General features: G+C 67.7%; 51 protein-coding genes (1 of these 51 cut by a window edge). 23 read left to right on the forward strand and 28 right to left on the reverse strand.

Annotated elements, in window-relative coordinates; genetic code table 11:
* Positions 1-782, forward strand: the 3' portion of a protein-coding gene (locus CKY51_RS04840; protein WP_022973963.1) for an alkaline phosphatase PhoX. 754 nt of this gene lie to the left of the window's left edge; only the last 782 of its 1,536 coding nucleotides appear in the window; the start codon falls outside the window, past its left edge; it ends in the stop codon at positions 780-782.
* A gap of 106 nt (positions 783-888) precedes the next feature.
* Here CKY51_RS04840 and CKY51_RS04845 read toward each other — a convergent pair whose 3' ends face one another.
* From CKY51_RS04845 to CKY51_RS04875, 7 genes are all read right to left on the reverse strand, one after another.
* Complete coding sequence (locus tag CKY51_RS04845; RefSeq protein ID WP_022973964.1) at positions 889-1,995, reverse strand: J domain-containing protein; 1,107 nt, start codon at positions 1,993-1,995, stop codon at positions 889-891.
* Positions 1,996-2,010: 15 nt separating this feature from the next.
* Positions 2,011-2,418, reverse strand: a complete 408-nt coding sequence (gene rsfS / locus CKY51_RS04850) for a ribosome silencing factor (RefSeq protein WP_031340618.1) — start codon at positions 2,416-2,418, stop codon at positions 2,011-2,013.
* A gap of 56 nt (positions 2,419-2,474) precedes the next feature.
* Positions 2,475-3,326 carry a nicotinate-nucleotide adenylyltransferase gene (gene nadD, locus CKY51_RS04855; RefSeq protein ID WP_425479904.1) on the reverse strand — a complete coding sequence of 284 codons (852 nt, stop codon included), beginning with the start codon at positions 3,324-3,326 and terminating at the stop codon, positions 2,475-2,477.
* Complete coding sequence (gene holA / locus CKY51_RS04860; RefSeq protein ID WP_022973967.1) at positions 3,314-4,342, reverse strand: DNA polymerase III subunit delta; 1,029 nt, start codon at positions 4,340-4,342, stop codon at positions 3,314-3,316. The genes nadD and holA overlap by 13 nt, the downstream gene beginning before the upstream one ends.
* A 10-nt stretch (positions 4,343-4,352) precedes the next feature.
* A complete protein-coding gene (locus CKY51_RS04865; RefSeq protein ID WP_022973968.1) occupies positions 4,353-5,021 on the reverse strand; it encodes an LPS-assembly lipoprotein LptE in 669 nt (222 codons plus the stop codon).
* Between the two features lie 239 nt (positions 5,022-5,260).
* Complete coding sequence (leuS, locus tag CKY51_RS04870; RefSeq protein ID WP_022973969.1) at positions 5,261-7,903, reverse strand: leucine--tRNA ligase; 2,643 nt, start codon at positions 7,901-7,903, stop codon at positions 5,261-5,263.
* A 70-nt stretch (positions 7,904-7,973) separates the two neighbouring features.
* Positions 7,974-8,582: a DUF998 domain-containing protein gene (locus CKY51_RS04875; protein ID WP_022973970.1), complete on the reverse strand. Its 609-nt coding sequence runs from the start codon at positions 8,580-8,582 to the stop codon at positions 7,974-7,976.
* Between the two features lie 143 nt (positions 8,583-8,725).
* Between CKY51_RS04875 and trxA the strand changes: the two genes are divergently transcribed.
* From trxA to CKY51_RS04895, 4 genes are all read left to right on the forward strand, one after another.
* Positions 8,726-9,583, forward strand: a complete 858-nt coding sequence (trxA, locus tag CKY51_RS04880) for a thioredoxin (RefSeq protein ID WP_022973971.1) — start codon at positions 8,726-8,728, stop codon at positions 9,581-9,583.
* A gap of 130 nt (positions 9,584-9,713) precedes the next feature.
* Positions 9,714-10,163, forward strand: coding sequence for a DUF4442 domain-containing protein (locus tag CKY51_RS04885; protein WP_022973972.1), 450 nt, complete (start codon positions 9,714-9,716; stop codon positions 10,161-10,163).
* Between the two features lie 229 nt (positions 10,164-10,392).
* Positions 10,393-10,635, forward strand: coding sequence for a DUF378 domain-containing protein (locus tag CKY51_RS04890; protein WP_031340620.1), 243 nt, complete (start codon positions 10,393-10,395; stop codon positions 10,633-10,635).
* A 134-nt stretch (positions 10,636-10,769) separates the two neighbouring features.
* Entirely contained in the window at positions 10,770-11,675 is a 906-nt protein-coding gene (locus CKY51_RS04895) for a peptidylprolyl isomerase (RefSeq protein WP_022973975.1), read from the forward strand.
* Between the two features lie 5 nt (positions 11,676-11,680).
* On the opposite strand, the gene CKY51_RS04900 is transcribed toward CKY51_RS04895, so the two are convergent.
* Entirely contained in the window at positions 11,681-12,568 is an 888-nt protein-coding gene (locus CKY51_RS04900; RefSeq protein ID WP_022973976.1) for a DMT family transporter, read from the reverse strand.
* Between the two features lie 170 nt (positions 12,569-12,738).
* Between CKY51_RS04900 and CKY51_RS04905 the strand changes: the two genes are divergently transcribed.
* The 5 genes from CKY51_RS04905 to CKY51_RS04925 all read left to right on the forward strand — a co-directional run bounded on the left by CKY51_RS04905 (position 12,739) and on the right by CKY51_RS04925 (position 18,239).
* The gene (locus CKY51_RS04905) at positions 12,739-13,713 is read left to right on the forward strand and encodes a LysR substrate-binding domain-containing protein (protein WP_022973977.1); all 975 of its coding nucleotides are present in this window, start codon (positions 12,739-12,741) and stop codon (positions 13,711-13,713) included.
* A 234-nt stretch (positions 13,714-13,947) separates the two neighbouring features.
* Positions 13,948-14,262: a metalloregulator ArsR/SmtB family transcription factor gene (locus CKY51_RS04910; protein ID WP_022973978.1), complete on the forward strand. Its 315-nt coding sequence runs from the start codon at positions 13,948-13,950 to the stop codon at positions 14,260-14,262.
* Positions 14,263-14,375: 113 nt separating this feature from the next.
* The gene (locus CKY51_RS04915) at positions 14,376-15,704 is read left to right on the forward strand and encodes a DUF2867 domain-containing protein (protein WP_081641443.1); all 1,329 of its coding nucleotides are present in this window, start codon (positions 14,376-14,378) and stop codon (positions 15,702-15,704) included.
* A gap of 73 nt (positions 15,705-15,777) precedes the next feature.
* Positions 15,778-16,071, forward strand: coding sequence for a hypothetical protein (locus CKY51_RS04920; RefSeq protein ID WP_022973980.1), 294 nt, complete (start codon positions 15,778-15,780; stop codon positions 16,069-16,071).
* 359 nt (positions 16,072-16,430) lie between these two features.
* A complete protein-coding gene (locus tag CKY51_RS04925; RefSeq protein ID WP_152248956.1) occupies positions 16,431-18,239 on the forward strand; it encodes a DUF885 domain-containing protein in 1,809 nt (602 codons plus the stop codon).
* A gap of 170 nt (positions 18,240-18,409) precedes the next feature.
* Here the strand turns inward: CKY51_RS04925 and CKY51_RS04930 are convergent, their stop codons facing one another.
* Genes CKY51_RS04930 through CKY51_RS04955 form a run of 6 tightly spaced genes read right to left on the reverse strand, consistent with a single transcriptional unit; the run spans position 18,410 to position 28,779 of the window.
* Entirely contained in the window at positions 18,410-20,239 is a 1,830-nt protein-coding gene (locus CKY51_RS04930; protein ID WP_022973982.1) for an ABC transporter ATP-binding protein, read from the reverse strand.
* Between the two features lie 50 nt (positions 20,240-20,289).
* Positions 20,290-22,272, reverse strand: a complete 1,983-nt coding sequence (locus CKY51_RS04935) for an esterase/lipase family protein (protein ID WP_022973983.1) — start codon at positions 22,270-22,272, stop codon at positions 20,290-20,292.
* Entirely contained in the window at positions 22,269-25,340 is a 3,072-nt protein-coding gene (locus tag CKY51_RS04940; protein ID WP_152248957.1) for an efflux RND transporter permease subunit, read from the reverse strand. The genes CKY51_RS04935 and CKY51_RS04940 overlap by 4 nt, the downstream gene beginning before the upstream one ends.
* Positions 25,337-26,446 (reverse strand): efflux RND transporter periplasmic adaptor subunit, encoded by a 1,110-nt coding sequence (locus tag CKY51_RS04945; RefSeq protein WP_031340625.1) that lies wholly within the window; start codon positions 26,444-26,446, stop codon positions 25,337-25,339. The genes CKY51_RS04940 and CKY51_RS04945 overlap by 4 nt, the downstream gene beginning before the upstream one ends.
* Positions 26,447-26,466: 20 nt before the next feature.
* On the reverse strand, positions 26,467-27,288 hold the full coding sequence (locus tag CKY51_RS04950) for a MipA/OmpV family protein (RefSeq protein ID WP_022973987.1): 822 nt from the start codon (positions 27,286-27,288) through the stop codon (positions 26,467-26,469).
* A gap of 21 nt (positions 27,289-27,309) precedes the next feature.
* Positions 27,310-28,779: an efflux transporter outer membrane subunit gene (locus CKY51_RS04955; protein WP_022973988.1), complete on the reverse strand. Its 1,470-nt coding sequence runs from the start codon at positions 28,777-28,779 to the stop codon at positions 27,310-27,312.
* 108 nt (positions 28,780-28,887) lie between these two features.
* On the opposite strand from CKY51_RS04955, the gene CKY51_RS04960 reads away from it, so the two are divergent.
* Entirely contained in the window at positions 28,888-29,577 is a 690-nt protein-coding gene (locus tag CKY51_RS04960) for a response regulator (protein WP_022973989.1), read from the forward strand.
* Positions 29,574-30,758 (forward strand): sensor histidine kinase, encoded by a 1,185-nt coding sequence (locus CKY51_RS04965; RefSeq protein WP_022973990.1) that lies wholly within the window; start codon positions 29,574-29,576, stop codon positions 30,756-30,758. Before CKY51_RS04960 ends, CKY51_RS04965 begins: the two co-directional genes overlap by 4 nt.
* A gap of 16 nt (positions 30,759-30,774) precedes the next feature.
* Here CKY51_RS04965 and CKY51_RS04970 read toward each other — a convergent pair whose 3' ends face one another.
* The 3 genes from CKY51_RS04970 to rraA all read right to left on the reverse strand — a co-directional run bounded on the left by CKY51_RS04970 (position 30,775) and on the right by rraA (position 34,336).
* Positions 30,775-32,040, reverse strand: a complete 1,266-nt coding sequence (locus tag CKY51_RS04970) for a cation:proton antiporter (RefSeq protein ID WP_022973991.1) — start codon at positions 32,038-32,040, stop codon at positions 30,775-30,777.
* A 175-nt stretch (positions 32,041-32,215) separates the two neighbouring features.
* Positions 32,216-33,808 carry a serine hydrolase gene (locus CKY51_RS04975; protein WP_052172302.1) on the reverse strand — a complete coding sequence of 531 codons (1,593 nt, stop codon included), beginning with the start codon at positions 33,806-33,808 and terminating at the stop codon, positions 32,216-32,218.
* A 24-nt stretch (positions 33,809-33,832) separates the two neighbouring features.
* Positions 33,833-34,336, reverse strand: a complete 504-nt coding sequence (gene rraA / locus CKY51_RS04980) for a ribonuclease E activity regulator RraA (protein WP_022973993.1) — start codon at positions 34,334-34,336, stop codon at positions 33,833-33,835.
* Positions 34,337-34,564: 228 nt separating this feature from the next.
* Between rraA and CKY51_RS04985 the strand changes: the two genes are divergently transcribed.
* On the forward strand, positions 34,565-35,398 hold the full coding sequence (locus tag CKY51_RS04985; RefSeq protein WP_022973994.1) for a DUF72 domain-containing protein: 834 nt from the start codon (positions 34,565-34,567) through the stop codon (positions 35,396-35,398).
* A 110-nt stretch (positions 35,399-35,508) separates the two neighbouring features.
* Here the strand turns inward: CKY51_RS04985 and CKY51_RS04990 are convergent, their stop codons facing one another.
* Genes CKY51_RS04990 through CKY51_RS05000 form a run of 3 tightly spaced genes read right to left on the reverse strand, consistent with a single transcriptional unit; the run spans position 35,509 to position 37,100 of the window.
* The gene (locus CKY51_RS04990; protein ID WP_022973995.1) at positions 35,509-35,940 is read right to left on the reverse strand and encodes a protein tyrosine phosphatase family protein; all 432 of its coding nucleotides are present in this window, start codon (positions 35,938-35,940) and stop codon (positions 35,509-35,511) included.
* Positions 35,941-35,973: 33 nt separating this feature from the next.
* Positions 35,974-36,759, reverse strand: a complete 786-nt coding sequence (locus tag CKY51_RS04995; RefSeq protein WP_022973996.1) for a sulfite exporter TauE/SafE family protein — start codon at positions 36,757-36,759, stop codon at positions 35,974-35,976.
* Positions 36,756-37,100 carry an ArsR/SmtB family transcription factor gene (locus CKY51_RS05000; RefSeq protein WP_022973997.1) on the reverse strand — a complete coding sequence of 115 codons (345 nt, stop codon included), beginning with the start codon at positions 37,098-37,100 and terminating at the stop codon, positions 36,756-36,758. Before CKY51_RS05000 ends, CKY51_RS04995 begins: the two co-directional genes overlap by 4 nt.
* Before the next feature lie 87 nt (positions 37,101-37,187).
* Here CKY51_RS05000 and CKY51_RS05005 point away from each other — a divergent pair, with 87 nt between their 5' ends.
* The 4 genes from CKY51_RS05005 to CKY51_RS05020 all read left to right on the forward strand — a co-directional run bounded on the left by CKY51_RS05005 (position 37,188) and on the right by CKY51_RS05020 (position 39,973).
* Positions 37,188-38,054 carry an MBL fold metallo-hydrolase gene (locus CKY51_RS05005; protein ID WP_022973998.1) on the forward strand — a complete coding sequence of 289 codons (867 nt, stop codon included), beginning with the start codon at positions 37,188-37,190 and terminating at the stop codon, positions 38,052-38,054.
* Positions 38,051-38,473 carry a YeeE/YedE family protein gene (locus CKY51_RS05010; RefSeq protein WP_022973999.1) on the forward strand — a complete coding sequence of 141 codons (423 nt, stop codon included), beginning with the start codon at positions 38,051-38,053 and terminating at the stop codon, positions 38,471-38,473. Before CKY51_RS05005 ends, CKY51_RS05010 begins: the two co-directional genes overlap by 4 nt.
* Positions 38,470-38,898, forward strand: coding sequence for a DUF6691 family protein (locus CKY51_RS05015; protein ID WP_022974000.1), 429 nt, complete (start codon positions 38,470-38,472; stop codon positions 38,896-38,898). Before CKY51_RS05010 ends, CKY51_RS05015 begins: the two co-directional genes overlap by 4 nt.
* Before the next feature lie 127 nt (positions 38,899-39,025).
* Positions 39,026-39,973 carry a DMT family transporter gene (locus tag CKY51_RS05020; RefSeq protein WP_022974001.1) on the forward strand — a complete coding sequence of 316 codons (948 nt, stop codon included), beginning with the start codon at positions 39,026-39,028 and terminating at the stop codon, positions 39,971-39,973.
* Between the two features lie 97 nt (positions 39,974-40,070).
* Here CKY51_RS05020 and CKY51_RS05025 read toward each other — a convergent pair whose 3' ends face one another.
* The 4 genes from CKY51_RS05025 to CKY51_RS05040 all read right to left on the reverse strand — a co-directional run bounded on the left by CKY51_RS05025 (position 40,071) and on the right by CKY51_RS05040 (position 46,398).
* Positions 40,071-41,141: a GGDEF domain-containing protein gene (locus CKY51_RS05025; RefSeq protein ID WP_022974002.1), complete on the reverse strand. Its 1,071-nt coding sequence runs from the start codon at positions 41,139-41,141 to the stop codon at positions 40,071-40,073.
* Positions 41,142-41,229: 88 nt separating this feature from the next.
* Positions 41,230-41,952, reverse strand: a complete 723-nt coding sequence (locus tag CKY51_RS05030; RefSeq protein WP_022974003.1) for a pseudouridine synthase — start codon at positions 41,950-41,952, stop codon at positions 41,230-41,232.
* A gap of 33 nt (positions 41,953-41,985) precedes the next feature.
* On the reverse strand, positions 41,986-44,394 hold the full coding sequence (locus CKY51_RS05035; protein WP_152248959.1) for a putative bifunctional diguanylate cyclase/phosphodiesterase: 2,409 nt from the start codon (positions 44,392-44,394) through the stop codon (positions 41,986-41,988).
* A gap of 132 nt (positions 44,395-44,526) precedes the next feature.
* Positions 44,527-46,398, reverse strand: coding sequence for a DEAD/DEAH box helicase (locus CKY51_RS05040; protein ID WP_152248960.1), 1,872 nt, complete (start codon positions 46,396-46,398; stop codon positions 44,527-44,529).
* A gap of 629 nt (positions 46,399-47,027) precedes the next feature.
* On the opposite strand from CKY51_RS05040, the gene CKY51_RS05045 reads away from it, so the two are divergent.
* On the forward strand, positions 47,028-47,258 hold the full coding sequence (locus CKY51_RS05045) for an RNA-binding S4 domain-containing protein (RefSeq protein ID WP_022974044.1): 231 nt from the start codon (positions 47,028-47,030) through the stop codon (positions 47,256-47,258).
* Between the two features lie 308 nt (positions 47,259-47,566).
* On the opposite strand, the gene CKY51_RS05050 is transcribed toward CKY51_RS05045, so the two are convergent.
* The 4 genes from CKY51_RS05050 to CKY51_RS05065 form a co-directional block, all read right to left on the reverse strand.
* Positions 47,567-47,968 (reverse strand): MAPEG family protein, encoded by a 402-nt coding sequence (locus tag CKY51_RS05050; RefSeq protein ID WP_031340668.1) that lies wholly within the window; start codon positions 47,966-47,968, stop codon positions 47,567-47,569.
* 27 nt (positions 47,969-47,995) lie between these two features.
* Positions 47,996-48,517 (reverse strand): DUF4019 domain-containing protein, encoded by a 522-nt coding sequence (locus tag CKY51_RS05055; protein WP_022974046.1) that lies wholly within the window; start codon positions 48,515-48,517, stop codon positions 47,996-47,998.
* A 99-nt stretch (positions 48,518-48,616) separates the two neighbouring features.
* A complete protein-coding gene (locus CKY51_RS05060) occupies positions 48,617-48,862 on the reverse strand; it encodes a hypothetical protein (protein ID WP_031340669.1) in 246 nt (81 codons plus the stop codon).
* A gap of 64 nt (positions 48,863-48,926) precedes the next feature.
* A complete protein-coding gene (locus CKY51_RS05065; RefSeq protein WP_022974048.1) occupies positions 48,927-50,126 on the reverse strand; it encodes a COG3904 family protein in 1,200 nt (399 codons plus the stop codon).
* A gap of 333 nt (positions 50,127-50,459) precedes the next feature.
* On the opposite strand from CKY51_RS05065, the gene CKY51_RS05070 reads away from it, so the two are divergent.
* The 5 genes from CKY51_RS05070 to CKY51_RS05090 all read left to right on the forward strand — a co-directional run bounded on the left by CKY51_RS05070 (position 50,460) and on the right by CKY51_RS05090 (position 56,286).
* Positions 50,460-51,923, forward strand: coding sequence for a DNA-3-methyladenine glycosylase 2 family protein (locus CKY51_RS05070; protein ID WP_022974049.1), 1,464 nt, complete (start codon positions 50,460-50,462; stop codon positions 51,921-51,923).
* Complete coding sequence (locus CKY51_RS05075; RefSeq protein WP_022974050.1) at positions 51,920-52,453, forward strand: methylated-DNA--[protein]-cysteine S-methyltransferase; 534 nt, start codon at positions 51,920-51,922, stop codon at positions 52,451-52,453. The genes CKY51_RS05070 and CKY51_RS05075 overlap by 4 nt, the downstream gene beginning before the upstream one ends.
* Positions 52,454-52,556: 103 nt before the next feature.
* Positions 52,557-53,834 (forward strand): alkaline phosphatase family protein, encoded by a 1,278-nt coding sequence (locus CKY51_RS05080; RefSeq protein ID WP_022974051.1) that lies wholly within the window; start codon positions 52,557-52,559, stop codon positions 53,832-53,834.
* Positions 53,835-53,966: 132 nt separating this feature from the next.
* Entirely contained in the window at positions 53,967-55,289 is a 1,323-nt protein-coding gene (locus CKY51_RS05085) for a chloride channel protein (protein ID WP_022974052.1), read from the forward strand.
* A 313-nt stretch (positions 55,290-55,602) separates the two neighbouring features.
* On the forward strand, positions 55,603-56,286 hold the full coding sequence (locus tag CKY51_RS05090; RefSeq protein ID WP_152248961.1) for a hypothetical protein: 684 nt from the start codon (positions 55,603-55,605) through the stop codon (positions 56,284-56,286).
* The last annotated feature ends 84 nt before the right edge of the window (positions 56,287-56,370 follow it).

Below are 56,370 nucleotides of genomic sequence, written 5' to 3' on the forward strand. Positions count from 1 at the left end.
ATCGCAACAAAGCCGGCCTGTACCGCTTCATCCCCAACGATCGGCGTGGCCGCAACGGCTCGCTGGAAAACGGCGGTCGCCTGCAGGCCGCCCGCGTGCGCGGCCGCCGCAACGCCGACCTCATCGTCGCCAACATCGGCCAGCAGTACCCGTTGGAGTGGGTGGACATCGCCGAGCCCGATCTGGACAGCATCACCGCACCCGCCGGCTTCGCCGATATCGGCGCCAACGACACACTCAGCGGTCCGTTCGCCCAGGCCTGGGCCGATGGTGCGCTGCGCATGAGCCGCGGCGAAGGCATCTGGTACAGCTACGGCAAGATGTTCATCGTCGACACCAGCACCGGCGTCGATGCGCAGGGCCGCCGCGGCTACGGCAACGGCGCGGTCTGGGTGCTGGATCTGTTCACGCAACGTCTGAGCGCGCTGTTCGTCAGCGGTCACCAGCTGGCCGGCCACAATCCCGACAATGTCACCGTCAGCGCACGCGGCGGCGTGGTGCTGTGCGAGGACGGCGGTGAGAGCCCAGACGCCTACGGCCCCGGCGCGCGACTGCTGGGACTGACGCGCGCTGGCGAGTCGTTCTACCTGGCCAAGAACAATGTGCAGCTGACGTCGCAGCAGATCGCCGATGCCGGCAAGCTCATCGCCGAAGGCGACTATCGCGAGAGCGAATTCTGCGGTGCCTGCTGGGATCCGCTGGGGCGCACCTTGTTCGTCAACATCCAGACCCCCGGCATCACCGTGGCGATCACCGGCCCGTGGGAACGCGGGCCGCTGTAGAGCCATAGGGCGCTGCCGGAGGCGTCATGCGTCCCGCGCGACAGCGCGTGTCGCTGCACCAGGCGATGCGTCCGGTTCGCCTTGTCGAACAACCCTGCCGCGGTCTTCACCAGGCCGCGTCGGCCGCATCCGACCAGCTGCGCTGCTGCTTCAGCCAACGCTTGAACAGGCGTGGATCCTCCAAGAGTTGCAACTCCTGCTGCGACTGTTGGAGCTCCTCTTCGGTCTCGCGCTTGAGTTGCGCCAGCAGCTTGTCCAGCCGCTCCGGCTTGGGCCGCGTGCGCAGCTCCAGTCCGTACTCGGCACAGAAATCGGCGGCCTGACGGGCGAGCTGCGCACGCAGATCCGCACACTGCCGCTCCAGCTCACGGTTGTAATCCTGCAACCGCGACGTGCTCATCGCCGCCACGCCTTGCGCATCCAGCAGGCCGATCTCCGCCTGGAGTTCGAGCAACCCCAACAGATCGCCCGCCTTGTAGGCCACGTTGAGCCGCTGCATCAAGCCGGTCCGGTGCGCGTGGTCCGGTGCGTCATTGGCACGGTCGGGATGCAACGCGGCAGCCAGCCGGCGATACAACTCGCGCAATGGTGGCGGCTCGGCGGACGCCGCAGCCGCCTTGTTTCCTGCGCGCTTGCGACCTTGCGGGCGGCGCTGTTGCCGGGCCTGCTGTTGCTGCTGCAAGCGCTCGCTGATGCGCTCGTACAGGGCTTCGGGCGAATCGATGCCGTCCAATTCCTCGGCATCCAGGCCGTAAGCCTGCCCGATGGCCTGCTTCATCAGCGCCTCGGAGACAGCCACTTCCTCGTCGTAGCCGACCGCACTATGGCGGTCGTAGATCGGCCGCAGGGTCTCGTCGCCAGCATCGATCAGCGGGCCGGCGATCTCGCACAACAACTCGGACAGAAAAGCACGATCGGTCTTGGCCAGCTTGATGCTGACGTGCGCACGATCGAGCAACTCGACCATGGCACGATCGGCCACGCGCCGGCGCTCCAACAACGGCAACAGTTGGCTGTGATAACGCGCGCGCCAACGCGTCAACGCCAGCTGCCATGCATGCAGCTCAGCGCGTTGCCGTTCCAGTTCGCCAAGCAAGCGCTCAAAGCGCCGTTGCGTCGGCGATGCAGTGGCATCGCCCGCCGGCCGACTCTGTAATTGCCGCAGCGCCCGGGAGCCAGGCAGGTCGGTCGGAACCGGCCCCTTGCTGGCCATGACGGCTCCGGTCAGTCAGTCTTCTTGCTCGGCGTCGTCGTCCGGACGCTGGTCACCCACCGTCCACAGCCGTTCCAACGCGTAGAACTCGCGTACGCGCGGCAGCATCACATGCACCACCACGTCGCCCAGGTCGACCAGCACCCATTCGGCCTCGCGCTCGCCTTCCACGCCCAGCGGCATGACATCCAGACGCTTGGCGAACTTGACCACCTCATCGGCGATCGACTTGACGTGACGGGTCGAGGTGCCGGAAGCGATCACCATGAAATCGCACACGCTGGACTTGCCGCGCACGTCGATCTCCACCACGTCCTTGGCTTTCAGTTCCTCGACCGCCTCGCGCACGGTGGCCAACAGGGCCGGTACCGACGGCGGAGGGTTGGGAATGGAGGTCTTGATGACGTGGGCTGAACTGGTCAAAGCGGTCACTCGATGGAATTAGGGGAAAGTATAGGCTGGTCCGGACGGCCGCGTGTTCAGCTAGACCGGCGAGCGCAGCCGTAGAGGCCTTCGCGCTCGATGAAATCGGCCACCGCGGCTGGCACCGCCGCTTGCCAGGCGGCACCGGCGGCAATTCCCGCACGCACACTGCTGGCGGATTCAGCGCGCAGCGGCTGCTGCAGGCGCCACAGCCGGCCGGACGGTGCCGCGATCAGCCCGCGGGGATCCGCCACCCACCGATCCTGCGTCGCCGCGGCCAAGGCGGGCGCGTCGTCGAGCGCCAGCGCCGTTCCCGGACGCGCGGCGATCACCAGATGCGCCAGCGCGAACAGCGCCTGCCACTGATGCCAGGACTGCATGCCGACAAAGGCATCGGCTCCCAGCAGCCAGGCGATCGGGGGCGTCGGCCCGAGCGATTGGCGCAAGTCGCGCAAGGTGTCGACGGTGTAGGACGGCGCGCTGTCGTGGCCGGCGCGTTGCAACTCGCGCCGGTCCAGGTGCAACCCGGGCTGCCCGGCCAGCGCCAGCTCCACCATGCGCGCCCGCTGCGCCGCGGTGGCACCGGGGGCGACGCGGTGCGGCGGATCGGCAGCCGGTACCACGTGCACATCGGCCTTCAACGCATCGCGTGCCGCACAGGCGATGGCGAGATGGCCGCAGTGGATGGGATCGAAGGTGCCGCCGTAGTACAGGTGAAGCCGGGACTCGGGACCCGGGACACGGGACCCGGGAACAGCAACAGCAGCTGTATCAGAGTGCGCATCAGGCCGAGGACTGGCGCTTCCCCCAGATTCAGAGCCGGGAGCAACATTCCTGCCGGTCGCAGCGCCCCCGCTTTCCCGGGTCCCGGGTCCCGGGTCCCGAGTCCCGGCCTTCATACCAACAATCTCACCGCCCGTGCCTCGGCCACTGCGACCAGCAGGCGCTCCAAGGCCACCCAGGCATCGCCATCGGCGCGGCCCTTGGCGATGCGATCCACCCGCGAGGCCTCGGCGACGAAGCGCTCCCAGCGGCGTGGTTCGGCATGCCGCTGCAGGGCGCGCTTGAACGGCGCCTGGCGCGAGTCCCAGATGCCCTGTGCCTTCATTTCCGCGCCGAGGTTGCCGCCGCCGGCCTGCACCGTCGCCAATGCCGCGGTCCGCAGCAGTTCCTTGATCAGGATCGGCATCAGCGCGGCCACCGCCTCGCCCTCGGCGCGCAAGCCGGCGAGCATGCGGACGACCGCGGCCGGCTGCCCCCCAAGCGTGGTTTCGGCCAAGCGAAACACGTCGTAGCGCGCAGCATCGGCCACCAGCGATTCCATCGCCTCCAGGTCGAGCGGCTTGCCATCGGCCAGCAGCGCGAGCTTGTCGATTTCCTGCGCGGCAGCGAGCAGGTTGCCCTCCACCCGCTCGCTCAGCCGCTGCACGGCGGCCACATCGGCGCGCAGGCCGTGATTGCGTAGGCGGCGCTCGATCCAGTCGGTCAACTCGTGTGGTTTGATCGCCCACGCCACGGCGATCGTGCCGATCCGCGCCACCGCCTCGGCCCATTTGCCCTGGTGCGCCTTGCTCCAGTCGTTGGCGGTGATCAGCAGCACCACGTCCGGTGGAGGGTTGGCGCAGAAACGGCTGATGACATCGGCGCCCTCCTTGCCCGGCTTGCCGCTGGGCATGCGGATCTCGACCAGACGTCGGGCGCTGAACAGGCTGGGCGCATTGAAGCTGGCATCGAGCTGATACCAGTCGAAATCGCGCCCGTCGACATCGAACACCTCGCGCTCGCCAATGCCCTCGGCGCGCGCACGCGCGCGCACGGCATCGGCGGCTTCCAGGACACGCAAGGTTTCCGGGCCGGCAATCAGATAGACCGGCTGCAGCGGCTGGTTGGACTGGCTCGCCAGCTGCTCGGGACGAAGTTCCATCGCAGGCCGACTAGTTGCCGCTGGCCGGAGGCGTGCTGGCCGGCGGCTGGGTTTGCGGCGCCGTCGCTGGCGTTGCCGGCGTTGTTGCCGGGGTCGCCGACGACGGCTGGGCCTGCGGCGTGGTGGATGACGCCGGCGCGGCACCGCCCTCCAGCGATTGACCGCGCCGCAGGCGTGCGCGCACCACGCTGTCGATACGCCGCAGGATCGATGCCGACATGTCCTTGCGCAATTCGTCGGCGAGGATTTCCCGCTCGGTGGCAGTACCGGTGGCGTCGACCGGCGGCGACACGTAGTCGCGCGACAGTTCGATCACCTGCTGCGGTACCAGCACCGATCCATCGGCCGCGGTCACGGTGAAGATCGCCGCATAGCGCAGGCTGTATTCCTGCGCACGGCCCTGGCTGTCGATGGCGATCGGCAGGTCGCCCCAGCGCTCTGACAGCACCTGCACCTGCGCGAAGCCGGTTTTGGCATCGTCGGCTGCCAGGGTGGCGCCGGACGCCTTCAGCCCGCGCCGCAACAGCTTGGTCAATTCGCTGTACTGCACCGCCGATTGCACCTTGACCGCAGGCGTATCGGGCGGCAAGGCCAAGGAACTGCGCAGATGGAAGCCGCAGGCAGTGAGACTCGAGGCAAGCACGAGGGCGGCGGCGAAGGCAGTCGGAAATCGGATCATGGGTACAGTCTGGAGGACCGCCCCGGCGGCGGCAACAGGGGCGCTAGCCTGCCCGAGCCGGCGTGAACGGGGCTTGAGAAGGCGCCGCCACACAGCGTGGCGCCAAGGAATGAAGAACGCGTCGCCGCGTGCCAGTGGAGTGACCGTCGGGAACAACCGCAACCGCCTGCCCTCCGCGTGGTCCAGGCCGATCCGGCAAAGCGAGCGGACCGACCTTGCGCACGCTGGCCAGGCAGCCCTCAGCCGGCCACGATGTTCACGATCTTGCCGGGCACGATGATGATCTTGCGGATCGTCATCCCATCGAGGAACTTGGCCGCGTTCGGCTCGGCCTGCGCCAGCGCCTCGACCTGTTCGCGTCCGGCATCGGCAGCGACCTCGATGGTGCCGCGCAGTTTGCCGTTGACCTGCACCGCCAGCGTCAGCGCATCGCGCACCAATGCGCTGGCATCGGCCTGCGGGAACGGCACGTCTTCCAGCAAGGCCTCCTGGTGGCCCAGCACCTGCCACAACGCATGGCTGGCATGCGGGGTGATCGGATTGAGCAGCAGCACCATCGCCTCCAGCGCTTCCTGCCGCACCGCCCGCCCCTGCGCACTGGCGTCGTCGAACTTGGCCAGGGCATTGGACAACTCCATCACCGCCGCGATAGCGGTATTGAAGCTGTGGCGGCGACCATAGTCGTCGTCGACCTTGCCGATGGTCTCATGGGTCTTGCGGCGGACGGCCTTTTGCTCGGCACTCAAGCTTGCGGCGTCCAGTGACTGCACCGGGCCTTCGCTCACGTGACGCTGCACCTGCGTCCACAGCCGGCGCATGAAACGCGCCATGCCGTCGACACCGGCTTCGTTCCATTCCAGCGACTGCTCCGGCGGCGCAGCGAACATCGAGAACAGGCGCACGGTGTCGGCGCCGTACTTGGCGACCATCGCCTGCGGGTCCACGCCATTGTTCTTGGACTTGGACATCTTCTCGGTGCCGCCGATCTGCACCGGCGCCCCGTCGGCGATCAGGGTGGCGCCGGTGACGCGCCCGCGCTCGTCGCGTTGGATCTCCACCTCGGCAGGATTGATCCAGTCCTTGCCGCCATTTTCCGCATCGCGATAGAAGGTTTCGGCGATCACCATGCCCTGGGTGAGCAGATTGGTCACCGGCTCGTCGCTGTCCACCAGCCGCGCGTCGCGCATGAGCTTGTGATAGAAGCGGAAGTACATCAGGTGCAGGATCGCGTGCTCGATACCGCCCACGTACAGATCGGCCGGCATCCAGTAGTTGGCGCGACGATCGACCATGTCGCGCGCGTTCGGGCTGGTGTAGCGGGCCACGTACCAGCTCGACTCCATGAAGGTGTCGAAGGTGTCGGTCTCGCGTTCGGCCGGGCCGCCGCAGTCCGGACAGGTGGTCTTGCGCCAGCTCGGATCGGTCTTGATCGGCGAGCCAGTGCCGCTGAACTGCACGTTCTCCGGCAGCACCACCGGCAACTGGTCTTCCGGGACCGGCACCGCGCCGCATTTATCGCAATAGATCACCGGGATCGGGCAACCCCAGTAGCGTTGGCGGCTTACGCCCCAGTCGCGCAACCGGTAGTTGACCCGGCGCTGGCCCTGGCCCTTGCGCTCGAAACGCTCGGCCAACGCCTCGAAGGCACCCTGGTAGTCCAGGCCGTCGAACTCGGCGGAGTTGATCAGCTCCAACTCACGGGTCTTGTCGGTGTACCAGTCGCGCCACTGGGTGGCGTCCCAGGTCTGCTCTTCGACATTGCGCGGCTCGCGCAGGCGCACCACCTGCAGGATCGGCAGCCCGTACTTGTTGGCGAACTCGAAGTCGCGCTGGTCGTGGCCAGGCACCGCCATCACTGCGCCGGTGCCGTAGCCCATCAACACGAAATTGGCCACCCACACCGGCACCTGCTCGCCGCTGATCGGATGCACCGCAGTCAGGCCGGTGGCCATGCCGCGCTTTTCCTGGGTTTCCAGTTCCGCCTCGGAGACGCCGCCGTGCTTGAGCTCTTCCAGCAGGCGCGCCAGCTCCGGGTTGGACTTGGCCGCATGCAGCGCCAACGGATGTTCGGCGGCGATCGAGACGAAGCTCACGCCCATCAAGGTGTCCGGACGGGTGGTGAACACCCGCAGCGGATCCAGCGCACCGCCGTCGGCGTCGCGCACGTCGAACTGGATCTCCAGTCCTTCCGAGCGGCCGATCCAGTTGCGCTGCATGGTCTTGACCGAATCCGGCCAGCCATCCAGCTGGTCCAGGCCATCGAGCAGTTCCTGCGCGTAGTCGGTGATGCGCAGGAACCACTGCGGGATCTCGCGCTTTTCCACCAGTGCGCCGGAACGCCAGCCGCGCCCGTCGATCACCTGCTCGTTGGCCAGCACGGTCTGGTCCACCGGATCCCAATTCACCACCGCGTTGCGGCGATAGGCCAGGCCCTTGCGCATCAGCCGGGTGAACATGCGCTGCTCGTGCACGTAGTAGTCCGGCGTGCAGGTGGCGAACTCGCGTGACCAGTCGATCGCATAACCGAGCGATTTCAGCTGGGCACGCATGTGCTCGATGTTCTTGTAGGTCCAGGTCGCCGGCGCGGTCTTGTTCTTGATCGCGGCGTTTTCCGCCGGCAGGCCGAACGCATCCCAGCCCATCGGCTGCAGCACGTTGTGCCCGGTCATGCGCTTGTAGCGGCTGACCACGTCGGAGATGGTGTAGTTGCGCACGTGCCCCATGTGCAACGCCCCGGAGGGGTACGGCAGCATCGACAGGCAGTAGAACTTCGGCTTGTCGGCGGTTTCGTCCACCTGGAAGGCGCGGGTGGCGTCCCAGAACTGCTGGGCGGAGGTTTCGACCTGTTGCGGGTCGTAGGCGTTGGGTTCGACGGTGGACATGGGAGCGGCAGCTCGGGCGGCGCAAAGCGGTACAGGGTACCGCAGTGCAGCAGGTGGTCCAAACCCCGGCTCAGGCCGCGCGGCGCTCGGGCAACTGCCAGGTCGCCACCGCCAGCCAGCCGACCCAGCACAGAAAGGCCAGCCGCTGGGCGATCGCCGGTGGCAACAGTACCGCTGGGCCGAACGACAACACCGCCACCAGCAGTCCGGTTCCCAGGCTCAACCAGGCCAGACCGCGCTGTTCGGGACGGTCGAGCAGGTCGGCAGCCAGCAAGATGAGCGCGGGAACGAAGGCCACGGCCCACAACAGCCAGGCGGTGGCGTGATATTGGCTGGCCCGCCCGTCCAGGTCGCTGGGATCGAGCGGCAAGGCGCCCATCCCGGCGAAGGCCAGACCGGCCAGCACGATCAGCTGGCCGCCCACCCGCGCGCTCCAGCGCGCCGTCTTCGGCATCGCCGCCAGCAAGGCCACCCCGCAGGCCATGCCCAGCGCCCCCACCAGCAAAAACGCCAACAGGTTGAATCCCGCTGCATGCGGCACCCCGGCAGCCCCCAGCAACGCCACTGGGTGACGGGTCTGCAGATAGCCCGGCAAGGCTGTGCCAAAGCCTGCCACCGCCAACACGAACACGCTGGCCGCCGCCAACCCCAGGTAGCGCTGCGCGCCGTTGATCGCCATTGCCTTGCTCCGGTTGGCCGCGCGCCGCGCCGCCGTGACGGCGTATTGTCCGGCCCTCCGCTGGATGCGTGAACCCCCTCGCCTTGTATGCGCGGTGTTTGACACCATTACGGTCCACTGTTGCCGCCATTCCCTGGAAGCCCATGTCCGACACGCCGCACGTATTCGACGCCACCACCGCGACCTTCGAGAGCGAGGTCCTGCAAAAATCGCTGACCACGCCGGTGTTGGTGGATTTCTGGGCCACTTGGTGCGGGCCCTGCAAGACGCTGACGCCGATCCTGGAGAAGCTGGCCGGCGAGTACCACGGTGCGTTCACCCTGGCCAAGGTCGATGTCGACAAGGAGCAGCAGATCGCCGCCGCCTTCCAGATCCGCTCGGTGCCCACGGTCTTCCTGGTCAAGGGCGGCGAACTGGTCGACGGCTTCCCCGGCGCGATGCCCGAGGGCCAGGTGCGCGAATTTCTGGCGCAGCACGGCGTGGTGCCGGCCGAGCCGCAGCTAGCCGAAGAGGTGCCGGTGGTTGCGCTGGATCCGCAGGCCCAGGTTGCCGCACTGCGCGACGCCATTGCCGCCGCGCCCGACAAGGACGAGCTCAAGCTGGATCTGGCGCTGGCCCTGCTCAAGACCGGCCAAACCGAAGAAGCCGAGGGCCTGATCGACGGCTTGCCGGCCAATCTGGCCACCGACGACCGTGCAGTTCGCGCCAAGGCCCGGCTGGGCTTTGCCAACGTGCTCAAGGACGCGCCGGATGCAGCGACACTGCAGGCCAGCGTGGATGCCAATGGCGGCGATCTGCGGGCACGTCATCTGTTGGGCGTACGCCATCTGCTGGACGGCCATGACGAGGCGGCATTGGAGCAGTTCCTGGACATGCTGCGTCGGGACCGTGGTTTCGACGACAACCTGCCGCGCCGCAGCCTGATCGATGCCTTCCGGGTCATCGAGGACGAGGACCTGGTCGGCCGTTACCGTCGCAAGATGTCCGCCCTGCTGTTTTGAGTCGCCCCGGCGGACGCGCGTCGCGCACGTCCGCCACCGCCACCGCGCCGGTAGGCTTCTACGCGCAGCGCCGGCTCCTCCATACGCATACGGATGGTATGCTCGGCGCGGTTTCGCCCTGGTCCTGTGTATGCGCGCCTCTCTGTTCAAAGCCGGCCTCAACCTGTGGCCGCCGTTCCTGTTCACCGGCATTCACGTCGTCGCGCTGGCAGACGACTATCGCCATGCGCGGGTCGAACTGCGGCTACGGCCGTGGAATCGCAACTATGTGGGCACGCACTTCGGCGGCAGCCTGTTCGCCATGACCGACCCCTTCTGGATGTTGCTGACGATGCACACGCTGGGGCGCGACTACTACGTGTGGGACAAGGCCGGCAGCATCGACTTCGTCAAACCGGGACGTGGGACCGTGAGTGCCGACTTCGCGCTCGACGATGCGGTCGTGGCGACCATGCGCGCCGCCACTGCTGGCGGGGAGAAATACCTGCATTGGTTCGAAAATACGGTCTGCAACCGCGACGGCGACGTGGTCGCGCACGTCCGCAAGCAACTCTACGTCAAACGCAAACCGGCACGTTGAGCACGCTGGCAGCGATCGCTGCCGCGTCACGGATGCAACGATGGCTGTGCCGGCATCGTTCATCGCTGTCGCGCCGCTGGCGACTGCCGCCTGGACGCGCCTACACGGCCTGCAGAGCAGGCAGATGTGAGCGGCATGTGTGCAACGCGGCCGGCAAGTGCGCGACGCTCACGGCCTGCTCGCTGGCGCATGCGGACCCTGGGTTCTCCCAACCCACATGGATGCCTGCATGAAAGCGATCAACATCATCACTCTGGTGCTCCTCATCGTCGGCGGCTTGAACTGGGGGCTGGTCGGCCTGTTTCAGTTCGATCTGGTCGCCGCATTGTTCGGTGGACAGGAGGCGTTGCTGTCGCGCGTGGTCTACACGCTGGTGGGCATCTCCGCGCTGTGGCAACTGGTGCCGCTGTTCCGCAACAATCACGACACTGGCGCGCGCCACCACGCCAGCCCACATGTCCGCAACCCGTAAGCTGGCCTTGCGGCACCACACGACCAAGCAGACGACGTCGGCGCACCACGCCGGCGTCGCCGTTTGCGCGCACGCGCTTTGCGTCCTCGGCGGCATTGGTCAAGAATCGACCTTCCTCACCGCCGGTCGCCTCCATGCCGCTCCGCATCGCATTGTCTGCCTGCTTGCTCGCCCTGGTGCTCCCCGCCGCCGCACAGGCGGCCTATCGCAGCCCACAGCAGATTCTCGACGCCTCGCCCGCCAGCGCCTGGCGCGTGCTCGATCCCGATCGCACGCTGTATCTGGAACTGGATAGCGGGCGGGTCATCATCGAGTTGGCGCCGCAGTTCGCGCCCGCCCACGTGGCCAACATCCGCACGCTGGCGCACGAGCGCTTCTGGGACGGTTTGAGCATCTACCGCTCGCAGGACAATTTCGTCGTGCAGTTCGGCGACCCAGATGGTGAGACACCGGACAAGGCCAAGTCGCTGGGTTCGGCCAAGACCCATCTTCCCGCCGAATTCGAGCGCAGCTCCCAGGGCCTGGATTTCCAGCGCCTGCCCGACAGCGATGGCTGGGCGCCTCAGGTGGGCTTTGTCGATGGGTTCCCGGTGGGCCGCGATGGAGCGAACGGCAAGACCTGGCTGGCGCATTGCTATGGCACCCTGGGCGCGGGCCGCAACAATGACGAAGACAGCAGCATCGGTGCCGAGCTATACGTGGTCACCGGCCAGTCGCCGCGTCAGCTGGACCGCAACATCACCGTGGTCGGGCGCGTGGTGAAAGGCATGGAGCTGCTGAGCGTGATTCCGCGCGGCCCCGATCCGATGGGCTTCTACCAGGACCCAGCGCAGCGCACGCCGATCCGCGCGATCCGCCTGGCCAGCGAGCTACCGCCACCCGAGCGCACCCCGCTGCAACTCCTGCGGACCGACAGCGAGACCTTCCGCGAAGTGGCCGAAGCCCGTCGCAACCGCAAGGACGATTTCTACAAGCGCCCGGCCGGCCATATCGACCTGTGCAACGTCCCGCTGCCGGTGCGCACGCCGCCGGCTTCCTGAGTGACTCAACGCGCGCGCTGGCTGAAGGCGACGCTGCCCAGGATCAACATGCCTGCCAGCAACATGCTCCAGGTCAAGGACTCGCCGAGCAGGGCCCAGGCCAGCAAGGCGCCGAACACCGGGACCAGATAGGTCACGGTGGATGCACGCGCCGGGCCAATGCGTTGGATCAGGCGGTAATACATCAGGAACGCCAGCCCGGTGCAGACGACACCCAGGGCTGCCGCGCTCGCCCAGGCCGCCGCCGGTACAGGGTTCGCCGGCCACTGCCAACAGGCCAGCGGTGCCAGCAGCACTGCGCTGCAACCCAGCGTGGCCGCCGCCGACGCCGCTGGCGGCAAGTCGCCCATCTGGCGTTTGACCAGGTTGTAGCCGACGCCATAGAGCAGCGACGCGGTTGCGCCGGCCAATGCCGCCGGCCCAACGCTCAGCCCGGCCGACTTGCCGGTGGCCAGCACCAGCACACCGACGAAGCCGACCAGCAGTGCCAGCGTGCGGCGCGTACCGATCCGCTCGCCGAAACAGACGAAGGCGACCAGCGCAGTGAACAGCACCGTCATCGCGTTGCAGATCGCACCGATCGCCGCCGGCGCGTGTTGCGCCCCCCAGGCGAACAACAGGAACGGCAGTGCCGAGTTAAGCGCGCCGATCAAGGCCAGGGTCGGCCAACGCCGCGCAGGAAAGCGCGCCCGCGCCAGCCACAGGAACGGCAGCAGCACCAACGTGCCCAGTGCCAGGCGGATCTCCACCAATGCCACTGCGCCGAACTGCGGCGCCGCCACCCGCATGAACAGGAACGAGCATCCCCACACCATGCCGAGGAAACCGAGCTCGAGCGGCGTGCGCCAATCGCGGGTCGCCGCTGGCAGTTGCGCCTCCGGTTGCGCGCTCATGCGCATCCTCGTGGCTGATCGCGCAGCGGCTGGCAACAAAGGCATCCAAGGAGAGCAGCGCAGGCGTGCATGACGCGACCGAGGCGAGAAGAGGGACAAAGCATCGGCGCTGAACGCAACGCCGACAAGCGCGTAGTATCGGAGTGAGCCACAAATCTCACTCATGCCTGATGAATCTGCGTCCGACCCTGTTGCCGGCGCTGGGGGTGTTCGCCGCCGCCGCGCGCCACCAGAACTTCGCCCATGCGGCCGCCGAGCTGCACCTGACCGCCAGCGCGGTCAGTCACCACGTGCGCAAGCTGGAAGCTCTGCTCGGCGCACCGTTGTTTCAGCGCCAGGCGCGCGGGGTCAAGCTCACCGCCGAAGGGCGCCAACTGGCCGATGCCGCCAGCGCCGCGCTGGCCGACATCGCTGCGGTCGCCGGCAACCTGCATCCGCGCGAAGATGCGATTCCGCTGCGGGTGACCACGCTGCGCTCGCTGTCCTATTGCTGGCTGCTGCCGCGCCTGCCGCGTTTTTGCCAGGCGCATCCGCATATCCGCCTGGACCTGCAGTCGGATGCGGCGTTCTCGCGATTCGAGGAAGGCGGCCCGGACCTGGGCATTCGCTATGGCCAAGGTGGCTGGCCCGGACTGACCGCGCATCACCTGATGGACGACGAATTGTTTCCGGTGGCGTCGCCTTCGCTGGTGGAGGTCGCCACCCTGCGCACACCGGCGCAGATCGCCCGGCTGCCGTTGCTGGCGGACATGTCGCCGCAGGGCTGGCGCGATTGGTTCCGCGCCGCACAGGTGCGTGGCCTTGTCCTGCCGCCAATGCATACCTTCAACGACAGTACCGATGCGATGCGCGCGGCCGTTTACGGACTGGGGGCCGTGCTCGCCCGCACCCACATCGCGCAGCCTTATCTGCAGCGCTACGAGCTGGTGCGCCTGCCCGGCCCGGTGCTGAAGGCGCGCTACGCCTATTACATCGTGCACCCCAGCCATCGCGTGCTCAGCCCGGCAGCGTCCTTGTTCATCGACTGGCTCAAGCGCGAGGCACTGGACCCGCGCACACCAATGCCGGCATTGCCCGCCGAGTTGCGGGCCCTGCCCAGCGATGCGGCACGCCCGCTGCGGCCACCACGCCGAGCGCGGACATGACCGCGCCGCACGGATCACCAGCCCGAGGTCTGTCTGCCTGCCGGGCGATGACAGGGTTCGACGTCCCCCGCCAATCCATTTCCGCAGCGGCTTGCGCAGCACGGACGTGGGAGCGCACACGGCATTGCCGTGGCGTGCCGCTAACCGACCCGCGATCATGCAGAAGCACGCAGTGCTTGACACCCGATCCACTGCAGGTCATTAATTAGCTAATTCGTTAATTAGCTAATCCCCATGTCCATCGATCGCATCTTCGAAGCCCTGGCCTCGCGGCCACGGCGCGAGATTCTGGCCTATCTGTCGGCGCAGGAGCTGACTGCCGGGCAGATCGGCGAACGCTTCGCGATGAGCGCGCCGGCCATCTCGCGGCACCTGTCGGTCCTGGCCGCAGCCGGTTTGGTAAGCAGCGAGCGTCGCGGTCAGTTCGTGGTCTATCGGCTGACCCCCGACAACATGGTCAACACCCTCACCGGCTTCGCTTTCGAGGTCTGCCCGACCGCTGGGCCGCTGCAACGCGAATCGCGCAAGCTCGCCAAAAAAGTGCGCTGAGCATCTCTTCTCGACCGCAAGGAGTTGCAATGGCTTGGCAACGGATCGTCACCGAACGCAGCTTCCCCCGTGTGAGCCTACCCTCCCATAGCGGCGGCAGGCCGGTGGAAGTGGTGCTGGTCGCCCAACTCGGTGCCGGCGCCGGCGACAGCCTGATCGCCCAGGCCGGCGCCCGCCAGCAATGCCATCCGGCCCACCACGATGCGCTGGACGAGCCATCCGCACAGTTGTCGGCGCCGGATATCGCGCATGGCGATCCTGCCTCGCTGTTCTCCTTCGCGGTCGGTCCGCATGGTCATCCGTTCCACTGCCATGCCGGCCATCGCCTGTTCACCGCAGTCACCGGCAGCGCCGGCGCCCGCTTGCGTTTTTCGACTGTCTCGTCCGGGCAGTTGCAGCAGGATCCGCGCGCGTTCCTCGATGCCCTGGTGCAGGTCGACGTGCCTGGCGACAGTTTGTTCACCGTGCGCTTCGCCGGCGGCACCTGGCATCAATTCGTCCCCGCCGATGGCCATGGGCACAGCGCTTTGTTCGCCCTCTCCTGCCATCCGGACGAAACCGGCGGCGTCCTGAGCGCCGAGCAACGCGAGTTGGTCGCGCAGGGCCAGGCCACCATCGCCAGCCTGACCGAGGTGCTGCCACCGGCGGTCGAAGCGCTGCTGCAACACGCCGACCTCCGCAGCGACGCGGTTCCAACGGTCACACTGTCGCTGGTCGACGTGCCCGACAGCCCCTGGCAGCGCGCGCGTGCGGCGATCCGCCGCCACTGCGGTCGGGTGCGACAGCTGCTGGCCCGTCTGCCGCTGCGCGGATCGATCGCCACCCAGGTCCGGTTGCCGACGATCGAGATGTTGCCGCAGGTGCCGCCCACTGCCGTGCTGCCCGGCCATCTGCCCGGGCCGGTGCATTTCCAGGATGCCCACCGCATGCAGCTGGATCTGCGCCAGCTGCGCGCCGACACGCCGCATGGCGTGCTGGTCGACCTGCTGCAAGCCTTTATCGCGTCGCCACCACGCGGCGTCAGCAGCCTGATGCGCCTGCGCAATGCGCTGGTCGCGCCGCTGGGCCTGCGTACCTCGCCGCTGGGCTGCCCGGTGTCCTCGTTGCTGGATCCGGCATCGCCCCAGTTGTTCGCCGGCCGCTTTCCTGTGCTCGGCCAACAGCGCGATACCGACGGCCGTGGCGTACAGGTCGTCCTGGGTGCCGACGACAAGCATCTGCGATTCCGCAGCACGATTGGGATCCGGCGCATGGACGATCATCGCATCGTGCTGACCGTCGCCACTCAGGTTTGCTGCCGCAACCTGTTCGGCTGGCTGTACATGGCGGCGATTCATACCACCCACCGCCGCTATGTCATGCCGCGCATGCTGCAAGCGGCGGTGCCGCATCTCTACACGGCGGCCGCGGCGGTCCCGGTCGGACAGTGGCAACCGGCCTGAGCACCGCCATCACCTTGTCTTGTCCTGTGGCTGCCTAGGCTCTGTGGCCTGTTCACCACTGTAGGACTCCGCCATGCCGACACTTCGCATGCGTATCACCGGTACCGACGACGATGCCCGTGCCATCGCCAACCTGCTGCAGAGCATCGAAGGCATCGAGCACGTGGAAGAAGTGGACGACCTGATGCCGCACCTGGACGACGACGACTCCAGCTCGGCAGGCCTGTCCGACGACGAAGGCCCGGGCACCCATGAGTTCGAGGTGGAGGCCGGCAATGCCGCCACCGCGCAAAAGGTGCGCGATGCGGTGCAGGAACTGTCGCTGGAACTGGACGTATTCGTCGAATTCGAGCAGGACGAAGGCTGACTCTGCTGACGTCGGCGACAGCGAACGCTGCGCCAACGCCGCGTCCGCCAGCGCGATCGCGATCCTCCGCTACTGCTGCCCCACGTCGGCGGTAGCATGCGCCATTGCAGTGGCTGGCACCGTGGATCGTGTGTCCCTGCGGGCCACACAGATCCAGCTCCGACAGGCCGCGGTCACCGACACCCATATGCGCATGACCGATGTTTTAGATCCTGGCCCTCGCTGACCAGCGCAATGCCGCCGTGCGGGCGATGCCGGTGGGCGACGTCATGCTGGTCGATTGATACCTCCGCGACCGGCGAAGGTGCAGCCCGCGGCCTGCCCGCCTATGCTGTCGGTTTGCCTCCCCGGGAGTTTCGATGCGTCATCGTTTGCTCGTCCTCGCCCTGTTCGCCGGCCTGGCTGGCTGCCAACCCTCCGCCCCTCCTACCGCCGCTGCGCCTGCGGATGCGCCCCAAGCCACCGCTGCCGACAGCGCCGATGCGCGCTTTGCCGCGCTGTCCAAGCGCGCGCTCGATCGCTGGATGCAGCTATCGCCGGTGACCGCCACCCAGACCGGCGATCATCGCTTCGACAGCGAGCTCGACGATCTCAGCCCAGCCGGACGCGCGGCCGCCCTGCAAGCCAACAAGCAACTGCTGGCGGAACTGGACAAGCTCGAGCTCGCCAAACTCTCGCGCGAGAATCAGGTCGATGCCGCCATCCTGCGCAACCAGCTGCAATCGGAGATCTGGAACAGCGAGGTGCTGCAGAGCTGGGCCTGGGATCCGCAGGTCTACAACAGCCTGGCCGGCAGCGCGCTGTACGGCCTGATGGCACGCGAATTCGCGCCGCTGCCGGAACGGCTGAGCGCGGCGACCCAGCGGATGGAGAAGATCCCTGCCCTGCTGGCGCAGGCGCGCGCGAACCTCGATCCGGCGCGGGTGCCGAAAATCCACGCCGAGACGGTCGCCAAGCAAAACAAGGGCATCCTCAGCATCGTCGACACCTTGATTGCGCCCAATATCAGCCAGCTCGGGCCGATCGAAGCAGCGCGCGCGCAGGCCGCCATCGACACGCTCAAGAAGGCGGTCGCCGAGCAACAAACCTGGCTGGACACCGTGCTGGTGCCCAATGCCAAGGGCGACTTCCGCATCGGTGCGGAAAAGTACGATCAAAAGCTGAAATTCGCACTGTTGTCGTCGCTGTCGCGCGCCGACATCAAGCAGCGTGCCGAGTCCGAACTCAAGCGCGTGCGTAGCGAGATGTACGGCGTCGCGCGCACGGTGCTGAAGGACAAGCCGGGCGCACCGAAACTGCCCGCCTCGCCGAACGATGCGCAGCAGCAGGCCGCGATCGAGGCGGCGTTGGAGCTGGCGTATGCCGACAAGCCGGCACGCGACAAGGTGGTCGAGCAGGCCAAGGCCGCGTTGGCGCAATCGACCGAGTTCGTCCGTCAGAAGGATTTGATGACGCTGCCGGATGCGCCGGTGGACATCATCCTGATGCCGGAATTCCAGCGCGGCGTGGCGGTGGCGTATTGCGATTCGCCGGGCCCGCTCGACAAGAACCTGAAGACCTTCTATGCGGTGTCGCCGATTCCCGACGACTGGAACGATCAGCAGGTCGACTCGTTCCTGCGCGAATACAACACCCGCATGATCCACCTGCTCAGCATCCACGAGGGCACGCCGGGTCACTATCTGGAAGGCTGGCATTCGGCCAAGTTCCCGTCCACGCTACGCGCGGTGCTGCGCTCGGGCATGTTTGCCGAAGGCTGGGCGGTGTATACCGAACGCATGATGCAGGAGCAGGGATATCTGGATAACGACCCGCTGTTCCACCTGGTGCAGCTGAAGTTCTACCTGCGCACCATTGCCAATGCCATCCTCGATCAGGGCGTGCATGTGGACGGCTGGGATCGCGACAAGGCGATGCACCTGATGACCCACGACGCCTTCCAGCAGGACAGCGAAGCAGCCGGCAAGTGGGTGCGTGCGCAGTTGTCTTCGGCGCAGTTGCCGACCTATTTCGTCGGCGTGCAGGAACATCTGGATACGCGCAAGGCGGTGCAGGACAAGCTGGGGGACGCGTTCCAGCTGAAGGCCTATCACGACCAGGTGCTGTCCTATGGTGCGCCGCCGGTGCGCTTCGTGCGTGAGTTGATGCTGGATCAGCCGATTGAGTAGGTGAGGGTTGGGGCTCGGGACCCGGGACTCGGGACTCGGGACCCGCAAGAGCGCTGCCGCTGATCGACGTGGAGGCAAGCCTCGGGTGAGGGGCTTGCCAGTCGGCAGCGCGCGTCGTGCATCCTGCGATAACGCAACGTTTGTGCAGCGCTGCCGCCGCCGAGTCGGCCCTACTCCACCGCGACGAAGCCGCCGGTCTGCCGCGCCCACAGGCGGGCATACAAGCCGTTCCTGGCAATCAGTTCGGCGTGGGTGCCGGTTTCGACGATGCGGCCGGCATCCATCACCACCAGGCGATCCATGCGCGCGATGGTGGAGAGTCGGTGCGCAATGGCGATGACCGTCTTGCCGCCCATCAAGGCATCCAGGCTGTCCTGGATCGCGGCCTCCACTTCCGAATCCAGCGCCGACGTCGCCTCGTCCAGCACCAGGATCGGCGCATCCTTGAGCAGCACGCGGGCGATGGCGATGCGTTGGCGCTGGCCGCCGGACAACTTGACGCCGCGCTCGCCGACATGTGCGTCGAAACCGCGCCGCCCTTCGCCATCCACCAGCGCGTCGATGAAATCCTCCGCGCGTGCCTTGCGCACCGCGTCGAACATCTGCGCCTGGCTGGCATCCGGCCGCCCGTACAGCAGGTTGTCGCGAATCGAGCGATGCAACAACGAGGTGTCCTGAGTGACCAGGCCGATCTGGCCCCGCAGGCTTTCTTGCGTCACCTGAGCGATATCCTGGCCGTCGATCAGGATGCGGCCGCTTTCCAGGTCGTACAGCCGCAGCATCACGTTGACCAGGGTCGACTTGCCGGCGCCAGAGGGACCGACCAGGCCGATCTTCTCACCAGGCCGCACCCGCAGATCCAGGCCGGCGATCACCCCGCCACGCTTGCCGTAGTGAAAGTGGATGTCCTGGAAGACGACCTCGCCCTGCTGCACCTGCAACGGCATGGCCGCGGGAGCATCCTGCACCACGATCGGCTGCGAGATCGTCTGCATGCCGTCCTGCACGGTGCCGATGTCCTCGAAGATGCCGTTGACCGTCCACATGATCCAGCCGGACATGTTGTGGATGCGAATCACCAATCCGGTCGCCAGGGTGATCGCCCCCACGCTGATCTGCCCCCGGCTCCACAGCCACAGCGCCAGCGCGCAAGTACCCACGATCAAAAAGCCGTTGGCGATGGCGATGGCAGTGTCCATCGCCGTGGTCACCCGCGTCTGCCGCCGATGCTTGACCGCCAGTTCGTCGATGGCGTCGCGCACATACGCCTCTTCGCGGCGCGCATGCGAGAACAGCTTGAGCGTGGCGATGTTGGTATAGCCATCGACGATCCGCCCGGTGGCTTTCGAGCGCGCGTCCGAGGCGATCCAGGCGCGTGTCTTCATGCGCGGCACGAAGTAGGCCATCAAGCTGACGTAGACCACCAGCCACAACAGCAACGGCGCCATCAGCCAGGGGTCGGCCTGGGCGAATAGCCACAACGCGCTGCCGGTATAGACCACGATGTACCACAGCGCATCGACCATCTGCACGGCCGATTCGCGCAGCGAAGTGCCGGTCTGCATCACCCGATTGGCGATGCGCCCGGCGAAGTCGTTGTTGAAGAACCCCAGGCTTTGCCGCACCACGTAGTTGTGCATCAGCCAACGCGCGCGATTGCTCAAGCCGGGCACGATCGCCTGGTTGACCAACAGGTTGTGCAATCCGGTGAAGGCCGGTCGCGCCACCAGGGTGATGGTCGCCATCCACAGCAGCTCGCCGGCATGGCGCACGAAGAAGTCCGGCCCAGGCCGCTCGGTCAGCATGTCGACGATGCGGCCCAGGAAGTCGAACATCGCCACTTCCACCAGCGCCAGCAGCAGCCCGGCCAGCAGCGTGGCCAACAGCACCGGCCACAGCGGCCGCAGGTAATGCAGATAGAAGCGCCAGACGCTACGCGGTGGCATCTGCCGCTCGATCGGCGGGAAGATATCGATCAGGGATTCGAACCAGCGGAACATGGCGCATCGATGCTGAAACGGTGTGCCATGCTAGCCCATCGGGTGTGCACTCACGGTTGCGTCGCCGCTGCGCCGGCAGCCGGCGCGGCAATGCCCGCGGGTGCTGGCGTCCCGGCCAGATCCGGCAGACCGACATGCAAGCGCAGGATGCGCCGCAATTCCAGGATCGCCGCAGGCCGTTCCTGCACGCTGTGGCCGGCGACGATCACCGTCTCGGACTGCGCACCCTCCAGATGCGCGCTGCGGTAGGGCACCAACCCATCGCTGGCGTCGGCCAGCGGCCCCCGCGCGTTACGGCGCGCGATGATCGAATGAAACGGTACGGCCGGCTGAATGCTGAGAGCGGCCGCGGCCTGGATGAACGGATCGGTGTCGCGCAGATTGTCCAGGCTGGTCGGCAGCCGACCAGGACGCGCGCCGGCCAGCGCGGCGACATCGGCGTAGCGCTGCCGCAAGGCCGCCGGCAGCTCGATCAGCGCGCGCAGCATGCCGACCAAGGCACCATTGGCCACCGGCGTCCCGCGTTGCGGCGCGGCGATGAACACCGCCCGCCCCACTGCCGGCATTGGCTCGAATTCAAGCAAGGGACCCAACTTGCGCCGGACCAGTGCGGCCTCTGCGCTGCCGGCCGGCAGGTCGCCGAACAACCGCTGCCAGAGCGCATCGCCGTGACTGGAGGACACCATCAGCCGCGCCAGTATGCCGCCCATGCTGTGCCCGACCAGCACCATGTCATGCGATGCGGCATGGGTGCCAGCGGGATCGAACCGCCGCAGCGCCTGCTCGATCGTGCGCCGCAGGGCGAGATGGGTATAGGGCAACGGCAGGTTGGTCGGGTAGTACGCCAACCAGATCTGGTAGCGCGCCCGCAATGCGGCATCGCCGAGGATCTCGTTGGCCACATTGACCCAAGCATCGGGACTGCTGACCAGGCCATGCAGCAGCAAGAGCACACGGCGATTCGGATCGTAGGGCTGCAGCATGAACACCTGCGGCCCGTGACTGCCCTGCCCCAGATCGAAGAAGTTCTGCACGCTCCGCTGGGCGAAGCCGGCACGCGCCAGCCAGACGCCATAGCCGGCAGTGAAGTTGCCCGCCAACGGCACCTGGTAGGCACCGAAGCGCGCGCTGACGTCGTGCAGGGGATCGAGCGCTTCCAGCGTCACCTCGGCGCTGCCGAGGACATCGGCCAGACGGTCGCCGTGGAAGCGCAGCACGACGGTGACGTTGGGCGTCTGCATGTCCACGACCGTTCCCGGCACGATATCCGCGCTGTCGGCCATCTCCGCGGTCGCGGCAGGCGGCACGATGGCCGATGTCGGCGGCAGCACCGCGACCATTGCAGTGCCGAAGCCATCGCGGCGATAGACGTTGCGCAGCCCGCCGAACCGCAGGCTGGTCGCCGGCAGCAGGGCCTGCGGCTTGGGCAACTGCGCCGGTGGCCCCAGCGCGGCAGTCTGCAAGGTGATCCGCCATGGCGCCGGTGCCGGTAACGCGGCGGCACCGCCCAGGCCGGCGGCGCGCGTGGGCAAGCGCTGGAACACTGCGGCAACGATCCGCTCGGTGGCGTAGTTGTAGTAGTCGCGTATCTGCGTCTGCCGATCCTCGAAGGCGCGCTCGTTGGGCGCGCGCTCGCTGAAGAACAGATAGGCGTAGGCGTAGCGCGCGCTACGCAACCAGGCATCCAGTGCGGCATCCGACCCGCCAGCGCCGCTGCCGGCGCTGGCCTTCAAGGCCTGCAGCAACGCGAGTTCTGCCGCCGCCGACAGGCGCTGCTCCTGGGTCAGCCCCGTGCTGTCCAACAAGCGCTGCACGCACGCAGCGGAATCGCGCTCGCACCTGGCGCGGTCGATGCCCAGCACCTGCAGACTCTCCACCGTCGCCTGGCCAAGCCGGCCATTGTGCAAGGCGTCGTCGCGCAAGCTCTGTCGATAGGCCGTTGGCGACAGCGGGGTGACCGTGACCATCGCGCAACCGCTGCTGGCCATGCCGGCGAACAGGCAGAGCAGCGCGCATAGGTCACGCCGCCTCATGCGGTGGCCTCCGTGCGCGCGGGAACGCGCATCCCGAACAGCAGGTCGTACAGGATCGGGATCAGCCCCAGCGTCACCAGTGTGCCCAGCGCCAGCCCGCCGATCATGGTGATGGCCATACCTGTCCACAACGGACCGGCGAACAGCATCAACGGAACCAACCCGACGATGCAGGTGAGCTTGGTCATCACGATCGGCCGCAGCCGCTTGACCGCTGCCGCCACGACCGCCTCGCGCCGCGGCAAGCCGGCGGCCAGTTCGGCATCGATGCGTTCCAGCAGCAGTACCGCGTTGTTGACGATGATGCCTGCCAACGCCAGCAAGCCGAAGGTCGCCATGAAGCCGAATGGATAGCCGGTGACCAACAAGGCCAGTGCCGCGCCGATCAGCACGAACGGCACCGCCGACAACACGATCAACACCTTGCGGAAGGAGTTGAACTGCCACACGAACAGCAGCAGGATCGCGCCCAGCGCATGCGGCATGTATTGCAGCAACGCCTGATTGGCTTCGGCCGAGTCCTCGATCTCGCCGCCGATCTCCAGGCGATAGCCCGGCGGCAGCTTGAGCGCGGCCAACGGTCCGCTCAGCTGATCGACGATCTCGCTGGCGGTCAGGTGCGGATTGTGCGCGGTCACGGTGATCGCGCGGCTCAGGTTGCGCCGCATGATCGCCGACGGTTCGCTGTCGCGCTCGAGCGTGGCAATCGCTGCCAGCGGTAGCGGCGCACCGCCGGACTGCGGATAGACCAGGGTGTCGGCCGGACTGCCGCCTGCCGCACGCTCGGCCGCGCTGCCGCGCAACACGATCGGCGCGCTGCTGCCGTCGTCGCGGATCAGCGACGCATCCATGCCGCTGTAGCGCAGCTGCAACGCCTGGGCCACGTCCTGGCTGGTGATGCCAGCACGCCGCGCCTTGAGCTGGTCCAGCCGCACCACATAGCGTGGGATCCGCATCTGCCAGTCGTCCTGCACGTCCACCGTGCCCGGTAGCGCGCGCAGGGCCTTGGCGATGAACGCCGCACTGCTGCGCAGCACGGCCTCGTCCGGCCCGACCACCCGATAGACCGCCATGCCGGCTTCGGTCGCACCGAGCGAGAAGCGCTTGGGTTCGGCACGGACGCTGGGATAGTGGCCACGCACATAGGCGCGCACGCGGGCGATGACCGCATCGATATCGGTGTCCGGCCGCACGCCGACGGTGAAGTAAGCACTATTGGCGGCAGGCAGCGGCGGGTTGAGTCCCAGCACGATGCGCGGGCCACCATCGGCCACGTAGCCAATGCTGTTGACCACCTCGGGATTGGCGCGCCGATCGGCCAGCCACCGGCTGAGCGCCTGCACGGTGTGCAAGGTCTCGCGTGCATCGCTGCCCGGCTCCAGCGTCACCGGCATCTGGAACTGCAGGCGGTCGGACTTGGGCAGGAAGTCGTAGGGAATGCTGGCCAACACCGTGACCGCCCCCGCCAGCAGCAACGACATGGTCGCGATGAAGATCAGCTTGTGCTGCAGCAAGCGTTCGATCAGGCGGCGGTAGCCACGATAGAAACGCGACTCGCCCTGCGCGGCGTGGGTCTCGGCATGGGCCTTGGCGAAATACATGCACAGCAGCGGAGTGACGGTGATGCTCAACAGCCATGAACCCAACAGAGTCACGCCCAGCACGATGGCCAGCGAGCGCAGATACTCGTTGGTACTGGTCTGACCAAAGAAGAACGGCGAGAACGCCAGCACGATCACCAACGAGGACGTGAGCAGCGGGATGGCCAGGCTGCGGCCGGCCTCGATGCAGGCCTGGCGACGCTCCTCGCCTGCCATCAAGCGGCGCTCGATGTCCTCGGCGATGACGATGCCGTTGTCCACCAGCAGGCCCAGCGCCAGGATGATGGCGGCGATCGAGACGGTCTGCAGCTCCACGTCCAGCGCACGCATGACGATCAGCGCACCGAGGATGGTCAACGGCACGATCGCGCCGACGATCAATCCGGTGCGCCATCCCAGGAACAGCATCACCACCGCCATGACGATCACGATGGTCTCGCCCATGACGTGATGCATCTTGCCCATTTCGCGCTCGACCACGTCGGCCTGAAAACTCACTTCGTGTTGCGAGAAGCCGGCCGGCAACAGCTGCGCGGTCTCGCCCAACTTGGCGCGCAACGCCTTGCCGAACGCAGCGACATTGCTGCCGGGCTTCATCGACACCGACAGCACCACGGCCGCTTGCCCCTGATAGAACGCTGCGCTGTCCGGCGGATCGGCCGGCAGCACATCGACCTTGGCGATCTCGCCCAGCGCCACTTCGCGCGGGCCATTGGCGGCGGCAGTGGGCAGGGTCAACAGCAGCCGACGCAGCTGATCGGGCGTGCGCACCTCGCCCGAGGTGTCCACCGTCAGCGCCAGTCCGCCCACCGCGACCTGGCCGCCCGGGTCGACCACGTTCTGTGCACGCAACTGCGCCGCCACGCTGGCCGGGCTGAGGCCGGTGGCGAGCAGGCGCGCACGGTCGAAGGAAACGTAGACGCGGTCTTCCTGCAATCCGTACAGCGACACCTTGGCGACGCCGGGCACGGTGTACAGCTGCTCGCGCATGCGCCGCAGCGGGCCGCGCATCTCACTCATCGAAAAGCCTGGCGCAGTCACCGCGATCGAGGCCACCGACACGCGCCCGAAATCATCGTCCACCAGCGGACCCAGCGTGCCGGCCGGCAACTGTGCGCCCGCCTCGCCCGCCTTGGCGCGCACCTGTTGCCACAGCGCGCCCAGGTCCTTGACGTCGTCGTAGGCGGTCAACTGCAGGATCGCGCTGCCCGGGCGCACCGTGGTGACGATGCGCTTGATGCCCGCCAGCTCACGCAAACGTTCCTCGGTAGGACGTGCCAGCAGTTCTTCCACCCGCTCGCTCGGCATACCCGGATAGGCCACCGAGACCAGCACGTCGCGGATCGTGACCGAGGGTTCTTCCTGCGAAGGAAAGCCCAGGAAGGCCACCACACCGCCAACCAGAATCAAGAGCGCGGCAAACAGCGTCAGCCGGCTCGATCGCAATGCCCAATCGGTCAATTTCATGGCAGCCGTGCTCCGCTCAGTCGGGTCTGTGTCTGGAACGGAGTCGCGGCCTGGCCGTCGCTCAGGAACCCGACGCCTGCGCAGACCACTTGTTCGCCGGCCTTGAGCCCACGCAGGATCTGGATACGTTCACCGGCAATCGCACCCAGCTCGACCGCCCGTTCGACGACCACGCCGCGCGCCGCCTGGTAGACGAAGACGCTGGCGTTGCGGCGATTCAGACGTGGCAGCACCGCCGTCAGCGGCACGCTCGGCAGGGCCGCGCCCGATGGTGCCGGCAGCTGCAGCAGCACGCTGTCACCGCTACGCGGCGATGCAGCGTTGGCCGACACGATGTCCAGGATCGCCGGCACGGTGGCGCCGTTGTCCAGACGCGTGGCGACGCTGCGCACACGCAGGCTCACCGCCCCCGCCGTCGCGCCCTCCAGCGTCCCCTGCAAGGTCTGCCCGCTGGTCAACGTGGCGGCGGTGTCGGCCGGCAGGTTGGCGAGCAGCTGCAGCTGCCCCTGCCCGTCCAGCTGCAACACCGGCTGGCCTGCAGCGACCTCGGCTTGCGGCTGCTGCAGACGCGCCACGACGCTGCCATCGAATGGCGCACGCAGCTCGCCCAGGCGTCCGGCCCGACGCGCCAGTGCCAGATCCGCCTGCGCACTGCGCAACTGCGCCTGTGCTGCATCAGCGGCGGCCTGCGCGGCGGTCAGGCTTGCCTGCGACGCCGCGCCATCGGCGAACATCGCCTGTTGCTGGCGCAGCTGCAATTGCCGCTCGCCCACTTGCGCCAGCGCCGCGCGCACGCTGGCGTCGGCCTGCTGCGCGCGCAGCTGCAGTGGCTCCGGATCCAGGCGCGCCAACACCTGACCGCGTTGCACGCGATCGCCCACGTCCACCAGCAACTCGGCGATGCGGCCGCCGCTTTCGAAGGCGAGCTCGGCGCGTTGCGCCTGCCGCACCTGAGCCGGCAGCTGCAGGCCGGCAGCAGCCGAGGCACCGAAGCGTTCCAGTTTCACTGCCCGTGGCACGTCGGCCACCGGCGAGGCGGTGCGGCTGCAGGCGGCGACCAGCAGCACAACCAACACTCCGCCCAGCACACATCCCATCCTGTTCATCGGTGTCTCCCCCTGCGGTTTCAGCGGCTATAGGTCAGTGCCAGCGTGCTGCTGACGAAGGCGCGGCGCGCCACCAACGGGCTGTCGTCGGCGCGATCGACGTAGCGGGTGCCGGTCACGTTGAAGGTGCTGGCCCAGTGATCGCCGAGCGCATGCGTCCAGCCGGCACCGATGGCACCGGCATAGACGCCGGAGCCGGCGCGGAACGGCGCAAAGCGCGTGTTTGCGGCCTGTGCGTCGGTAACGCCGAAGTAGGCCTGGTTGAAGCGGCGGTCGCCGGCATGCACGTCCATGTCCAGCGTCACCGTGTCGCTGGCGGTGTGCAGCAACGTGAATTCCAATCCGGCGCGATAGCGATTGCGGCGTGCACTGTCCTTCAGGCTGAACTCTGCCTCCGCGTTTGCGCTCAGGTACGGCGTGATCTGTTGCATGACCAGGGTGCGTGCGGTGGTGGAGCCGGGCACGTCGCCCATGCCGGCCAACAGCCGCGAACCCGGTCGCCAGCTGCTGTCGCGCTGCAGGCGGCCGAAGTCGTAATACAGCGACTGCGAAACGTAGAAGCCGGAATCGCTCTGGTATTGCAAGCCGGCACCGCGGCTGGCGTCGAAGAACAGTACCCCGCGCTGTACCACCAGCACCGGGTTGGGAAGCACACGGGCGCGCTCGGCGCCGGCGTAGCGCGGTGCGGCGACGGCCGCGGCGCCGACAGTGATGTCGGTGTGGTCGCCGAGCAGGCGGGACTGCCCGGACGCATCGGTTTGCGCGGCGGCCACGCAGGGCAAGGCCAGGCTGGCCAGCAGCAGGGAGGGACGGATCAGACGGCGGGAGCGGGAAATGGTCATCGGAAGCACTCGTTGGGGGAATCAGGACTGGGTCGGCAGGGAGACGCCGTAGAACGACTGGAACAAGGCGATCCGGCCGTACACGCGCTGGCGTGCGCTGGTCAGGTAATCCAGCTGGGACTGGGTGGCGCGCAGGCGCTCGCTCAGCAAGGTCGTGCGGTCTTCCAGGCCGGCATCGACGCGTTGTTGCAGGCGTTGCACCCGCAGGCGTTCGCGCTCGGCCTGCGCACGCGCACGCGGCTCGGCTACGCAGGCGGTGGCGTGGGCGTCAAGCGCATCGGCCACTTCGCGGAAGGCGGCTTCGATGGTTTGCTCGTAGGCGGCGACGTCGGCGCGCTTGCGCAGCTGCGCCAGTTCCAGGTTGGCGCGATTGCGGCCGCCATCGAACAGCGGCAGTTCGAGCTTGGGCATGAAGCTCCACATGCCATGGCCGGCGGTGAACAGCCCGCTGAGGCCGTCGCTGGCGGTGCCGAAGCTGCTGCTCAAGGTGATCGACGGGAAGAAGGCCGCGCGCGCAGCGCCGATGTCGGCGTTGGCGGCGCGCAGCTCCGATTCGGCCTGCTGCACGTCGGGCCGCTGCAGCAGCAGCGACGAGTCCAGGTTGCGCCAGGCGCTGCTCGGGCGATCGGCGCTGGCCAGCGCATCCAGTGAACCGGCCACCGGCGCGCTGTCGTAACCGGCCAGCACGTGCAGCGCGCGCAGCGCAGCGGCGTGGTCGGCATCGCCCTGCAGGGCGGCGACGTGCGCCTGGTCGGCCTGGCGGCGCTGGGCATCCAACTGGTCGCGGGAGATCAGCCCGACCTGCAACTGGCGCTCGGCGATCGCCAGCAAGGCGGCGCTGTCGGCGTCGAGCGTCTGCAACTGCTGCTGCGCCTGCGCGGTGGTGCGTTCGCTGGTGTAGGCCCGCAGCACCTCGGCAATCAGCGCGCCGCGCGCGGCCTGGCGTCCGTAGTCGCTGGCCAGGTAGCGCTCACGTGCCGCCTCGGACAAGGCCTGCAGCTTGCCGAAGAAGTCCAGTTCGAAGTTGCCGATGCCGGCATTGGCGACGACCAGGTCCTGCTGGTAGCGCTGGTCCAGCGCCGGATTGTCGAAGCGCTGCCGCAGTTGCTGGGCGCCCAGGCCGAGCGTCGGCAACTGGCCGGCGCGTTCGATCCGGTACTGCGCACGGGCCTGCTCCACCTGCAGCGCCGCCCGGCGGAAGTCGGCGTTGTGGGCCAGCGCGCGCTCCAGCAAGGGGCGCAGATCGCGATCCGGGGCAAAGGCCTGCACGAACGCCTGCTCCTGCGTCGTCAGCGTGGCCACGGCCGAAGCGCCGCCTTCATCGGCCGGAGCTGCGGCCGCAGCGCTGGAAGCGCCGAAACTGGCAGGGACGGAGGTTGTGGGTCGCTGGTAGGTCGGGGTCATCGAGCAGCCGGCCAGTGCCGCCAACACCAGCAGCGCCAATGGAGCGGGCTGTCGCAGGAAACGTGGTACTGCAAACTGTGGAATCATGATGTCGGGATGCCTGAGCCAATCTCGACCGACATCCTCGACCGGCAACGTCAAGGGCGTTTTCGGGAATTTTCAAGATTCGATCAAGACCACGGGTAGCGACACGCCATGACGGGCAAGAAGGTTCTGTTGGTGGAGGACGATGCGGACAGCGCCAGCATCCTGGAGGCCTACCTGCGTCGGGATGGCTTCGAGGTGGCGGTGGCCGGCGATGGCGAGCGGGCGATCCAGCTGCACCAGCAATGGGCGCCGGAGCTGGTGCTGCTGGACGTGATGCTGCCCAAGCGCAGCGGCATCGAGGTGCTGTCGGCGATCCGACGGGCGGGCGATACCCCAGTGATCATGGTGACGGCGATCGGCGACGAGCCGGAAAAGCTCGGCGCGCTGCGCTATGGCGCCGACGACTACGTGGTCAAGCCTTACAGCCCCAAAGAGGTGGTGGCGCGTGTGCATGCGGTGCTCCGCCGCAGCGTGCCCAGCCGCGGCTCCCAGGAGCCACTGCGCCACGGCCGTTTGCTGGTGGACCTTGGCGCAGTCGTGGCCAGCGTCGAGGATGGCCACGGCCAGGCGATCGCGCTCGATCTGACCCCGACCGAATTCAACCTGCTGGCCACCTTGCTGCGCACGCCGTTCAAGGCCTTCACCCGCAGCGAGTTGCTCGAAGCCTGCCTGCCCGACAGCGATGCGCTCGAGCGCGTGGTCGATGCGCATATCCACAACCTGCGCCGCAAGCTGGAGGCGCACGGCATCGTCGGCGTGCTGGTGACCGTGCGCGCGGTCGGTTACCGGTTCCAATGAGCGGGCAGCGCCCGGGCTGGAAACAGGCGCCGCTCTGGCGATGGGTCGGCGTGCGCATGAGCGCCTTGGCCGTGGGCACCGTGCTGGTCATCGCCTTCGGCATGTGGTGTTACTTCCACCTGCGCGATCACCTGGCGCTGGAGCGCTTGCCGCCGGCAGCGCGGGTGGAGATCGAGCACCTGCGCGAACACCCGGCCGGTAACGAGGCGCGGTTGTGGGAATTACTGCAGCGCTATGCCGACCTAAATACCTTCCTGCCGGGGCTGGCCAATCCCGACTGGTGGATGCTGATGGCCATGGTGGCAGTGGCGGTGCCGGTCATCCTGCTCTGCGGCCTGCTCGCCTCGCGCCCGCTCTCGCGCCAGTTCACCCAGGTAGCGCACGCGGCGCGCCGGGTCAGCGATGGCGACTTCGGTGCACGGGCGCAGGTGGTCGCCGGCGCACCGGACGAGTTGACCGGGCTGGCCGAAGACTTCAATGCCATGAGCGGCAAGCTGCAGCGCTATGAGCGCGAACTGCGCGAGTCCAGCGCGATGCTGGCACACGAGTTGCGCACCCCGCTCAATGCCGCAATGGGGCGGGTGCAGGGCATGCTGGACGACGTGTTTCCCTGCGAGCCGGCCCAACTGCGGCTGGTGCATCGGCAACTGGAGCAGATCAATCGCTTGGTTGGCGACCTGCACCTGGTTTCGCTCGCACGCGCCGGCCAATTGGTGCTGGACACTGACAGCGTCGACCTGCGCGGGCTGATCGACGAACGCCTGGAGTGGGCCGGGCCTGGGCTGCAGGAGGCGCAGATGACGGTACAGATATCGCTGCAGGCGGGGTTGGACCTGCGCGCCGACCGCGACCGGCTGGGACAGGTGTTGTCGATCCTGATCGACAACGCGCTGCGCTATGCCAGTGCCGGCCGCGCCCTGGACATTGCTGCGCGGCGCGACGGCGCGATGGTGCTGGTCACGGTGGCCGATCGCGGCCCCGGGGTGGAACCGGCACAGCTGTCGCAGCTGCTCGACCGCTTCTGGCGGGCGGACAGCTCGCGGGCGCGTCACTCCGGTGGCAGCGGCCTGGGGCTGGCGATCGCGTCGGCGATTTGCCAGGCCCACGATGGCGAGCTGCGCTTCGTCAATCGCGACGGCGGCGGCCTGCAGGCCTGCGTGCGGATTCCGGCGGCGCGCTGAGCGACCGCCGCGGCGATCAACGGCCCTGCAGGGTCGGCACCGCGTCCGCCCCATGCGCATGCCGGCGCATGATCCAGTTGAACAGCGGCGTGGCCATCAAGGTGGACAGGATCGCCATCAGCACCAGCACCGAGAACAGGCCCTGCTCGATCACCCCGGCCTGCAGGCCGATATTGATGATGATCAGTTCCATCAGGCCGCGGGCATTCATCAGCGCGCCGATCGCCATCGCATCGCGGTTGTTCTCGCCGGTTGCACGCGCCGCCGCCCAGCAAGCCACGCCCTTGCCGATGAACGAGGCCGCCAGCACCACCACGCCCGCCAGCAGGATCTGCGGCTGCAACAATACGCTGAGCTGAGTCTTCAACCCGGAGAAGGTGAAAAACATCGGCAACAGCAGCACTACCACGAACGGCTGCATCATCGCGCGCAGCTTTTCGGTCAGCGGCCCCTTGGGCAGGCAGGCGCCCAGCAGGAAGCCACCGAACACCGCATGGATGCCGATCGCATCCATCGCCCAGGCACTGAGGCAGAACAGCGCCAGCACCACCGCCAGCATGCCGGTGCCCAGCGGCTGGTCGGGGACCACGTGGTCGGCCAATCGCCGCAGCCAGTGGCGGCCGACGCACATCATGAACACCGCATAGCCCACGCCGCCGCCGATGGCCAGGTAAGCACTGCCCCAACTGCCGCCGAAACTGGCCAGCACCACCGCCAGGATGCACCATGCCGCGGCATCGTCGAAGGCCCCGGCCGTCAGCGCCAGCGTTCCCAGCGGGCTATTGGTCAGGCCACGCTCGTGGATGATGCGTGCCAGCATCGGGAAGGCGGTGATGGCGATCGCCGCGCCGAGGAACAGCGAGGCTTCCAGCAGCTGCGCCTTGTCCGAAAACAAGCCGTCGATCCGGATCAGCCACGGGCACAGCGCGAAGGCCAAGGCGAACGGCACTGCGATGCCGGCCAGCGACACGCTCATCGCGCTGCCGAAGCGCGCACGGAAGTGGTCGCCACGGAAGTCGGTGCCGACCAGGAACATGTACAGACCGACGCCGAACTGCGCGAACACGTACAGCACATCCAGCGTCTGCTTGGGAAACAGCGCGGCCTGCACGCCCGGCAGCAGCAGACCGAACAAGGACGGCCCCAGCATCACGCCAGCGATCATCTCGCCCACCACCTGCGGCTGCCCGAGGCGCTTGGCCAACAGACCGACCACGCGACAGACCAGCAGGATCACCGCCGCCTGCAGAAAGAAATACACCGACATCTGCGGAGTGCTCATGAGCGCTGCGCCATCCCTGAAGAAGTGCGCGGATCATAGCCGGCCCTGCCATCGGGTGATACCGGGAGTCCGGTCGAGACCGTCTCGCGCATCGGGCCCATCAGCGCAACGCAGTTGCCGCGCGACACGATCCGGCGCTGCGCTGCGCCAGGTCGTGCCGCTAGCAACTGGCCGCTCAGCCAGCAGCGGCATTCGCGGCGACCGGGGTAAGCACCAGGTCCTGGAAATCGAAGCTGAAATCGGTCAGCGGCGACACCGCCTGCATGCGGATCTCGCGGATGTTGCCGTCCGGATCGAGTGCGACGTTGACGAAGGCATCGGCATTGAGCGAACGGTCGTCCCAGCGCACGATGAAGGTGTCGTGCTGCCAATGCTCCAGCGTGCCCACCAGCTGCGCGGTCTTGTCGAATTGCATGCGCAGGCGCTTGCCGTCCTGCAGGATGCGCACATCGCCATACCACGAATCGCGATAGGTGCCGGCATAGCGCGACAGCGGCAGCGACGGGCGCGAGCGTGCATCGCGCGCCTGCTGATGCTTGCTCCAGCTGGTGTCGGCCTCCTGATCGGCCTTGGCCACCGCCTTGGCGTAGGCCGCCGTCCAGTCGACCGCCGGCACCTGCAGGAAGGCATCGAGCACCTGCAGGGTCACCGCATTGAAGGCCGCGCCGACCTCCTGGTTGGTCAATACCACCACGCCCAGTTTCTGGTCGGGCACCAGGGTCAGCCGCGACACCATGCCGGGCCAGCCGCCGGTGTGCCACACCAGCCGATGGCCGCGGTAGTCGCTCAGGCTCCAGCCTTCGCCGTAGCCGGCGAAATTGGGCTTGGCTGCCGCCAGCTCGGGCACCGAAGGGTCGGCGATGGCGATCGGCGTGATCATCGACCACATCTCGCGCTGGCGCTGGGCGCTGAACAACGGTTTGCCATCAGGCAACAGCCCGCCAGCCAATTGCACCTGCATCCACAGCGCCATGTCGTGGGCGCTGGAGTAGATACCGCCGGCACCGGAGTTATTGGACCAGGTCAATGGCGCCACGGTGCGCAGCTCGCGGAAATCGTACTTGGCATGCCCCACCGCCGGCGCGTCGCCAGGCTGTAGATGGTCGGCGTTGAAGCGGGTCCCGCGCATGCCGACCGGGGCGAAGATGCGTTGCTGCAAGAAATCGGCATAGGACTGCCCGGAGACCTGCTCGATCACCTTCTGCGCCACCGCGTAAAGGATGTTGTCGTAGGCATAGCGGTCACGGAAGCCGCCCTTCAGCGGTACCTTGGCCAGCCGCTGCACCACTTCATCGGTGCTGTAGCTGGTGGTCGGCCAGAACAGCAGATCGCCAGCGCCCAGGCTCAGACCGCTGCGGTGGGCCAGCAGGTCGCGCACGCGCATCTCGCCGCTGACGTAGGGATCGGACATACGGAACCACGGCAGATGGTCGATGACCTTGTCGTCGAGCGAGAGCTTGCCCTCGTCGGCCAGGATCGACAGCGAGGCCGCGGTGAAGGCCTTGGTATTGGAGGCAATCGCAAACAGCGTGTCGGCCTGCACTGGCGCCGGCTTGCCGATTTCGCGCACGCCATAGCCGCGCTCCAGCACCACCTGCCCGTCCTTGACGATCGCCACCGCGATCCCGGGCACGTCGAACTGCTTCCGCACACGCTCGACCTGCGCATCGAACTGCTGCATGCCCGCCGGCAGCTCGGCCGCCGTCGTCGCACCGCTGCCCATCGTCATCGCCAGTGCCATCAGTCCGCTCCCCACCCACATCGTCATCTTCATTCCGCTGGACTCCTGCAATCAACGTGGTATGCCGGTACCGTCTGTCGACGGCAGCGGCTGCGGGCTGACCAGCACGCCGTTGTCGTCCGCATACAGCCAATGCCCAGGCACGAAGGCGACGCCGGCGAAATTGACCGGCACCTCCATCTCGCCGAGATCGCGCCGGTCGGTGCGGCGCGGACAGGCCGCCAGCGCCAGCACGCCCAGCGGCAAGCCGGCCAGCAGTTCCACATCGCGAATGCAGCCGTGGATCAGCACCCCGGACCAGCCATTGGCCACCGCCTGTGCGGCCAGTTGATCGCCCAACAAGGCATGCCGCAACGAGCCCTGGCCGTCGACCACCAACACCCTGCCTGCACCTGGCGTGGCCAGCAACTCGCGCACCCGCGAGTTGTCCTCCACGCAGCGCACCGTGGCGATCGGCCCACAAAATACCCTGGACCCGCCGAACTGGCGGAACAGCGGCTCGACGATTGCGACCTCAGGATGGAGATCGCACAGATCGGGGGTGGTCCAGGACATGACAACGACTCCGGTGAGAGTGACCGATGGGCGATCGTAGCCCGATCACCCGCCCCAGCGCATGCCTGCCGATGCCACGCCGCTGCACTGCTGCCCAACGGCGCCGGGCAGCGCCACGACGCCGTTTGCACGCGGCACTCACTCCGGCCACCGCCTGGCTATGCTGCGCTAGCGACGGCGCTCCCTGCGGCGTCTGCCCGCCACGCCCATTCCCACCAAGAGGCCGCAATGCGCACGTTGTTCGATTCCGCTGCCGCACCCCTGCAAGGCATCCACGTCGGCATTGGCGGCTGGGTCTATGCGCCCTGGCGCGGCGGCATGTTCTACCCGGAGGGGCTGGTTCAACGGCGCGAGTTGGAATACGCCAGCCGCCAGCTCACCGCTATCGAGATCAACGGCACGTACTACGGCGCGCAGAAACCGGCGACCTATGCCAAATGGCGCGACGAGGTTCCGCCCGGGTTCGTGTTCTCGGCCAAAGCGCCACGACGGATCACCCAGTCGCGGCAGCTGGCAGCCACCGGCCATCAGGTCGAGGACTTCATCGGCGGCATCGCCGAACTGGGCGAGCGGCTGGGACCGCTGGTGTGGCAGTTCGAACAAGGCCACCACCTGCAATTGGACGAGCTGGATGCCTTCCTCAGTCTGCTCCCCAGGCAAGTGGGCGGGCGCCCGTCGCGGCACGTACTGGAGATCCGCGACCCGGCCGTGGTGGATGCGGCACTGGTGGCGCTGGTACGCCGACATGGCGTGGCCACGGTCTACACCGATTCGGACACCCATCCATCCTTCGCCGATCTGTCCGCCGAGTTCGTCTATGCGCGGCTGATGCGCAGCCAGGCACGCCTGCATGCCGGCTACTCAGCCCCCGCGTTGACCGACTGGGCCGGGCGCATCCATGCCTGGCGACGTGGCGAGGATCCGACAGACCTGCCGCATGCAGCGCCAGAGGCGGCCGCACCGCACGCGCCACGCGAGGTCTTCGTGTTCTTCATCAGCGCCGCAAAGGAACGCAATCCAGCTGCGGCGATGGCGTTGTTGCAAGTCCTGCAGGCACGCTGATGCGCGATCGCAGGACGGCATGCCGTGCGCGTCCGCGATGATCCAACTCGCCACCGCATCGCGATCGCTGCGGCTGTGAGTCGTGACGCTGCCACCGCGCATCGACGCTGTTACGCAGGCAACCCAAGCAATGCGATCACTGCCGGTTCAAGCGCTGCCAGACCGGCGCTACGACCGACCGCCAGCGCCTCGCTGGGCGTTTGGCCACGATTGAAGGCCTGGTCCAACGCCACCAGGGCGCCGACCCGATTGGCGCTGGCGCAATGGACCAGCACATCGCCATCGCGACGTGCGCGATCCAAGGCCTGGCCGAACTGGCGCACGCGTTCGCGCTCCAGATCGGCGGCACTGGCAATCGGCAGGCGCAGGTAGGCCACGCCAAGCCGCTGCAAGACTGCGACTTCATCGGCATCGTCTTGCTCGCGCGGCGTGCGCAGATTGATCACCGTTCTTACGCCCGCAGCTGCCAACGCTGCCAGTTGTGTCGTCGTCGGTTGCCCAGCGGCATAGCAACCCTCGGAAAATCGAAGCCATTCGGTCATGGCACGTCTCGCGTCAGTGAAGTGGATGCGGCATCACGCGCCGCCGACGTGCAGCAGGGTGCGGTACAGCATGTAGACGGCGGTGGCGAAGATCACCGCCGCCAGCACCAGGTTCAAGCGCCCCTGGCGAAGGGCCAGGCCCTGGGCCAGACCGGTTCCCAATCGGCTGCCGAACGCACCGCCGCCGATGAACACTGCAGCCAGCGTCCAGGCGACCATTCCCGAACTGGTGTAGCTCAGCGCGGTGGTCAGGCCAAAGGCGGCGACCACCACCAACGAGGAGCCGACCGCATACAACGTGGGCATTCCGGTGGAGGCGATCAAGCCAGGCACGACCAGGAAGCCGCCGCCGATGCCGAAGAATCCCGATAACAGACCGGCGGCCGCGCCAGCCCCCATCACCTTCGGCGCGAGCGGACGGCTGAGCATCACCGCAGGATCGCCGGCATGGTTGCGGGCGCGGAACATCAGTGCGGCCACGACCATCATCAGCAGCGCGAACAACATCAGCAGCCGCTGACCGTCCATGGCCTTGCCCAGCAAAGCGCCGACCCAGGCCGCCACCACACCGGCCCCGGCAAACGCCATGGCACACGGCCATTTGACATTGCCTGCGCGCGCATGCGCGCGCAGGCCGATCAGCGCATTGACCGCGACCGCAAACGCGCTGGTACCGATCGCCACATGCGGATCGTGCACCCCGACGAGGTAGACCAACAACGGGATGGCCAGAATCGAGCCACCACCGCCCAGCAAACCGAGCGTCAATCCGACCAGACTTCCAGCCAGGGCGCCCAGCGCCAATTGCAAACCGCTCATTGCGACACTCCCGAATCACCGCAGTAGATGGCGTACAAGGTTTCGAGCACCTTGGCAGCCGGCCCGGCCGCCAGCGAGTAGTGAATCGTCTGCGCTTGACGACGCGTATGCACCAAATCCATGTCCCGCAGCACCGCCAGGTGTTGCGACAGCGCCGAAGGACTGAGCCCGGTGATCGGCTGCAGTTCGCCGACCGTGCGTTCGCTCTCGACCAGTTGGCACAACACCAGCAACCGGGCCGGATGCGCCAGCGCCTTCAGCAATGCGGCGGCGTCGGCCGCATGCCGCGCCATGGCCTCCGGGGAGGCCGGCTTGCCGGCCCGCTTCCTTGAACCGGTCATGCGATTGCCCGCGCAGAAGATTGCATGAGACTTGACCTTTTGTTTAGATGGTCCTAATTTAGAATAACCTAAGTAAAAGATCAAGCCATGAATCCCAATGTCGCCAGCTTTCACGACCCAGCGACCTCCACGTTCAGCCACGTGGTCTACGGCCATGTCGGCGGCCATGCCGCGGTGATCGACCCGGTATTGGACTACGATCGGGCCAGTGGAGGCCTGTCGACCGATTCCGCCGATCGTCTGCTGGCGTTCGTGCACGAGCATCGGTTGACCGTGCAATGGATCCTGGAAACGCATGCGCACGCCGATCACCTCACTGCCGCGGGCTATCTCAAGCAGCGCACGGGTGCGAAGGTCGCAATCGGACGCGGCATCCTGGCAGTCCGCGCGCGCTTCGGCCCTCCCGATGGATGGCTGCCACAGGCCGCAGACGACGACCATCCGTTCGATCGCCTGTTCGTCGACGGCGACCGCTTTGCCATCGGCACGCTGGACGCCCAGGTGATCGCCACACCCGGTCACACCGAAGACAGCCTGACCTATCTGATCGGCGATGCCGCATTCGTTGGCGACACGGTCTTCTCTCCCGCGTCCGGCACGGCACGCAGCGATTTCCCCGGCGGCGATGCGCACGCACTTTACCGATCGATTCGCCGGCTGCTCGCGCTTCCCGCGCAGACCCGCCTGTTCCTCTGCCACGACTATCCGCCGACAGGTCTGTCTGCATCGTTCGAGAGCACACCGCTGGCCCAGGCCAATGAAAACATCCATTTGCTCGCGGCACAGGACGAGGCAAGCTTCGTCGAGCTGCGCAAGCGGCGCGACGCGAAACTGGCCTTGCCCGCACTGATCGGTCCAGCGCTACGCATGAATCTGCAGGCCGGCCGCTGGCCGCCAAGCGAAAGCGACATCCCCGCCATCGGCGGACGCATCGACACGACGGGGGCGCCATGAATGCCTGGCTGGCCTCGACCAGCGGCGGCGTGCTGATCGGCCTCTCGGCAACGCTGCTGCTACTGAACAATGGGCGCGTGGCCGGTGTCAGCGGCATCGTCAATGGCGCAATGACTGCGCAACGGCATGATCTGGCATGGCGCCTGGCGTTCCTGCTTGGAATGATCTCGGTCGCTGGCGTCGCCATGACGCTGATCGCCGATGCGCCACTCCCTCGCCAAGGTTTCCCGCCGGCGGCGTTGGTGCTGTCCGGCCTTCTGGTCGGCATCGGGACGCGCATGGGCAATGGCTGCACCAGTGGTCACGGCGTGTGTGGGCTTGGACGCCGCTCGCCGCGCTCGCTGGCGGCGGTCGTCACCTTTCTGGTCACCGCCATGATCACCAGCTTCCTCGTCCGCCACGTCTGGAACATCGCATGAAGAAGCAACTCCTCGGTGGCCTGATCGCTGGAGCGCTGTTCGGGTTGGGCCTGGCGCTGTCGGGCATGGTGGATCCGCGACGGGTACTCGCATTTCTGGACGTAGCCGGCGCCTTCGATCCTGGCCTGCTGTTCACCCTGGCGGGCGCGGTCACCACCACGCTGGCGCTATTTCCGCTGGTGCTGCGCCGTTCGCGCCCATTGGCTGCGTCCAGCTTCTGCCTGCCGGCGCCGGCGCCGATCGATCGGCGCTTGCTGGGTGGCGCCGTCCTGTTCGGTATCGGATGGGGATACGCCGGCTATTGCCCCGGACCTGCGCTGGCCGGCCTGGGTGTCGGCTCGCTGGAGGCGGCGTGGTTCGTGCCGGCCATGCTGGCGGGCACCCTGCTGCATCGCGTGCTCGAGCGGAACTGGCGTCGCGGCTGATCGCGTCACGTGGCAGACGCCGGTAACGCGCTCCTCGATTGGCGTGGCGTTTCGCTGCAGTCGTGAGGACCGACGAAATGGGACGCGCGAGCGTCGCGCAGCAGCGAGGAGTGCGCGACAATAGGCCATGCCCACGAACGACCTGCGCAAGGCGCAACTGCAAATCCACTTCTGCGTGCTGCTGTGGGGTATCACCGCCATCCTCGGCAAGCTGATCACCCTGCCTGCGCTGCCGCTGGTGTGGTGGCGCATGTTGATCGTGGTGGCGGCGCTGGCCGTGCTGCCACGCGTGTGGCGCGGACTGCGCCAACTTTCCTGGCAGGTCGTCATGGCCTATTGCGGCATCGGCGCGTTGGTGGCGCTGCATTGGCTCACCTTCTATGGTGCGATCAAGCTGGCCAACGCCTCGGTCGCGGCCACCTGCATTGCGCTGGCGCCGGTGTTCACCGCGGTGATCGAGCCCTGGGTCACCGGCCGGCCGTTCCGGCCGCGCGAGCTGCTGTTCGGCCTGGCGGTCCTGCCAGGCGTCGCGCTGGTGGTTGGCGGCGTTCCCGATGGCATGCGTGCCGGGGTGGTGGTTGGCGCGGTGTCGGCGCTGCTGGTGGCGGGGTTCGGCTCGCTCAACAAGCGCATGGTGGTGCACGCCGATCCGCTCACCGTCACCGCACTGGAACTCGGTGCCGGCACCCTCACCCTGACCTTGCTGGCGCCGGCATTGCCGCTGCTGCTGCCCGCCCTGCACGGCAGCCTGCTGGTGATTCCCGGCCTGCACGATGGGCTGTTGCTGCTGGTGCTGGCACTGGCCTGCACCTTGTTGCCGTTTGCGCTGGCGCTGGTGGCCCTGCGCCATCTGAGCGCCTATGCCGTGCAACTGGTCACCAACCTGGAGCCGGTCTACGCCATCGTGCTCGCCATCGTATTGCTGGGCGAACAACGCGAACTCACCGGCATGTTCTACCTGGGCGTGGCAATCATTCTCGGCGCGGTGTTCCTGCATCCGATGCTCGAGCGCCGCCACCGCGTGGCGCATCCGGAACTGTTGGGCACCGCCGAGGCCAAGACCATCGTCGACTGACGCACCCCATGGCCTGCGCGGATGCGTCCTTCTCGACAAGCGGGCGGCGACGGATGGCGCCTCGAGACCAGAGCATGTACCAGGCGCACGAGGCGTCCTATGCCGCTGACACCACCTGATCGCGACCATTGCGCTTGGCCGCGTACAGCGCCTGGTCGGCGCGCTTGATGACCGACTCGACGCTCTCGTCCGGATGCAACACCGCCACCCCGATGCTCACCGTCACCGGCAACGCCAGCCCCATTGCCGCCACGCTCTGGCGCAGATACTCGCATTGCAACTGCGCCTGCCGCAGATCCAGATGCGGCAGCAGCAGCACGAACTCCTCACCGCCGTAGCGGGCAATGCTGCCGGCGCCGGCGACATGCGTACGCAGCAAGCTCGCCAACTCACGCAGCACCGCATCGCCCTGGTCGTGCCCATGCACGTCGTTGACGGTCTTGAAGTGGTCGATGTCCAACAGCGCCACCGACAACGGCTGGTCGGCAGCGCGGGTCTGCTCGATCGCAGTGGACAGCGCGGCGGCAAACGCGCGCCGGTTGGGCAGCCCGGTCAACGGATCGGTACGGGTCTGCTCGACCAGTTCGGCATGGGTGGCCTCCATGGTCGCGTAGTACTGCGCCAGCTGTTGCTCGTACCAATCTCGCTCGCGCAGGTGTTGCCGCAAGCGGATGCCCGCCGCGCGCAATTCCAGCAGTTGCGCAGCCTGCCGCGACAAGGCCTGCAGGGCCTGCCGCTGGTCCTCGCGCAGCTGCGCCGGCGAGGTGTCGAACACGCACAGCGATCCCAGCGCCATGCCATCGCTGGTCACCAGCGGCGCACCCGCGTAGAAGCGCACCGCAGGACTGCCCGTGGCCATGGGATTGTCATGGAAGCGCGCATCCAGCCAGGTGTCGGCGACCATCAGCACCTGGTCCGGTTGCAGGATGGCATGCGCGCAGAACGAGATGTCGCGTGGCGCCTCGCTGCGCGGAGCGCCATGGGCTGCCTTGAACCACTGGCGGTGCTCGTCCACCAGCACCACCGCGGCCATCTGCGTCTCGCACAGGGTGGAGGCGACCATGGTGAGGTCGTCGAAGGCCGGTTCCGCAGGCGAATCCAGCACCGCGTAGTGACGCAACGCGAGCAGCCGTTCGGCCTCGTTCGCCGGCAATGGCGGTTTGATCACCGGTGTGACCCATACAGAAGGTTATCGCGCGAAGTATGCCGCAGGCGGGCTCGAGCGACCATTGCCGCGAGTACCCGCCCGCGACCTCCTACCAGTCGGTCCGCTCGGGGAGCAGCGCGCGCAGCTCTGGATCGGTGAGGTTGCGCCATTGCCCCGGCTTGAGCGCCCCCAGCTTGATGTCGTCGATGCGCACGCGTCGCAGCTGGGTGACCCGATAGCCGAACGCGGCGGCCATCAGGCGAATCTGCCGATTCAAACCCTGCTCGAGCACGATGCGGAAGCCGAACTTGGCGATGCGCGCGGTACGGCACGGCAAGGTCGTCTGATCGTGGATGCGCACCCCACGCGCCATGCCACGCAGGAATTCCTCGGTCACCGGCTTGTTGACCGCCACCAGATACTCCTTCTGGTGACGATTCTCCGCGCGCAGGATGGCGTTGACGATGTCGCCATTGCTGGTCATCAGGATCAGGCCTTCCGAATCCTTGTCCAGCCGGCCGACCGGAAAGATGCGCTGCTCATGGCCGACGAAATCGACGATGTTGCCCTTGACCGAACTTTCGGTGGTGCAGGTCACGCCCACTGGCTTGTTCAAGGCGATGTACACATGCCGCCGCGCGCCAGGCCGGCTGGCCACCCGCGTGCGCAGCGGCTGGCCGTCCACCAGCACGACATCGCCCTCGCCCACCACCGCGCCAGTGCCCGCCGGGACGCCATTGACGGTGACGCGGCGCTCGCCGATCAGGCGGTCGGCCTCGCGTCGCGAGCAGAAGCCGGTCTCGGCAATGTGTTTGTTCAGTCGGGTGGTCATCGCGCCATTATCGGCGATTGCGCGCCGCTGCGCTCATCCATGCACGAGCGCCGGCGGCGCGGCCGGCTGCAACAACTCGCCCAAGGGACAAGGACGATGCAGGCCGTAGCCCTGCACCTGCCCGACCCCGGCCTCGCGCAGGCTGGGGATATCCGCCTCCGACTCGACGCCTTCGGCCACCACCTCGATACCCAGCGCCAGACCCACCTGCGCGATCGAATGCACAGTCGCGCGGTCGACGGCGTCGTGGGCGTAGTTGCGGACGAAGCCGCAATCGATCTTCAGCACATCCACGGTGAATTGCTTGAGGTAACCGAACGAGGCCAAGCCGCTACCGAAGTCGTCCAAGGCCACATGGCATCCGCGTGCACGCACGCTCTGCACGAAGCGCTGCGCATGCTCCAGATCGCCGATCACCGCGGTCTCGGTGATTTCCAGGCAGAGTTTCGGCACCAGCATCGGATAGCGCTCGAACAGCTGGAAGACGAAGTCCAGGAAATCCGGCTGGGTAATCGATTGCGCCGACAGATTGACGTGACACATGTCCAGCGTGGCCAGATGCGCAGGCGTGGCAGCCAACTGCGCGCACAGCGTCTGCAGCACATGCGAATCGACCATCCTGCCAAGACCGTAGCGCTCGACCGCGGGCAGAAACTCGCCCGGACTCAACACGCGCCCATCGTGCGCACGCATGCGCACCAACACTTCATATTGCAAGCGGGTCGGGTCGCTGAGCACCTGGATCTTCTGCGCATACAACGGCAACCGATCTTCGGCGATGGCCTGCTGCACGGCGCTGATCCAGCCGCCATCGTGGCGTCGCCGCGCCAGTGCCAGATCGCTCTCATCCATGCAGCGGATGCGATTGCGCCCCTCTTCCTTGGCCGCATGGCAGGCCAGATCGGCAGCGGTCATCAACAGATTGACGTCGCTGGCGCCCTGACGGATTTCCACCGCGCCGAAACTGCAGCTAGGCGTCAGCGGTCGCCCGCCCTGATGGTTCCACGGCTGACCGAGCACGTCGTGCATGCGCTTGAGCAGACCATGCGCCTGCGCCAGGTCGGCGTCACGCAACAGGATGGCGAATTCGTCGCCGCCCAGCCGCCCCAGCCAATCGCCCGGGCGCAACTGCATGGTGATGACGTCGGCGAAATGACAGAGGAAGCGGTCGCCATCGGCATGCCCGAAGGTGTCGTTGACCAGCTTGAAGTGGTCCAGATCGACGAAGCACAGCACATGGCACAGCTGCGGCGACTGCGGCGGTTCGATCAGCGCCGCCAGCCGGCGCTCGATTTCGCGCCGATTGATCAGACCGGTGAGGGCGTCGTGGCGCGCATGGTAGGCAACTTCGTCGGCCAGGGCGTGGGCGTGCGAGACATCCTCGATCACCGCCAGCACCAGGCTGGGCTCGCGCGGCGCCGGCTCCACCAAGGAGGCATTCCAGCGCGCCCACAACACGCTGCCGTCGGCGCGCAGCAGGCGCAATTCCTCGGCCTGCAGCACACGCGGCCAGTCGATCATGCCGCGACTGTCCAGCACCACCTCGTCCGGATGCAGCAGCCCGGTCAGCGTGCAGGTATGCAGCTCGTCAGGACGGTAACGCAGCAGATTGGCCAGCGACAGGTTGACGTCCAGCACGCGCCCGCCCAGATCGAACTTCACCATGCCGAGCGCGGCTTGCTGAAAGGCGGTACGGAAGCGCCCTTCGTGCGCCATCAGGTAGTCGCGGGTCCGCCGGATCGCCACCGCGCAGGTCGCCAGCACCAGCAAGAGGGTCAGCACGCTGCAGGCGACCATCACGTGGTGCAGCAGGCGCGCGCAGCGGCCCAGCAGCACCAGGAATTGCGCCGCATCGTCCTGCAGGCGCGCATCGACCTCTGCCAATTGCCCGCGCAATGCCTGCAAGGTCCGGGCATCCGGGCGTGCGGCGGCCTGGGCCGAGGCAGCACGGTCGGCCAGCGCGCTCAGCGCCAGCACATCGGCATCGGTGCGCTTCCACAGGCCGATCGCCGGCTCCAGGTAGGGCAGCCGGCGGCCGAACCGGTACAGGCGCACCATCGCGGCGATGTCCTCGCGCGCATTGCCGCCCGCCAACAGGCCGCCCACCACCGCGGCGCGATCGATCGGCACACGCTCCACCGCCAGCCGCGCCGAACGGTCGCCCAGCGGGACATCCAGGGCATGACAGGCCGCCTGCAGATGCGCCGGATCGGCGCTATCCAGGTAACGCTCCAGCCAGTACACCGCCTCCCGCTGGGCCTTGGTCCAATGGCTCTCGGCGATGATCCAGCCGGTGGCACCGGATTGGGCCTCGATCACCAGTGCCGACACCGCGGTCATGGCCACTGCCAGGCCGATCAGCATCGCCAACGGCAGCGTCATCCAGCCGCGTCCCCAGGACGGGGAGCGACCAGTCGCCATGCTTCGCCTTGCCTGTGCCATCGCTCATCCCGCCCGCGGCCATCCAGTGGTGTCGAGCGCCCCTAGGCGCCTGAAGCCAGTAGCGGCCGTTGCGGCGGACTCTGTATGCCACCGCCATGACGCGCTGGCGGGACACGGCTAGGCGGCGGCGATTTATTCGCCGCGCGGCGGACGCGGACCCTTGCGGTGCGGCGCGCCAGGGCGGTCGGTCGGTCGGTTGGGACGGCCGGCCGGCTTGGCGCCGCGGGCGAAGCGCGGCTTGAACGGCGCCGCGCCGGCGTCGCCCTCCTCGACCTTGCGCATCTGCAATTGCTGACCGGACACCCAGACCTTCTTGAGGTGCTGCAGCAGCTCGCGCGGCATGTCGGCCGGCAGGTCCAGCACCGAATAGTCGTCGTGGATATCGATCCGGCCGATATAACGGCTCTCCAGCCCGGCCTCATTGGCGATCGCGCCGACGATATTGGCGGGCTTGACCCCGTGGACGTGGCCAACTTCGATCCGGTAGGTTTCCATGCCGAACTCCGGCTCGCCGCGCGGCGCCGGCGCCTCGCGGCGCGGACGTTCGCGCTCGCCGCTGCCGGCGTCGCTGGCCGCGCGCTCGGCACGTGGCGGGCGGGCGCCACGTTCGGCGCGCGGGCGTTCGCTGCGCTCGGCGAACTCGCGCGGCGCGCGCTCTTCGCGCTGCGCACGCGCCGGCGGGGTCAGCAGCAACGGCGCATCGCCCTGCAGCAGCTTGGCCAGTGCCGCGGCGATGTCGATCGCCGGCACATTGTTGTCGGCCTCGAAGCGTTGCAGCAGCTCACGATAGAACTCGATCTCGCCCGCGGCCAGGGTCTCGCTGATGCGGCCCATGAAGCGCGCCACGCGGGTGTCGTTGACCGCATCCACGCTCGGCAGCTGCATTTCTTCGATCGGCTGGCGGGTAGCCCGCTCGATCGCCCGCAACATGCCCTTCTCGCGCGGGGTGACGAACAGGATCGCCTCACCGCTGCGGCCGGCACGGCCGGTGCGGCCGATCCGGTGCACATAGCTTTCGGTGTCGTACGGGATGTCGTAATTCAGCACATGGCTGATGCGCTCCACGTCCAGGCCGCGTGCGGCCACGTCGGTGGCGACCAGGATGTCCAGCTTGCCGTCCTTGAGCTGAGCGATGGTCTTCTCGCGCTGGGCCTGCGCCATGTCGCCATTGATCGCCGCCGCGGCCAGGCCGCGCGCCTGCAGTTTCTGCGCCAGCTCCTCGGTCCCCGCCTTGGTGCGGGCGAAGATGATCATGCCGTCGAACGGCTCCACTTCCAGGATGCGGGTCAGCGCATCGAGCTTGTGCAGCCCGCTCACCCACCAGTAGCGCTGGCGGATGTTGGCCGAGGTGGTGGTCTTGGCCGCAATGGTGACTTCGGCCGGATCCTTCAGGTAGGTCTGGGCGATGCGGCGGATGGCCGGCGGCATGGTCGCCGAGAACAGTGCCACCTGGCGCTGTTCGGGCAGCTTCTTCAGCACCGCCTCGACGTCGTCGATGAAGCCCATGCGCAGCATTTCATCGGCTTCGTCCAGTACCAGCGTCTTCAGCTGCGACAAGTCCAGGGTGCCGCGATCCAGATGGTCGATCACCCGCCCAGGGGTGCCCACCACCACATGCACGCCGCGCTTGAGCGCGCTGAGCTGCTGCACATAGGGCTGGCCACCATAGACCGGCAGCACGCGGAAACCCGGAATGGCCTCGGCATACTTCTGGAACGCCTCGGCGACCTGGATGGCCAGCTCGCGGGTCGGCGCCAACACCAGCGCCTGCGGCTTGACCTGCTGCAGATCGGCGTTGGACAACACCGGCAGCGCGAACGCCGCGGTCTTGCCGGTGCCGGTCTGCGCCTGGCCGAGGACGTCACGGCCCGCCAGCAGGGCCGGAATGGTGGCCGCCTGGATCGGCGACGGCGACTCGTAGCCAACATTGGCAACGGCCTTCATCACAGCGTCCGAGAGGCCGAGATCTGCAAACAGCAGCGGCGCGGAAGATTCTTGGGTCATGGGTAACTCCGGAGGCGCCGCACGGAGCCGGCAGGCGCAAAGCAGCTTATTGTGCGCCCGGACACCCCCCGCTGTCGAAAATTTCTTCGCATTCCGTTCAGCTGTAATGATCGGCCCTCTCCGCCGAATCACCTTGCCATGCTCCATCCCGCCATGAAGACCATGGCACGTGACCTGCCCACCCGTTTCGCTTCCCTGCCGGGGCACCGCGGCCTCGTGTTCACGATCGCCGCCAGCTGTCGCCGCAGCCGCGAGGGCGTTGCCGAACGCCTCCAGGAGCTCGTCTTGCAGCTGTGGCGGGCCGGTCCCGGCGCCGCCGTTCGCGGCCTGCGCCACCGCACCGCCCTGACCCTGGCGACCGGCGATCTGCGTGGCCGGAGCCGTCCAGATCGGACCCCGCTCGCAGTGGAGACGCGCGCCGATCGCCTGGCCGCCCCGCTCGCCCGCGATCCGGAGCACGAGCGACGGCATCCGATACCTGCAACGCCGCGGCCCCGGCCGGCTGGGGCGGACCGACCAGCGCCACGTCGGCGACGCGCTGGTTCGGACCGCAACCGCGCTGGAGGAAATCGCCCGCTTCCAACGCCAGTCGGCGGATAATCGCCGCCCTTCTTCAGCGCGAGCCCCCTATGCAGATCCTGGAATTCGACCTGGATGGCGAGTACATCGAACTCCACCAGTTGCTCAAACTGTGCGGCATTGCCGACAGCGGCGGCCAGGGCAAGGCCATCGTCGCCAGCGGCGCGGTGAGCGTCGACGGCGCGCAGGAGCTGCGCAAGACCGCCAAGATCCGTCCGGGCCAGGTGGTGCGGCTGGACGATGTGGAGATTCGGGTCATGGCGGGCGATTTTGGGGATTGAGTGCGGGACCCGGGACCCGGGACCCGGAAAAGCATTGCCCGTGGAGCTGATGTGCGGCGTTGTGGGAGGTGATGCCATCACGTGGCAACAGCGCAATTCCTGTGCAAGTACAAAGCGCTGCAACGCGCAGACGGTGCCGAAGGCGTTGCTGTAAAGCGAGCATAGGCAGGCCATCGCGCTTGGCTGTCCAGTTCGCGTTGTGCTTAGAGCGTGTCATGGACGTTGAGCCGAGTGCGAATCTCAACGTGCACAACACGCTCTAGACGCCGCGGCAGCGCAGCGACTTGCGCTGGATCGAGCGCGCCGGCTCACCCTCCCAGCAAGGCGCGCAGCAACTTGATGATGCCCCACAGCGATACCGCCCAGATGCCGGTGCGCAGATACGGGATACCCAACGCATAGGCAGGCACGTAGGCCACCCGCGCCCACAGATACAACTGCACGCCCAGCGCGGTGTCGGCGCTGCTGCGGCCGCTGACCGTCACCGCCAGCACCGCGGCGGCGAAGATCGGAAAGGTCTCGCGAAAATTATGGAAGGCGCGGTCCAGGCGAGCGGCCACGCCAGTCAGCGGCGCGGCCTCGCCATCGCGTGCGCTGGTATTCCATTTCGCACCGCGCTGGGCGGTCATGCTGGCCGATGCGGCGAACAGCTGCACCAGCCCCAGCACCATCGCACAACCCAGCATGCGCAATTCGATCGACAACTCCATCATGGTCATGGCTCCAGGGCGCGGGGGTCACTTGATCGACGCGCGCAGGCTGTAGCCCGCCAGGCGCCAGGTCTTGTCTTCGTCCAGACGGAACGACACCAGCTCACGTACCGGCTGCGGCGCCTTGGCGAAGCGGGTCGGAAAACTCACGTTGATGTACAACCCCTCAGGCACCTGCGCACCGGGGCCGTACTTGACCCGCGTGACCGCACCCTGCCCGCGTCCCACCACCGCGCCCAGACGCGCACGCTCGCCGCCGATCTGGCTGACGAAGGCATCGCGCGCCACCGCCTTCTTGGCCACGTTGGACGCGCCGTCCCACAGCGTCGCGGTCTGGTTGGCATCGACCATCTGCGCGACCCGCAACGCGGCCTGGATCATCTCGGTGTTCTGACGGGCGAACTGCGCCTGTTCGGCTTGCGTGTTGGGCGCCGTTGCAGCCGGACGCGCTGACGCAGGCGTGGCGGGACGCGCGGTGGCAGTCGGTTGTTGCGCAACCGCGAGCGCAGGCAGCAATACGAAGACGGCAGTCAGGGGACGACGAAACATGCGCAGCTCACCATTGCAGGATTGAAAGAAGACGTCCTTGGACAGGACGAACGAAGTGGCAGTCTAGAGCGGCACGCCAGTGGACCATCCGCGATGGGATCACGGCTCTCCGGCCGGCGGCAAGGTGACGGTCCGCGGTCGCCACAGGCGCCAGCTGATCCACAGCGCGCGGCCGATCGCTGCCAACAGCGCGGCCAGGCTCAGCCATACCGCCAGCGTTGCCGGCCATTGCACGCGCGCGGCCGCCGCAGCGGCCCGCAGGATCTCGGCCATGCCGAAACCGGCCACCACCATCAGGACCGACGGCAGATAGGCCAGCATGACGCCCTTCGATTTACCAAGCATGTGTCCGCCCCCGTGCCGTCGTCTGCGGCGACGATAGGCAGCCGTGAGTACGGCGCGTGTGAAGTCAGCCGCCAGCCTCTTCACGCACCGGCGCAGGTGCGTCGGTGGCGGCCGCTGCCGACGCGTCGGCGCCCTCTGTCGGTGCCACCGCCGGCTCGCCGGCAGGGACGCTCGCACCCGCCTCGCTCTCGGCCGCGTGAGCGGTCGGCAGCGCAGCGACGTCGGTTTCGGCCAGCGGACTTTCTTCCGGGCACGCAGCGTCGGGAAAGCCAAAACGCTGCTTCAGCGCCAGTCCGCAGGCGTTGACCGCCTCCAGTTCCGCGCCCTTGTTCTTGCACTGCTGGTCGAACGCCACGAGGAACGCGTCCTTGCGACGCACGAAGGCATCGCCGCACTTGCGCATCTGGCGAATGCGCTCCAGGTCGTCCTGTACGGCGTTGGTGCCATCCAGGCCGTATTCGCGCAGCTCCTCCATCGTCAGCAGGCGCAGGCTGCGGTTGGGCACGGTCATCATCAGGTCCGCCACCGCGACGGCCACGCCATTGCGCTCCAGATAATCCTTGACGTTGCCGTAGACCTCGCGCAATTCGCGGTTGAGTTCGGCGCGTGAGGTCGCCTTGGAGCTGATCCGCATCATGCGATGGATCCCGACCTTGCCGGCCACCAGGCGGTTGTCGCCGGCGGCCAGCACGAACACGCAGGCACTGTGGCAGATCGAACCTTCGCGCACCCAGATCGTCCAGTTGGACTCGCCGATGACATCGCCGGCGCGAATCGCCGCTTCCACCTGACCGCCGCTGGAATCCAGGTCGAGGATGCGGTGCGGCAGCCGCAATTGCTCGGCCACTGTTGCCAGGCGCGAGACCAGTGCCGCGAAACCGGCGTTGATCTTGCCGGCGTAACGCACACGCAACAGCCCAGTGTCGCGGCACGGCGCCAGCGCGGCCTCGATGCTGGCGCGATCCAGCGCCGGCAGCAGGCTGCCATCGCCGGCGTCCCCGCGGTAATCGGTCGCGCAACTGATCCAGGCCTGGCCGAGCTGGAGCTCGGCCGCCGGCCAACCTTGCTCGCCCGCCTGCGCACGCGGCTGCGAGGGCGGCGCCACCGGCTCGGGCGTATCCACCGACACCATGTGATCGCCATCGCCCACCTGCCCACCATTGCCTTGCTGACCTGCGCCGGCATCGGCGGATGTGGTGCCGTCGCGCTGGCACGCCACCAGCAACAACAGACACAGCAAGGCGAGGTAGAACGATTTCGACATCGAGGAAGAAGCGATCGGGCGGCGGGCCCCCCAGTCTAGGGCGAGCGCCGGGCTGCGCCCCCGAACCTGGCCTTAACCCGACGCCAGCGACACGCCCTGCCCCACGTCCAGGCAGCGGCGCGGCTGGCCAACGCGATCCGCCTGGCGCGTGCAGCGGCTACAGCGCAGCCGCGAACTCCGCACCGGCTAGCCGCCTGCCGGCGCGCGCCAGAACGCACCCACCGCGGCGTGCGCCCCCCCTACTCGCTGCGCGATCCGGCGGCAGCGATGACCGCATGCAGTGCTGTCCGAAAACGGCCAGCCGGCGCTGGGACGAGGGCATAGACTGGCGCCATGCAGACGTTCACGCCCGATCGAATCCAATGCGACCGCGCCCGGCTGGCACGCGACGCGCGCTTCGATGGATTGTTCTTCACCGCCGTGCGCAGCACCGGCATCTATTGCCGCCCGGTCTGCCCGGCACCGCCGCCCAAACCCGGCAACGTCCACTATTTCCCGACCGCGGCAGCAGCCAGCGCCGCCGGGTATCGGCCTTGCCTGCGTTGCCGCCCGGAACTGTCGCCGCAGGCGCAACAGCATCTGGGCGAAGAGAGCGTGCAGCGGGCGCTGGCGATGATCGCCGAGGGCGTGTTGCAAGAGCAGCCCGTGCAGACCCTGGCCACGGCGGTCGGGATGAGCGCGCGGCAGTTGCAGCGGCAATTCGTGCAGCAGCTCGGCGCCACCCCGATCCAGGTGCATGGCACCCGACGCCTGCTACTGGCCAAGCAGTTGCTCACCGAGACCACACTGCCGATCACCGAGGTCGCGCTTGCGGCCGGCTTCAACAGCCTGCGACGTTTCAATGCAGCCTTTCTGCAAGGTTGCGGGATGCCGCCGTCGGCGTTGCGCAAGCAGCGCAGCGAGGTTCCCGGTGGCGCACTCAGCTTACGGCTCGGCTACCGCCCACCGTTGGACTGGCCAGCGATGCTGGCGTTTCTGCAACGTCGCGCGATCCCGGGAATCGAACAGGTCGATGCCGCCAGTTACCGACGCGTCGTCGGCACCGCCGGCAGCGCCAGCCTGATCGAGGTCACCGCAGCGCCGCAACGCGCCGAGCTGTTGTTGCGGATTGGCGCCACCGACCCGCGACAGATTCCGCGGATCGTGCAGCGGGTGCGCCGCCTGTTCGATCTGGATGCCGACCTGCAGGCCGTCCATGCCACCTTCGCCCAGGATCCTTTGCTGGCCGAGGCGATCGCCCACCGGCCCGGCCTGCGCGTTCCCGGCGGCTGGGACGGCTTCGAGGTCGCCGTGCGGGCGGTGCTGGGCCAGCAGATCAGCGTGGCCGGCGCGACCACGCTGGCCGCACGCCTGGTCGCGCAGTACGGCGATCAGCTACCGGACTTGCCGCCCGGGCTGGACCGGCGCTTCCCCAGCCCCGCGCAGCTGGCCGAGGCGCCGCTGGAGCAGATCGGCCTGCCGCGCAGCCGTGCCGCCACCTTGCGTGCGCTGGCGTCGGCCTGCGAGCAGGGCCGGCTGCACTTCAGCGCCGGCCAGCGCCTGCCCGAGTTTGTCGCCGCCTGCACCGCGCTGCCGGGCATCGGCGCCTGGACTGCGCAGTACATCGCCATGCGTGCGCTATCGCATCCGGATGCCTTCCCGGCCGGCGACCTGGTGCTGCAGCAGGTGCTCGGTCACCCGCAACGCCTGAGCGAACGCGCCACCGAGGCGCGTTCGCAAGCCTGGCGCCCGTGGCGCGCCTATGCCGTGCTGCACCTGTGGCAACTGGCCAACGATCGCAAGGAGACGTCCCAATGAGCACGCCGCCGCTGCTGTACGACACCTTTCCGTCGCCGATCGGCGCGCTCACCGTGGCGGCCGATGCCGACGGGCTGCGCCACATCCTGTTCGCCCAGAACCGTCACGACGCCCGTGGCCGTGCCAGTTGGCAGCATGCACCCGACGCAACGCTGGTGCGGGCCGCGCGCACCCAGTTGCTCGACTACCTGCACGGCGGGCGGCGCCAGTTCGATCTGCCATTGGCGCCGCTGGGGACGCCGTTCCAGCTGCAGGTCTGGCAGTCGCTGGCACAGATCCCGTTCGGGCAGACCTGGAGCTACGTGCAACTGGCGCGCGCCGTCGGGCGCCCGGGCGCCAGTCGCGCTGTCGGCGCGGCCAATGGGCGCAATCCGCTGCCGATCGTACTGCCCTGCCACCGGGTGATCGGTGCCAATGGCGCGCTGACCGGCTTCGGTGGCGGCCTGCCGACCAAGCAGGCGCTGTTGGCGCTGGAAGGCTGGTCGCCAGCCCGCGTCGGCGCAGAAGACCTGTTCGCCGTCGGCGGATGAGCAAGCCGTGCACAGGTCCCCGCCACGGTCTGCTGACCACGGCAGTGGGCACAGCCAACAACCACAACTTCGCCAGGTCGCAAGGACACCTTAAAATGCGCCGATGATCGATCGACGTCTCGTGTTTGCAGCCCTCGCCCTGCTCGCGGCCTGCACCACCACGCCTCCCCTTGCGCCGGCGCCCGAGCGCGCCCCGCCCACCACCAGCGACAACCGCAGCACAACGCCGCATGCCTTGTTGTTGATCTCCATCGACGGCTTGCGCGCGGACATGCTCGACCGCGGGCTCACACCCCACCTGTCGGCGCTCGCACGCGCCGGCGTGCGCGCGCAATGGATGACACCGTCCTATCCCTCGCTGACCTTTCCCAACCACTACACGCTGGTCACCGGCCTGCGCCCGGACCACCACGGCATCGTCCACAACAGCATGCGCGATGGCGCACTGGGCAGCTTCTGGCTGAGCAAGGACGATGCGGTCGGCGATGCGCGATGGTGGGGCGGCGAACCGATCTGGGTCGGCGTCGAAAAAGCCGGGCTGCACGCAGCCACCTGGTCCTGGCCCGGTAGCGAGGCGCCGATCCAGGGGGTGCGCCCGACCCACTGGCGCCACTATGCCGAAGGCATCGGCCTGGACACCCGGGTGGACGAAGTGCTGGGCTGGCTCCGTCCAGAGGGCACGCAAGCCAATCGTCTGGTGACCCTGTATTTCGAACAGGTGGACGAAGCCGGCCACGACCATGGCCCGGACTCTGCCGAGTACGCCGCCAGCCTGCGCGCGGTGGATGCGGCGATCGGACGCCTGCTCGACGGCATGCAGCGCGACGGTAGCCGCGACCGCACCAACATCGTCGTGGTGTCCGACCATGGCATGGCGACGGTCGGGCCGGGCCAGGCGATCAGTGTCGAAGCGATGGCACCAGCGACGGTGGCCACCGCGGTCACCGAGGGCCAGGTGATCGGCTTCGACCCACTGCCCGGCCAGCAGCAGCGCGCCGAGAAGCAACTGCTCGGTGCCCATCCGCACTCCGACTGCTGGCGCAAACAGGAGCTGCCCGCCCGCTGGCACTACGGTCGCCATCCGCGCATTCCGCCCATCGTCTGCCAGATGCACGAAGGCTGGGATGCCTTGTCGCCGGCCAGGTTGGCGCAGCGTCCGCGCGATACGGTGCGCGGTTCGCATGGCTTCGACCCGGCACTGCCGTCGATGCGCGCCGTGTTTCTGGCCCAAGGCCCCGATCTGGCGCAGGGCCGCACGCTGCCCGGCTTCGACAATGTCGATGTCTATCCGTTGCTGATGCGCCTGCTGCAGCTGCCGGCCGCAGCCAACGACGGCAACCCGCAGACCCTGTTGCCGGCCCTGCGCGCCCATCCGCAATGAACCGGGTGCGTGCATTGCCTGCGGCGGCGCGCTGCCTTGGCGAGCGCGCCGCCGCCGCTGGCACGCCGCTGCAACACAGCGGGGCGACGCCGGCGTGCCACGTGGCGTGCACATGCATGCGACACTAGCGCGATGTCCGTTCCAACCCCCTCCTCGCGCCGGCTGCGTACGCTGCTGACCAACGAAGGCTGGCGACGCCGGGCCGCACTATGGGGCGGCGCGATCGCCGTCGCGCTGGTGTCGATCCTGTTCGCCAAGGCCAGCGATGAGGCCTTCAAGGTCTTTCAGCGCATCACCGCACATTCGCCGTGGTGGGCGTTGCTGCTGACGCCAGCCATCTTCGCCCTGCTGTCCTGGCTGACCGCCGGCGTGCTACGACCGACGCGCGGCAGCGGCATTCCGCAGGTGATCGCCGCGCTGGAGCACCCCGCCCCCGAATTCCGCGACCGCAACCTGTCGCTGCGCGTCTCGGTCGGCAAGCTGGCGCTGACCACGCTGTCGCTGCTCGGCGGCGCATCGGTGGGCCGCGAGGGCCCGACGGTGCATGTCGGCGCCAGCATCATGCAGCTGTTCGGCCGTCGGTTCGGGTTCGACGACAGTCGCGAACTGTCGCACTTCCTGCTGGCCGGCGGCGCCGCCGGCATCGCGGCAGCCTTCAACACGCCCTTGGCCGGCGTGGTGTTCGCCATCGAAGAACTCAGCGGCCGCTTCGAGCATCGCTTTTCCGGCACCTTGCTGACCGCGGTGATCGTCGGTGGCGTGGTCTCGCTCGGACTGCTGGGCGATTACACCTATTTCGGCCGAGTAGCCGTGGCGCTGCCGCTGGGCCAGGCCTGGCTGGCGATCGCCTTGTGCGGCGGCGTGGGCGGCCTGCTCGGCGGCGGCTTTTCCCGTCTGGTGCTGGCCAGCGCGGCCGGCAAACCCCGCTGGCTGGGTGCGCTGCGACAGCGGCATCCCGTCATGCTGGCCGCCGCGTGTGGCGTGGCGCTGGTCGCGCTGGCACTGGTGTTCGGACAAGGCGCCTTCGGCACCGGATACGAACAGGCGCGCAGCCTGGTGCAGGGACATGCCTCGGTCGGCCACGAATTCGGCCTGATGAAGCTGATGGCCAACCTGGTGTCGTACGTCGCCGGCATCCCGGGCGGGCTGTTCTCGCCTGCATTGGCGGTCGGCGCCGGCATCGGCCACAACCTGTCGGTGCTGATGCCTGGCGTGGACCCGCGCAGCTTCGTCCTGCTGGGCATGTGCGCCTACCTGACCGGCGTCACCCAGGCTCCGCTGACCTCGGCCGTGATTTCGCTGGAACTGACCGAGTCCGGCCAGATGCTGCTGCCCATCCTGGCCACCGTGCTGATCGCGCGCGCAATCTCCGGCCTGGTCTGCAAGACGCCAATCTATCGCGGCCTGGCAGAGCAATTGCTACCGCCGGCAGAGCGCACGGCCGAGAGGCATTGAAGCCTGAGGCCAAAGACAGGCGGGTGCGTGCATAGGAAGAGCCGGGGATGCGGCGATCGTGCGCTCGCAGCACACTCAACGGTTGCCGACAGGTCCTGCCTTCTGCGTCACGGAGACCAGACGACAAGTCAGCGTGGAGAGGCCCACGCTCGCATTCGCAGAAGACCGGTGGTCGTAAGCAACATCGCAAGGCCATGACCAACGTCGGCGCGTCGCAGCCAGCAGCGAGGGCCCAGCTGCACCGTCGCGTACGTGCTTGCGCGGCTGCATCCGATCCCCCACGCTGGCGTGCAACCCTCAAGGGGCAATCACGATGGCGACTGAGCCGCGCCCCCCATCAGCGAACTGGAAGCGCACGGCGACCTGGCTGGCGATCATCTCGCTCGCCAGCCAGAGCATGATGCTATCTGCCGCCGCAACGACCTCGGCGCGCTCGGACGCGCTCCCCGACTGCCGCAGCAAATTGACCGTCGCCGAGCAGTCGGCGCTGAGAACGGAGATCGACGCGCGCCTGGCATTCGCAGCGCGACTGGCAAAGCCCGCAGCCCGGGAAGCGAGGCCCACCGACGTGCAGGTGAGCATCGGCGGCTTGCGCAACAGCCATCGCGACGCGGTGGTCTACATCAACGACAACAGCTATTGCGGCTCGTCCGGCTGCACGTTGCTGGTGCTGGCAGACGATCGCAGCTCGGCGACAGCCGCACCCCGCTATCACCCTGTCTCAGGCTTCATCGTCGCCAAGCCACCGATCCTCGCTCTGACGACATCGCACCACGGCTGGCATGACCTTGGCGTATTGGTTTCCGGCGGCGGCATCACCGAGGGATACACCGCAACGCTGACCTTCGATGGGGCGCGCTACCCGGGCGATCCGAGCCTGCCCACTCGGCAAAAGACGCCTGTCGCCGAGACCGCAAGCGTGCTGATCGACCGGCCGACCGGCCAGCCCAGTCAGTGCACGCTGTCCATGCAGGCCACGGAGCCGAGTAAGCGATGACGCGACCGTGCCGGCTCAGCCAGGCGCTGCATGAAGTGGATGCCGCCACACGACGCCGCTAGTCGCACAGGAAGCCGCCCTTCC

Source organism: Xanthomonas maliensis (assembly GCF_009192945.1).
Lineage (GTDB): Bacteria > Pseudomonadota > Gammaproteobacteria > Xanthomonadales > Xanthomonadaceae > Xanthomonas > Xanthomonas maliensis.

Bases quoted from the DNA above. Each gene is read 5' to 3' on its own strand.
- CKY51_RS05080 (WP_022974051.1), top strand. From the start codon at position 52,557: ATGATCGATCGACGTCTCGTGTTTGCAGCCCTCGCCCTGCTCGCGGCC.
- rraA (WP_022973993.1), bottom strand. From the start codon at position 34,336: ATGTCCTGGACCACCCCCGATCTGTGCGATCTCCATCCTGAGGTCGCA.
- CKY51_RS05010 (WP_022973999.1), top strand. From the start codon at position 38,051: ATGAATGCCTGGCTGGCCTCGACCAGCGGCGGCGTGCTGATCGGCCTC.
- CKY51_RS04955 (WP_022973988.1), bottom strand. From the start codon at position 28,779: ATGATTCCACAGTTTGCAGTACCACGTTTCCTGCGACAGCCCGCTCCA.
- CKY51_RS04990 (WP_022973995.1), bottom strand. From the start codon at position 35,940: ATGACCGAATGGCTTCGATTTTCCGAGGGTTGCTATGCCGCTGGGCAA.
- CKY51_RS04970 (WP_022973991.1), bottom strand. From the start codon at position 32,040: ATGAGCACTCCGCAGATGTCGGTGTATTTCTTTCTGCAGGCGGCGGTG.
- CKY51_RS04895 (WP_022973975.1), top strand. From the start codon at position 10,770: ATGCCGCTCCGCATCGCATTGTCTGCCTGCTTGCTCGCCCTGGTGCTC.
- CKY51_RS04905 (WP_022973977.1), top strand. From the start codon at position 12,739: ATGAATCTGCGTCCGACCCTGTTGCCGGCGCTGGGGGTGTTCGCCGCC.
- CKY51_RS04960 (WP_022973989.1), top strand. From the start codon at position 28,888: ATGACGGGCAAGAAGGTTCTGTTGGTGGAGGACGATGCGGACAGCGCC.
- CKY51_RS04940 (WP_152248957.1), bottom strand. From the start codon at position 25,340: ATGAAATTGACCGATTGGGCATTGCGATCGAGCCGGCTGACGCTGTTT.
- CKY51_RS04995 (WP_022973996.1), bottom strand. From the start codon at position 36,759: ATGAGCGGTTTGCAATTGGCGCTGGGCGCCCTGGCTGGAAGTCTGGTC.
- CKY51_RS04875 (WP_022973970.1), bottom strand. From the start codon at position 8,582: ATGGCGATCAACGGCGCGCAGCGCTACCTGGGGTTGGCGGCGGCCAGC.
- leuS (WP_022973969.1), bottom strand. From the start codon at position 7,903: ATGTCCACCGTCGAACCCAACGCCTACGACCCGCAACAGGTCGAAACC.
- CKY51_RS04845 (WP_022973964.1), bottom strand. From the start codon at position 1,995: ATGGCCAGCAAGGGGCCGGTTCCGACCGACCTGCCTGGCTCCCGGGCG.
- CKY51_RS04900 (WP_022973976.1), bottom strand. From the start codon at position 12,568: ATGAGCGCGCAACCGGAGGCGCAACTGCCAGCGGCGACCCGCGATTGG.
- CKY51_RS05070 (WP_022974049.1), top strand. From the start codon at position 50,460: ATGCAGACGTTCACGCCCGATCGAATCCAATGCGACCGCGCCCGGCTG.
- CKY51_RS04885 (WP_022973972.1), top strand. From the start codon at position 9,714: ATGCGCGCCTCTCTGTTCAAAGCCGGCCTCAACCTGTGGCCGCCGTTC.
- CKY51_RS05065 (WP_022974048.1), bottom strand. From the start codon at position 50,126: ATGTCGAAATCGTTCTACCTCGCCTTGCTGTGTCTGTTGTTGCTGGTG.
- trxA (WP_022973971.1), top strand. From the start codon at position 8,726: ATGTCCGACACGCCGCACGTATTCGACGCCACCACCGCGACCTTCGAG.
- CKY51_RS05035 (WP_152248959.1), bottom strand. From the start codon at position 44,394: ATGGCACAGGCAAGGCGAAGCATGGCGACTGGTCGCTCCCCGTCCTGG.
- CKY51_RS05055 (WP_022974046.1), bottom strand. From the start codon at position 48,517: ATGTTTCGTCGTCCCCTGACTGCCGTCTTCGTATTGCTGCCTGCGCTC.
- CKY51_RS04920 (WP_022973980.1), top strand. From the start codon at position 15,778: ATGCCGACACTTCGCATGCGTATCACCGGTACCGACGACGATGCCCGT.
- CKY51_RS05090 (WP_152248961.1), top strand. From the start codon at position 55,603: ATGGCGACTGAGCCGCGCCCCCCATCAGCGAACTGGAAGCGCACGGCG.
- CKY51_RS04975 (WP_052172302.1), bottom strand. From the start codon at position 33,808: ATGACGATGTGGGTGGGGAGCGGACTGATGGCACTGGCGATGACGATG.
- CKY51_RS05050 (WP_031340668.1), bottom strand. From the start codon at position 47,968: ATGGAGTTGTCGATCGAATTGCGCATGCTGGGTTGTGCGATGGTGCTG.
- holA (WP_022973967.1), bottom strand. From the start codon at position 4,342: ATGGAACTTCGTCCCGAGCAGCTGGCGAGCCAGTCCAACCAGCCGCTG.
- CKY51_RS05085 (WP_022974052.1), top strand. From the start codon at position 53,967: ATGTCCGTTCCAACCCCCTCCTCGCGCCGGCTGCGTACGCTGCTGACC.
- CKY51_RS05030 (WP_022974003.1), bottom strand. From the start codon at position 41,952: ATGACCACCCGACTGAACAAACACATTGCCGAGACCGGCTTCTGCTCG.
- CKY51_RS04930 (WP_022973982.1), bottom strand. From the start codon at position 20,239: ATGTTCCGCTGGTTCGAATCCCTGATCGATATCTTCCCGCCGATCGAG.
- CKY51_RS05000 (WP_022973997.1), bottom strand. From the start codon at position 37,100: ATGACCGGTTCAAGGAAGCGGGCCGGCAAGCCGGCCTCCCCGGAGGCC.
- CKY51_RS04925 (WP_152248956.1), top strand. From the start codon at position 16,431: ATGCGTCATCGTTTGCTCGTCCTCGCCCTGTTCGCCGGCCTGGCTGGC.
- CKY51_RS04865 (WP_022973968.1), bottom strand. From the start codon at position 5,021: ATGATCCGATTTCCGACTGCCTTCGCCGCCGCCCTCGTGCTTGCCTCG.
- CKY51_RS04950 (WP_022973987.1), bottom strand. From the start codon at position 27,288: ATGACCATTTCCCGCTCCCGCCGTCTGATCCGTCCCTCCCTGCTGCTG.
- CKY51_RS05060 (WP_031340669.1), bottom strand. From the start codon at position 48,862: ATGCTTGGTAAATCGAAGGGCGTCATGCTGGCCTATCTGCCGTCGGTC.
- CKY51_RS05015 (WP_022974000.1), top strand. From the start codon at position 38,470: ATGAAGAAGCAACTCCTCGGTGGCCTGATCGCTGGAGCGCTGTTCGGG.
- CKY51_RS05045 (WP_022974044.1), top strand. From the start codon at position 47,028: ATGCAGATCCTGGAATTCGACCTGGATGGCGAGTACATCGAACTCCAC.
- CKY51_RS04985 (WP_022973994.1), top strand. From the start codon at position 34,565: ATGCGCACGTTGTTCGATTCCGCTGCCGCACCCCTGCAAGGCATCCAC.
- CKY51_RS05005 (WP_022973998.1), top strand. From the start codon at position 37,188: ATGAATCCCAATGTCGCCAGCTTTCACGACCCAGCGACCTCCACGTTC.
- CKY51_RS05075 (WP_022974050.1), top strand. From the start codon at position 51,920: ATGAGCACGCCGCCGCTGCTGTACGACACCTTTCCGTCGCCGATCGGC.
- CKY51_RS04935 (WP_022973983.1), bottom strand. From the start codon at position 22,272: ATGAGGCGGCGTGACCTATGCGCGCTGCTCTGCCTGTTCGCCGGCATG.
- CKY51_RS04890 (WP_031340620.1), top strand. From the start codon at position 10,393: ATGAAAGCGATCAACATCATCACTCTGGTGCTCCTCATCGTCGGCGGC.
- CKY51_RS04910 (WP_022973978.1), top strand. From the start codon at position 13,948: ATGTCCATCGATCGCATCTTCGAAGCCCTGGCCTCGCGGCCACGGCGC.
- CKY51_RS05040 (WP_152248960.1), bottom strand. From the start codon at position 46,398: ATGACCCAAGAATCTTCCGCGCCGCTGCTGTTTGCAGATCTCGGCCTC.
- CKY51_RS05020 (WP_022974001.1), top strand. From the start codon at position 39,026: ATGCCCACGAACGACCTGCGCAAGGCGCAACTGCAAATCCACTTCTGC.
- CKY51_RS04965 (WP_022973990.1), top strand. From the start codon at position 29,574: ATGAGCGGGCAGCGCCCGGGCTGGAAACAGGCGCCGCTCTGGCGATGG.
- CKY51_RS04945 (WP_031340625.1), bottom strand. From the start codon at position 26,446: ATGAACAGGATGGGATGTGTGCTGGGCGGAGTGTTGGTTGTGCTGCTG.